Source organism: Pseudomonas sp. GW822-FHT04H02, assembly GCF_058800645.1.
Genome location: NZ_JBXAMM010000010.1, coordinates 167245 through 213143 on the forward strand (window position 1 = coordinate 167245; position 45899 = coordinate 213143).

General features: G+C 64.3%; 44 protein-coding genes (1 of these 44 running past the window's edge). 24 read left to right on the forward strand and 20 right to left on the reverse strand.

What is annotated here, in order from left to right; all coding sequences use genetic code 11:
- The 8 genes from hflK (AC1RMG_RS31695) to cfaB form a co-directional block, all read left to right on the forward strand.
- Positions 1-63 carry the end of a protease modulator HflK gene (gene hflK, locus AC1RMG_RS31695; protein WP_493171014.1) on the forward strand. The gene continues 1887 nt to the left of window position 1, outside the view, so the window shows 63 of its 1950 coding nt (coding positions 1888-1950); its start codon lies beyond the left edge, outside the window; the stop codon is at positions 61-63.
- Positions 60-1100 carry a protease modulator HflC gene (hflC, locus tag AC1RMG_RS31700; RefSeq protein ID WP_401155215.1) on the forward strand — a complete coding sequence of 347 codons (1041 nt, stop codon included), beginning with the start codon at positions 60-62 and terminating at the stop codon, positions 1098-1100. The genes hflK (AC1RMG_RS31695) and hflC overlap by 4 nt, the downstream gene beginning before the upstream one ends.
- Positions 1097-2155 carry a protease modulator HflK gene (gene hflK, locus AC1RMG_RS31705; RefSeq protein ID WP_283990496.1) on the forward strand — a complete coding sequence of 353 codons (1059 nt, stop codon included), beginning with the start codon at positions 1097-1099 and terminating at the stop codon, positions 2153-2155. Before hflC ends, hflK (AC1RMG_RS31705) begins: the two co-directional genes overlap by 4 nt.
- Positions 2152-4056 (forward strand): cation-translocating P-type ATPase, encoded by a 1905-nt coding sequence (locus AC1RMG_RS31710; RefSeq protein ID WP_123431141.1) that lies wholly within the window; start codon positions 2152-2154, stop codon positions 4054-4056. The genes hflK (AC1RMG_RS31705) and AC1RMG_RS31710 overlap by 4 nt, the downstream gene beginning before the upstream one ends.
- A gap of 118 nt (positions 4057-4174) precedes the next feature.
- Positions 4175-4426 (forward strand): BufA2 family periplasmic bufferin-type metallophore, encoded by a 252-nt coding sequence (bufA2, locus tag AC1RMG_RS31715; RefSeq protein ID WP_011064355.1) that lies wholly within the window; start codon positions 4175-4177, stop codon positions 4424-4426.
- Positions 4427-4491: 65 nt separating this feature from the next.
- Complete coding sequence (gene bufB / locus AC1RMG_RS31720) at positions 4492-5337, forward strand: MNIO family bufferin maturase (RefSeq protein ID WP_125062489.1); 846 nt, start codon at positions 4492-4494, stop codon at positions 5335-5337.
- The gene (locus AC1RMG_RS31725; protein WP_493171017.1) at positions 5328-6116 is read left to right on the forward strand and encodes an HvfC/BufC family peptide modification chaperone; all 789 of its coding nucleotides are present in this window, start codon (positions 5328-5330) and stop codon (positions 6114-6116) included. Before bufB ends, AC1RMG_RS31725 begins: the two co-directional genes overlap by 10 nt.
- An 84-nt stretch (positions 6117-6200) precedes the next feature.
- Positions 6201-7388 carry a C17 cyclopropane fatty acid synthase CfaB gene (cfaB, locus tag AC1RMG_RS31730; RefSeq protein ID WP_011064352.1) on the forward strand — a complete coding sequence of 396 codons (1188 nt, stop codon included), beginning with the start codon at positions 6201-6203 and terminating at the stop codon, positions 7386-7388.
- A 9-nt stretch (positions 7389-7397) separates the two neighbouring features.
- Here the strand turns inward: cfaB and cls are convergent, their stop codons facing one another.
- Entirely contained in the window at positions 7398-8837 is a 1440-nt protein-coding gene (gene cls, locus AC1RMG_RS31735; protein ID WP_011064351.1) for a cardiolipin synthase, read from the reverse strand.
- Positions 8838-8968: 131 nt separating this feature from the next.
- Between cls and AC1RMG_RS31740 the strand changes: the two genes are divergently transcribed.
- Entirely contained in the window at positions 8969-9493 is a 525-nt protein-coding gene (locus AC1RMG_RS31740; RefSeq protein WP_210457835.1) for a DUF3617 domain-containing protein, read from the forward strand.
- A gap of 47 nt (positions 9494-9540) precedes the next feature.
- Here AC1RMG_RS31740 and thrS read toward each other — a convergent pair whose 3' ends face one another.
- The 8 genes from thrS to folE2 are packed head-to-tail and all read right to left on the reverse strand — an operon-like array spanning position 9541 to position 17104.
- On the reverse strand, positions 9541-11430 hold the full coding sequence (gene thrS / locus AC1RMG_RS31745) for a threonine--tRNA ligase (RefSeq protein ID WP_493171019.1): 1890 nt from the start codon (positions 11428-11430) through the stop codon (positions 9541-9543).
- A gap of 26 nt (positions 11431-11456) precedes the next feature.
- On the reverse strand, positions 11457-12791 hold the full coding sequence (locus AC1RMG_RS31750) for a dihydroorotase (protein ID WP_072451910.1): 1335 nt from the start codon (positions 12789-12791) through the stop codon (positions 11457-11459).
- Positions 12792-12793: 2 nt separating this feature from the next.
- Positions 12794-13354 carry a gamma carbonic anhydrase family protein gene (locus AC1RMG_RS31755; RefSeq protein ID WP_053154732.1) on the reverse strand — a complete coding sequence of 187 codons (561 nt, stop codon included), beginning with the start codon at positions 13352-13354 and terminating at the stop codon, positions 12794-12796.
- Positions 13344-13787, reverse strand: coding sequence for a phosphoribosyl-AMP cyclohydrolase (gene hisI / locus AC1RMG_RS31760; protein WP_019093405.1), 444 nt, complete (start codon positions 13785-13787; stop codon positions 13344-13346). Before hisI ends, AC1RMG_RS31755 begins: the two co-directional genes overlap by 11 nt.
- Positions 13784-14668 carry a metal ABC transporter substrate-binding protein gene (locus tag AC1RMG_RS31765; protein ID WP_041120483.1) on the reverse strand — a complete coding sequence of 295 codons (885 nt, stop codon included), beginning with the start codon at positions 14666-14668 and terminating at the stop codon, positions 13784-13786. The genes hisI and AC1RMG_RS31765 overlap by 4 nt, the downstream gene beginning before the upstream one ends.
- An 11-nt stretch (positions 14669-14679) precedes the next feature.
- Entirely contained in the window at positions 14680-15546 is an 867-nt protein-coding gene (locus AC1RMG_RS31770; protein WP_011064344.1) for a metal ABC transporter permease, read from the reverse strand.
- Entirely contained in the window at positions 15546-16211 is a 666-nt protein-coding gene (locus AC1RMG_RS31775; protein ID WP_011064343.1) for a metal ABC transporter ATP-binding protein, read from the reverse strand. The genes AC1RMG_RS31770 and AC1RMG_RS31775 overlap by 1 nt, the downstream gene beginning before the upstream one ends.
- Positions 16211-17104, reverse strand: a complete 894-nt coding sequence (gene folE2 / locus AC1RMG_RS31780; RefSeq protein WP_015637546.1) for a GTP cyclohydrolase FolE2 — start codon at positions 17102-17104, stop codon at positions 16211-16213. Before folE2 ends, AC1RMG_RS31775 begins: the two co-directional genes overlap by 1 nt.
- 129 nt (positions 17105-17233) lie before the next feature.
- Between folE2 and AC1RMG_RS31785 the strand changes: the two genes are divergently transcribed.
- Positions 17234-18457, forward strand: coding sequence for an N-acetylmuramoyl-L-alanine amidase (locus AC1RMG_RS31785; RefSeq protein ID WP_262214164.1), 1224 nt, complete (start codon positions 17234-17236; stop codon positions 18455-18457).
- Positions 18458-18566: 109 nt separating this feature from the next.
- On the opposite strand, the gene AC1RMG_RS31790 is transcribed toward AC1RMG_RS31785, so the two are convergent.
- The gene (locus AC1RMG_RS31790) at positions 18567-18944 is read right to left on the reverse strand and encodes a hypothetical protein (RefSeq protein ID WP_011064340.1); all 378 of its coding nucleotides are present in this window, start codon (positions 18942-18944) and stop codon (positions 18567-18569) included.
- Between the two features lie 121 nt (positions 18945-19065).
- Here AC1RMG_RS31790 and dksA point away from each other — a divergent pair, with 121 nt between their 5' ends.
- From dksA to AC1RMG_RS31810, 4 genes are all read left to right on the forward strand, one after another.
- Complete coding sequence (dksA, locus tag AC1RMG_RS31795; protein WP_019093410.1) at positions 19066-19470, forward strand: RNA polymerase-binding protein DksA; 405 nt, start codon at positions 19066-19068, stop codon at positions 19468-19470.
- A 30-nt stretch (positions 19471-19500) separates the two neighbouring features.
- Complete coding sequence (zigA, locus tag AC1RMG_RS31800; RefSeq protein ID WP_493171025.1) at positions 19501-20709, forward strand: zinc metallochaperone GTPase ZigA; 1209 nt, start codon at positions 19501-19503, stop codon at positions 20707-20709.
- Positions 20709-21410, forward strand: a complete 702-nt coding sequence (locus AC1RMG_RS31805) for a DUF1826 domain-containing protein (RefSeq protein ID WP_053154713.1) — start codon at positions 20709-20711, stop codon at positions 21408-21410. Before zigA ends, AC1RMG_RS31805 begins: the two co-directional genes overlap by 1 nt.
- 145 nt (positions 21411-21555) lie before the next feature.
- Positions 21556-22518, forward strand: coding sequence for a CobW family GTP-binding protein (locus AC1RMG_RS31810; RefSeq protein ID WP_236203195.1), 963 nt, complete (start codon positions 21556-21558; stop codon positions 22516-22518).
- A gap of 21 nt (positions 22519-22539) precedes the next feature.
- Here AC1RMG_RS31810 and AC1RMG_RS31815 read toward each other — a convergent pair whose 3' ends face one another.
- Entirely contained in the window at positions 22540-22932 is a 393-nt protein-coding gene (locus AC1RMG_RS31815; RefSeq protein WP_015637540.1) for a DUF3301 domain-containing protein, read from the reverse strand.
- A gap of 117 nt (positions 22933-23049) precedes the next feature.
- On the opposite strand from AC1RMG_RS31815, the gene pdxY reads away from it, so the two are divergent.
- On the forward strand, positions 23050-23922 hold the full coding sequence (gene pdxY, locus AC1RMG_RS31820; RefSeq protein ID WP_015637539.1) for a pyridoxal kinase PdxY: 873 nt from the start codon (positions 23050-23052) through the stop codon (positions 23920-23922).
- A gap of 7 nt (positions 23923-23929) precedes the next feature.
- Here the strand turns inward: pdxY and AC1RMG_RS31825 are convergent, their stop codons facing one another.
- Positions 23930-25342: an APC family permease gene (locus AC1RMG_RS31825; RefSeq protein WP_493171028.1), complete on the reverse strand. Its 1413-nt coding sequence runs from the start codon at positions 25340-25342 to the stop codon at positions 23930-23932.
- Between the two features lie 254 nt (positions 25343-25596).
- Positions 25597-26082 (reverse strand): acyl-CoA thioesterase, encoded by a 486-nt coding sequence (locus tag AC1RMG_RS31830; protein WP_011064332.1) that lies wholly within the window; start codon positions 26080-26082, stop codon positions 25597-25599.
- A gap of 289 nt (positions 26083-26371) precedes the next feature.
- On the opposite strand from AC1RMG_RS31830, the gene AC1RMG_RS31835 reads away from it, so the two are divergent.
- Complete coding sequence (locus AC1RMG_RS31835; protein ID WP_011064331.1) at positions 26372-28135, forward strand: cation:proton antiporter; 1764 nt, start codon at positions 26372-26374, stop codon at positions 28133-28135.
- A 71-nt stretch (positions 28136-28206) separates the two neighbouring features.
- Here AC1RMG_RS31835 and AC1RMG_RS31840 read toward each other — a convergent pair whose 3' ends face one another.
- From AC1RMG_RS31840 to uvrD, 4 genes are all read right to left on the reverse strand, one after another.
- Complete coding sequence (locus AC1RMG_RS31840) at positions 28207-28614, reverse strand: SMI1/KNR4 family protein (protein ID WP_011064330.1); 408 nt, start codon at positions 28612-28614, stop codon at positions 28207-28209.
- A 136-nt stretch (positions 28615-28750) separates the two neighbouring features.
- Positions 28751-29626, reverse strand: coding sequence for a Tim44 domain-containing protein (locus AC1RMG_RS31845; RefSeq protein WP_011064329.1), 876 nt, complete (start codon positions 29624-29626; stop codon positions 28751-28753).
- Positions 29627-29805: 179 nt separating this feature from the next.
- A complete protein-coding gene (locus tag AC1RMG_RS31850) occupies positions 29806-30246 on the reverse strand; it encodes an EamA family transporter (RefSeq protein ID WP_011064328.1) in 441 nt (146 codons plus the stop codon).
- A 106-nt stretch (positions 30247-30352) separates the two neighbouring features.
- On the reverse strand, positions 30353-32536 hold the full coding sequence (gene uvrD / locus AC1RMG_RS31855; protein ID WP_011064327.1) for a DNA helicase II: 2184 nt from the start codon (positions 32534-32536) through the stop codon (positions 30353-30355).
- Between the two features lie 247 nt (positions 32537-32783).
- Here uvrD and AC1RMG_RS31860 point away from each other — a divergent pair, with 247 nt between their 5' ends.
- From AC1RMG_RS31860 to AC1RMG_RS31870, 3 genes are all read left to right on the forward strand, one after another.
- A complete protein-coding gene (locus AC1RMG_RS31860; RefSeq protein WP_011064326.1) occupies positions 32784-35648 on the forward strand; it encodes a putative bifunctional diguanylate cyclase/phosphodiesterase in 2865 nt (954 codons plus the stop codon).
- 167 nt (positions 35649-35815) lie between these two features.
- The gene (gene hexR / locus AC1RMG_RS31865) at positions 35816-36682 is read left to right on the forward strand and encodes a transcriptional regulator HexR (protein ID WP_011064325.1); all 867 of its coding nucleotides are present in this window, start codon (positions 35816-35818) and stop codon (positions 36680-36682) included.
- 185 nt (positions 36683-36867) lie between these two features.
- Complete coding sequence (locus AC1RMG_RS31870; RefSeq protein WP_072451902.1) at positions 36868-37080, forward strand: PA3496 family putative envelope integrity protein; 213 nt, start codon at positions 36868-36870, stop codon at positions 37078-37080.
- On the opposite strand, the gene AC1RMG_RS31875 is transcribed toward AC1RMG_RS31870, so the two are convergent.
- A complete protein-coding gene (locus AC1RMG_RS31875; RefSeq protein ID WP_410037215.1) occupies positions 37022-37984 on the reverse strand; it encodes a LysR family transcriptional regulator in 963 nt (320 codons plus the stop codon). The genes AC1RMG_RS31870 and AC1RMG_RS31875 overlap by 59 nt on opposite strands.
- A 190-nt stretch (positions 37985-38174) precedes the next feature.
- Between AC1RMG_RS31875 and AC1RMG_RS31880 the strand changes: the two genes are divergently transcribed.
- The 4 genes from AC1RMG_RS31880 (at position 38175) to AC1RMG_RS31895 (ending at position 43183) form a co-directional block, all read left to right on the forward strand.
- Positions 38175-39590: an acetyl-CoA carboxylase biotin carboxylase subunit gene (locus AC1RMG_RS31880; protein ID WP_015637534.1), complete on the forward strand. Its 1416-nt coding sequence runs from the start codon at positions 38175-38177 to the stop codon at positions 39588-39590.
- Between the two features lie 11 nt (positions 39591-39601).
- On the forward strand, positions 39602-41410 hold the full coding sequence (oadA, locus tag AC1RMG_RS31885) for a sodium-extruding oxaloacetate decarboxylase subunit alpha (protein WP_011064322.1): 1809 nt from the start codon (positions 39602-39604) through the stop codon (positions 41408-41410).
- Between the two features lie 232 nt (positions 41411-41642).
- Positions 41643-42917, forward strand: coding sequence for a type II toxin-antitoxin system HipA family toxin (locus tag AC1RMG_RS31890; RefSeq protein WP_123577250.1), 1275 nt, complete (start codon positions 41643-41645; stop codon positions 42915-42917).
- Positions 42914-43183, forward strand: coding sequence for a helix-turn-helix domain-containing protein (locus tag AC1RMG_RS31895; protein ID WP_011064320.1), 270 nt, complete (start codon positions 42914-42916; stop codon positions 43181-43183). The genes AC1RMG_RS31890 and AC1RMG_RS31895 overlap by 4 nt, the downstream gene beginning before the upstream one ends.
- Before the next feature lie 3 nt (positions 43184-43186).
- Here AC1RMG_RS31895 and AC1RMG_RS31900 read toward each other — a convergent pair whose 3' ends face one another.
- Both AC1RMG_RS31900 and AC1RMG_RS31905 read right to left on the reverse strand, forming a co-directional pair.
- Positions 43187-44023 (reverse strand): amino acid ABC transporter permease, encoded by an 837-nt coding sequence (locus tag AC1RMG_RS31900; protein ID WP_493171031.1) that lies wholly within the window; start codon positions 44021-44023, stop codon positions 43187-43189.
- On the reverse strand, positions 44020-44841 hold the full coding sequence (locus AC1RMG_RS31905; RefSeq protein ID WP_011064318.1) for an ABC transporter substrate-binding protein: 822 nt from the start codon (positions 44839-44841) through the stop codon (positions 44020-44022). Before AC1RMG_RS31905 ends, AC1RMG_RS31900 begins: the two co-directional genes overlap by 4 nt.
- A 110-nt stretch (positions 44842-44951) precedes the next feature.
- On the opposite strand from AC1RMG_RS31905, the gene AC1RMG_RS31910 reads away from it, so the two are divergent.
- Complete coding sequence (locus AC1RMG_RS31910) at positions 44952-45851, forward strand: homocysteine S-methyltransferase family protein (RefSeq protein WP_103291485.1); 900 nt, start codon at positions 44952-44954, stop codon at positions 45849-45851.
- Positions 45852-45899 lie beyond the last annotated feature (48 nt).

Sequence of the window (45899 nt, forward strand, 5' to 3'; positions counted from 1 at the left end):
TTCACCTTGCCGGCCGACCCTTCGGCGCCGCGTAAAGCCGCTCAGCCAGGAGCCGTCCATTGAGCCAGTCCTCCCATTCCCACGATCACGCCGGCCACGACCACGGGCACGGCCATCACCACCATCACGGGCATCACCACCATCATCATGGGGCGCCGGCCGAGGCCGGGCCTTTCCCCTGGCGGCGCATGGGCTGGGCCGTGCTACTGGTGCTGTTTGCCGTGGCCGCGGCGAGCCTGGTGCAAGTGCGCTCCGGTGAGGCCACGGTGATCACCCGCTTCGGCAACCCGGCGCGGGTGCTGCTGGAGCCGGGCCTGAACTGGCGCTGGCCGGCACCCTTTGAAGCGGCGATCCCGGTGGACCTGCGCCTGCGCACCACGTCCAGTGGCTTGCAGGATGTGGGCACCCGCGACGGTTTGCGGATTATCGTCCAGGCCTACGTGGCCTGGCGGGTCCAGGGCGACGCGGACAATGTGCAGCGTTTCATGCGGGCGGTGCAGAACCAGCCGGACGAAGCGGCGCGGCAGATCCGCACCTTTGTCGGTTCGGCCCTGGAAACCACCGCCAGCAGCTTCGATCTGGCCAACCTGGTGAACACCGATGCCAGCCAGGTGCGCATCGCTGATTTCGAAGCGCAACTGCGCAAGCAGATCGAACAGCAATTGCTTTCCACTTACGGAGTGCGAGTGGTGCAGGTGGGAGTGGAGCGTCTGACCCTGCCCTCGGTGACCCTGACCGCCACCGTGGACCGCATGCGCGCCGAGCGTGAAACCATCGCCACGGAACGCACCGCCATCGGCAAGCGCGAAGCGGCGCAAATCCGCTCTGGCGCCGAACGCGATGCGCGGATCGTCCAGGCCGATGCCACGGTGAAGGCCGCGGATATCGAGGCGCAATCCCGGCTTGAAGCGGCGCAGATTTATGGCCGCGCCTACGCCAGTTCCCCGCAGCTGTACAACTTGCTGCGCTCACTGGACACCCTGGGTACTGTGGTGACTCCGGGCACCAAGTTGATCCTGCGCACCGACGCGGCGCCTTTCCGGGTGCTGGTGGATGGCCCGCCAAACCTGCCGGGCAAAGCCGCTGGTTCGCAACCATGAATAAGGTTCCACGTGGAACAAATGAGTTGAGCAGCCCGTGGATCCAGGCCGGGCGTCTGGCATTCATCGCCTTGTACGGGGTGACAGTACTGGCGGCGCTGGCCTGGGCCTTCTCCAATGTGCGGCAGATAGACCCGCAGAACCGGGCCATGGTCTTGCACTTTGGCAAATTGGAAAGGGTGCAGAGTGCCGGATTGCTCTTGGCCTGGCCCCAGCCTTTTGAGCAGGTGGTGCTGCTGCCCGCCGCCGACCGGGTACTGGAGCGGCGGGTGGAGGGTTTGCTGCGTTCCGAGGCGGCTCTGGAAGGGGACCGGGTTGCCACCCTGGCCACGCCTTTGAACGACACCCTGGCCGGGTCCGGTTACCTGCTGACTGGCGATGCCGGTGTGGTACAGCTGGACGTGCGGGTGTTCTACAAGGTCAGCGATCCCTACGCCTATGTGCTCCAGGCTGACCACGTGCTGCCGGCCCTGGATCGGCTGGTGACCCGCAGTGCCGTGGCCCTGACCGCCGCCCGTGACCTGGACACCATCCTGGTGGCGCGCCCGGAACTGATCGGCAGCGACAACCAGGCCGCCGAGCGTCGTGAGCGGCTGCGGGGCGATCTGCTGCAAAGCATCAACCAGCGCCTGGCGCAGTTGACCACCAGCGGCCAGGGCATTGGCGTCGAGGCAACGCGGGTGGATGTGCAATCGAGCCTGCCCGGCCCGGCGGTCAGCGCCTTCAACGCGGTGCTCACTGCCAGCCAGCAAGCCGACAAGGCGGTCGCCAACGCCCGCACCGAAGCGGAAAAACTGACCCAGGGCGCCAACCAGCAGGCGGACCGCAGCCTGCAAGTGGCCCATGCCCAGGCCAGCGAACGGCTGGCCCTGGCCCGGGCCCAGACTGCCACGGTGCAGAGCCTGGCCCAGGCGCAGCGCAACGGCACCGACCCGGAAATGCTGCTGCGTATCTACCGTGAACGCCTGCCGAAGATTCTCGGGCAGGCCGGTTCGGTGACCACGGTCAATCCCAAAGACGATTCACGCCTGATCATTCAGGGAGCCGAACAATGACTGCCACCACCCATGCCGCGCCCCCCGCCAGCATGCTGACCTCGGCCGAGCAACGCAGCGCCGCCCGCCAGTTGACCCTGGCCATGCTCGCCCTGGGGCTTCTGGCCCTTGGCCTGGTCTGGCGCTGGCTGGCCCCAGGGCAGGTGGGCGTCAGCCAGTTGCTGTTGGGTGTCGCCTCGCTGCTGGTGGCGGTGCCGGTAATGCGCTCGGCCTGGTTCAGCCTGCGTTACCCGAGCCTGCACGGCATTACCGACCAACTGATCGCCCTGGCGATGCTCGGCGCCTGGGCCACTGGCGACCTGCTGACCGCGGCCCTGTTGCCGATCATCATGATCTTCGGCCACGTACTGGAAGAGCGCAGCGTGATCGGCTCCCAGGAAGCCATCGACGCCCTGGGCCGCTTGACCCGCAGCCTGGCGCGACAGGTACGGGCCGATGGCAGCGTCGTGGAAGTGGACAACGCCAGCCTCAAGGCCGGCGACCTGGTGGAAGTACGCGCCGGCGATCGGGTGCCCGCCGATGGTCTGGTGGTGTCCGGCCAGGCGAGCCTGGATACCGCGCCGATCACTGGCGAATCGGTCCCCCTGGAAGCGGTTCAGGGCATGCAGATATTTGGCGGCGCAATCAATCTCGATGGGCTGTTGCGTGTGCAGGTCACCCGTACCGGCGAGGAGTCGACCTTGGGCAAGGTGATTGCCCTGATGCAAAGCGCCGAGCGCGCCAAGCCGCCCATCACCCGTTTGCTGGAGCGCTATGCCGGCAGTTACATGGTGCTGGTGTTGCTGTTGGCGGCGGTGACCTGGTTCATCACCAACGATGCCCAAGCCATGCTCGCGGTGCTGGTGGCGGCCTGTCCCTGCGCGTTGGTGCTGTCGGCGCCGGCCACCGCCATCGCCGGGATCGCTGTGGCCGCGCGCCACGGCATCCTGATTCGCAGTTCGGCCTTTCTCGAGGAGCTGGCGGACCTGACCTCCCTGGTCGTGGACAAGACCGGCACCCTGACGTACGGCAGCTTGCGTTTGCAGGCCATCGACAGCCCCCGGGAAGACCAGCGAAGCCTGCTCACTCTGGCCGCCAGCCTCGGCTCGGCCAGCAGCCACCCGGTCAGCCGGGCCCTGGCAGGGCTGGTGCCCCAGGAAGAGCAATGGCCACTGGGGGACATTCATGAACGCCAGGGCCTTGGGGTGGTGGCCCGTACCGAGGAGGGCGAAGCGGCCCTTGGCCGCCCGGAGCTGTTCCGCCAGTTGGGTATCGACACCAGCCCGGTGCCGGGGCACGACGGGCCGATTGCCGGCCTGGCGCTTGATGGCGAATTTCTCGGTTGGCTGTTGCTGGCCGACAGCGTCAAACCCGAGGCCCGGCATGCCCTGGGCGAGTTGCGCGAACTGGGGTTGGGCCGGCAGTTGCTGCTCACCGGTGACCGCCAGAGTGTGGCCGACAGCCTGGCACTGGAAGTGGGAATCGCCGACGTCGAGGCCCAGGCCCTGCCGCAAGACAAGCTTGAGCGGGTACTGGAGGAGATCGACAAGGGCTTCCGGCCGATGGTGGTCGGCGACGGCATCAACGACTCCCTGGCTCTCAAGGCCGGGGTGGTGGGGGTGGCCATGGGCGCCGGTGGTGCGGACATCGCCCTGGCTTCGGCGGATGTGGTGCTGATCGGCAGCGACCTGCGACGCCTGGGCACCTGCGTGCGCCTGAGCCGTGAATGCCGGCGGACCTTGCAGGTCAACGTGATCATCGGCCTGGGCTGGACCCTGGCCATCGTCGCCTTTGCCGCGTTCGGCTGGCTGGGGGCGGCGGGGGCGATGATCGCTGCGGTGCTGCACAACCTGAGCACCTTGCTGGTGCTGGGCAATGCCGGGCGCCTGCTGCGTTTCCAGGAGCCGCTGTTGAAGCTGTAGACGCCGCCGCGCAGTTTTTTTCATCCCGGCTGTAACGCCGGGATGCTTCCTCTCTCTAGTGCTATGACGGGATTGCACAAGCACCCGCCGATCCCCTGCGACTATTGAGGAAACAAAAATGAACATGAAGAAAACCGCCGCCGGCGCTGCCCTGGCTTTTGCTGCCGCCACTCTGTTTGCCGGTGTCGTGACTCAAGCGTCTGCTGCCGATGCCCAGGTGCACTGCTACGGCGTCAACGCCTGCAAAGGGCAGAACGACTGCAAGACCAAGGACCACGCCTGCAAGGGCATGGGCGCCTGCAAAGGCCAGGGCTTCAAGGCCATGACCCAGGCCGCGTGTGACAAAGCAGGCGGCAAAGTCGGCGAGTAAGCGGCGTTCGAGTGCTGCCGCAGTGGGGTTGGCAACCACTGCGGCCACTTGGCAAGGAGTTGGCGATGTCTGAATTTTCTTCCAGCCTGGGCTATGGCCTGGGTTTGCGCAGTGCCTACTACCAGCAGATTCTCGACGAGGCGCCCAACGTCGACTGGTTTGAAGTGGTGTCCGAGAACTTCATGGTGCAGGGCGGCAAGGCGCTGTATTACCTGGATGCGATTGCCGAGCGCTACCCCATCGTGATGCACGGGGTGTCGCTGTCCATCGGCGGCCCCCATGCCCTGGACCGGGATTACCTGCTGCGGCTCAGGCAACTGGCCAGCCGGGCAAACCCGGCGTGGATCTCCGATCACCTGTGCTGGAGCCGGGGCAACGCCCATCAACTGCACGACCTGCTGCCGCTGCCCTACACCGAGGAGAGCCTGCACTACGTGGCAGGGCGAGTGCGTCAGGTGCAGGACATTCTGGAGCGCCCCCTGGTGCTGGAGAACGTCTCCAGTTATGTGCGGGCGGCGGCCGACGAGTTCAGCGAGTGGGAGTTTCTCGCCGCCTTGAGCCAGCTCAGCGGCTGCGAACTGCTGCTGGATGTGAACAACGTCTACGTCAGTTCGCGCAACCATGGTTTCGATCCCTGGCACTTCATCCAGGCGCTGCCGGCGCAGCGCGTGCGGCAACTGCATCTGGCCGGGCATCAGGATTATGGCGACTACGTGATCGACACCCACGACCACCCGGTCTGCGATCCCGTCTGGGCGCTGTATCAACGCACCCTTGAACACCTGGGGCCGGTGGCCACCCTGCTGGAGCGCGACGATCATTTTCCGCCCCTGGAAGAGCTGCTCAGCGAACTGCACAAGGCCCGAGATCTCGGGCAACAGACCCTGGCCGGGAGGCAGCAATGCGCCTGAACGACTGGCAACTGGCTTTTGAAGCCTATCTGTTGGGTGAACAGGCCCAGGCCCGCGCCGTCCTGCAAGACAGCCTGATCGGTGGCCCGACCCTGGATGTCGAGACCGGCCTGGCGATCTATCACAACGCCTACATGGCCCGGTTGCAGGAGGTCATGGGCAGCGACTTCCCGGCCATCCGGCACTGGTTGGGGGATGCAGAATTCCAGGCCCTGACGCAGGCCTACATTCGCCAGTGCCCGTCCCGGCATTTCAGCCTGCGCTGGCTGGGGCAGGGCTTTGCCGAATTCATCCAGGGCCATCTGGTGCCGGAGCAGGGCGCCCCCCTGGCGGAACTGGCGCGCCTGGAGTGGGCCTTCACCCTGGCCTTCGACGCAGCCGAAGCCCAAGTGCTGACGGTGGCGGCCATGGCCGGGCTGGATGTCGAGCAATGGCCGCAGCTGCAACTGCGCCTGGCGCCCTGTGTGCAATGGCTCGACTACCGCTACAACAGCGTGGCCCAGTGGCGCGCGGTCAAGGAGCAGGCGGATTTCCCCCGCAGTGCTTTACTCGATCAGCAGCAGCTGTGCCTGGTCTGGCGAGCGGACCGGGTCTGCCGTTATCGCAGCCTGCCAGCCGAAGAGGCCACAGCACTGCGGGGCATGATCGAGCAACGGTGGAATTTTGCGGAACTCTGCGCCGGGCTGGCCGTCACTTATGCCGAGGGGGCCCCGCTGCAGGCGGTTACCTGGTTGAAACAGTGGGTCGAAGATGGCCTGGTGATGCGCAGCGAATCATAGAAAACCACTATCAAATCGATAGCCTGCTATTTTCTAGGATGGTCTACCCTCATTTCAGACGTCTGAAACAAGGGGGGATTTTCCATGCTCGCGCAACTTCCACCGGCCTTACAGAATCTGCATTTGCCTTTACGCCTGCGGCTCTGGGACGGCCATGAATTCAATCTGGGGCCGGAGCCCAACGTCACGATCGTGGTCAAGGACCCGCAATTGGTGGCGCAGCTGACTCACCCTAGCCTGGACGCCTTGGGGGGCGCCTTTGTCGAGGGCAAACTGGAACTGGAAGGTTCCATCAGCGAAGTCATCCGGGTCTGCGACGAACTGAGCCAGGCCTTGCTCGACGATGACGACGGCAACCAGCCGGTGCGCTCGCTGCACGACAAGGCGACCGACGCTGCCGCGATTTCCTATCACTACGACCTTTCCAACGCCTTCTACCAACTGTGGCTCGACAGCGACATGGCCTATTCCTGCGCCTATTTCGAGACCGGAAGCGAGTCTCTGGAACAGGCCCAGCAAGCCAAATTCCGCCACCTGTGCCGCAAGCTGCGCCTGCAACCGGGGGACTACCTGCTGGATGTCGGGTGCGGCTGGGGCGGGCTGGCCCGCTACGCCGCCCGTGAGTTCGGCGCCAAGGTGTTCGGCATCACCTTGAGCAAGGAACAGTTGGCCCTGGCCCGCGAGCGAGTGACCGCCGAAGGCCTGGACGACCTGGTGGACCTGCAACTGCTGGATTACCGCGACCTGCCCCAGGATGGCCGCTTCGACAAGGTGGTCAGTGTCGGCATGTTCGAGCACGTCGGCCACGCCAACTTGCCGGAGTACTGCCAGACCCTGTTCAGGGCCGTGCGCGAGGGCGGGTTGGTGATGAACCACGGCATCACCGCCAAGCACACCGACGGCCGCCCGGTGGGCCGCGGGGCCGGGGACTTCATCGAGCGCTATGTGTTTCCCAATGGCGAGCTGCCGCACCTGGCAATGATCTCGGCGTTCATCAGCGAGGCGGGGCTGGAAATTGTCGATGTCGAGAGCCTGCGCATGCATTACGCGCGGACACTGGATCACTGGAGCGAACGCCTGGAAGACAATCTGGAAGCCGCCGCCAGGCAGGTTCCGGAGCAGGCGCTAAGGATCTGGCGGCTGTACCTGGCGGGCTGCGCCTATGCCTTTGCCAAGGGCTGGATCAACCTGCACCAGATCCTTGCGGTCAAGCCCCATGCCGATGGCAGCCATGAACTGCCCTGGACCCGGGATGACCTCTATCATCCATAAGCCTGGCCCTTAAAGGATCGGAGAAATCAGCCGCGCGACCCGCATGCCCAGTTGTTGCAGGCGGTGGGTCTGGCGGCTTTCTTCCTTGGCGATTTCCCGGGCCTTGGCGAAGTCGGCTTCCAGCATGTGTTCCACTTCGGTGGCGAAGTCGTCGTCCACCGTCAGCAGCATCACTTCGAAATTCAGGCGGAACGAACGGTTGTCCAGGTTGGCGCTGCCAATGGCGCTGATTTCGTTGTCGATCAGCACCACCTTCTGGTGCAGGAACCCCGGCTGATAGCGGAATACCCGCACCCCGGCGCGCACCGCTTCGAAAGCGTACAGGCTGGAGGCGGCATAGACGATGCGGTGGTCCGGGCGGGCGGGCAGCAGGATGCGCACATCCACGTCCCGCAGCACCGCCAGGCGCAGGGCAGCGAACACCGCCTCATCGGGAATGAAGTACGGGCTGGTGATCCACACCCGCTCGGTGGCCGCGTGGATGGCCTCGACAAAGAACAGCGAGCAGGTTTCGTAGGCATCGGCCGGGCCGCTGGCCAGCAGTTGGCAGAGCACGCCGTCGTCCGGGTAGGTGTCCGGGAGGATCAGCGGCGGCAGTTCCCGGGCGGCCCAGAACCAGTCTTCGGCAAAGGACTCCTGCAGGCAGGCCACCACCGGGCCGCTGACCTGCACGTGGGTATCACGCCAGGGCGCCAGGGGCGGCTTCTTGCCCAGGTATTCGTCGCCGACGTTATGCCCGCCGACGAACCCCAGCATGCCGTCCACCACCACGATCTTGCGGTGATTGCGGAAGTTCACCTGGAAGCGGTTGAGCCAGCCACTGCGGGTGGCGAAGGCGTGCACCTGGACCCCGGCGTCGCGCAGGGTCTGTACGTAGCTGGCGGGCAGGGAGTGGCTGCCGATGCGGTCGTAGAGCAGGTGGATCGACACACCCTCGGCGGCCTTTTCCAGCAGCAGGCGTTGCAGGCGCCGGCCCAGGTCATCGTCGTGGATGATGAAGAACTGGATCAGCACCGCCTTGTGGGAGCGGCGGATGGCGTTGAAGATCGCTTCGAAGGTGGCGTCGCCGTTGACCAGCAGGCGTACCTGATTGTTGGCCAGGCACGGCATGCGCCCCAGCTTGGGCATGGCCCGCAGCGAGGCGTAGGCCTTGGAGGCGCGGGCGGTGAGGGCTTCTTCCACCCAGGGACGCCAGTTCAGCTCATTGATGGCCTTGTGCATTTCCACGTTGGCCTGACGCCGGGCCTGGATGTAGGCGTCGAAGGTACTGCGACCAAACACCAGGTAGGGAATCAGGGTCAGGTAGGGCATGAACAGCAGCGACAGGGCCCAGGCGATGGCGCCCTGGGCGGTCCTGACGGTGAGTACCGCGTGGATCGCGGCGATCAACCCGAGAAAATGCAGCAGTGCGATGAGATAGCCGAAGATGTGCGGGCCAAAATAATCCATGGGGCAGCCTTGCTCCTGAAGATTCAATGCCTAACAGACCATGTTCCACGGTGAATGTCGCTATTTTATTCTGCATGCAACACCGTGCCCCGGCTGAAGTCTAACGGCCACTATTGTCTAGGAGTCATTCGATGAAACTTCGTTTACTGGGTTGGGCCTTGGCGGCGGGGTTGGTGCTTCCGGTGGTGGCGCAGGCGCAGATGCTGCAGCCGGGGTTGTGGGAGCTGACCAGCAGCAACATGAAGATCGACGACCAGAACATGCCGGACCTGTCGCTGATTCTCGGCCAGTTGCAGCAGCAGATGACCCCGCAACAGCGGGCGATGCTGGAGAAACAGGGTGTGACCATGGGCGGCAAGGGGATTCGGGTGTGCCTGACACCGGCCCAGGTGCAGTCGGACACCATCCCGCTGCAGGACCCGCAGTCGGGTTGCCAGCAGCAGGTGACCGAACGCAGTGGCAATCAATGGAAGTTCCGCTTCAGTTGCCCCAAGGCCCAGGGCAATGGAGTGGCCACGTTCATCAGCGATCGTGAGTTCACCACCAACGTGGCCGGCACCTTCAACGCCACCGGCCTGCAGCAGAAGGGCAGCATGGACACCCGCGCCGTGTGGCTGGGCCAGGACTGCGGCACGGTCAAACCTCGCGCCTCCTGACTTTTGGCTGACGCTGACGCTGACGCTGCCCGTGCCCCGGGCAGCGCCTAGCGCATCCGGGCCAGGGCCTGCTCCAGGCTCAGGCGGCCCAGGTCTTCGCCATTTCGGCTGCGCAGGCTGACGTAGCCTCCGTCCTTTTCCTTTTCCCCGACCACCAGCAGGTAGGGCACTTTCTGCAGGCTGTGTTCGCGAATCTTGTAGCCGATCTTTTCGTTGCGCAGGTCGGCGCTGGCCCGCAGCCCGTGACGGCGCAAGCTGTCGCTGATGGCCCGGGCGTAGTCGGCCTGGGCTTCGCTGATGTTCAGCACCACCGCTTGTTGCGGTGCCAGCCACAGGGGCAGGGCGCCGCCATGGTGTTCCAGGAGAATGCCGATGAAGCGTTCCAGGGAACCAAACAGCGCCCGGTGCAGCATCACCGGCTGGCAGCGTTCGCCGCGCTCGTCGATGTAGCTGATGGCGAAGCGCTCGGGCAGGTTGAGGTCCACCTGCAGGGTGCCGCACTGCCAGTCGCGACCGATGGCGTCGCGCAGCACGAACTCCAGCTTGGGGCCGTAGAAGGCGCCTTCCCCGGGGTTGATCCGGTAGTCGAAGTGCATGCTCTGCAAGGCACCGACCAGGGCCTCTTCCAGCTGGTCCCAGACCTCATCGCTGCCGATGCGGTGGTCTGGGCGGGTCGAGAGCTTCACCGCCACCTGGTCGAAACCGAACTCCTTGTAGATGTCGAATACCAGGGCAATGGTGGCGGCGCATTCGCTTTGCATCTGTTGCGGGGTGCAGAAGATGTGGGCGTCGTCCTGGGTGAAATGGCGCACTCGCAACAGGCCGTGCAGGGCTCCTGAAGGTTCGTAGCGGTGGACTTTGCCGAACTCGGCGATGCGCAGTGGCAGGTCGCGGTAACTCTTGCGGCCGTGACCGAAGATCGCCACCGCGCCGGGGCAGTTCATCGGCTTGAGGGCGAAGGTGCGCTGGTCTTGCGTGGTGGTGGTGAACATGTGGTCGCGGTAGTTCTGCCAGTGCCCGGAGGTTTCCCAGAGGCCGCGGTCCATCACGTCGGGGGTGTTCACTTCCTGGTAGCCGGCCTGTTCCTGGCGCCTGCGCATGTAGCCGATCAGTTCCTGGAACAGGGTCCAGCCCTTGGCGTGCCAGAACACCGAGCCCGGCGCGCAGTCGTCGAAATGGAACAGATCCAGCTGCTGGCCGAGCTTGCGGTGGTCGCGCTGTTGCGCCTGTTCCAGGCGCAACAGGTAGGCCTCCAGTTCCGGGCGGGTGCCCCAGCAGGTGCCATAGATCCGCTGCAGCGGTGCGTTGCGGGCGTCGCCACGCCAGTAGGCACCGGCCACCTTGGTCAGCTTGAAGGCGCGCAGTTGGCCAGTGGAACGCAGGTGTGGCCCACGGCACAAATCTTCGAAATCCCCCTGACGGTACAGCGAAAGCACGGCATCTGGCGGCAAGTCGCGGATCAGCTCGACCTTGTAGTGCTCGCCCTGGTCGGCGAAATGCTGCAGGGCCTGCTCCCGGGACAATTCCCGGCGGCGCACCGAATGATTGGTGGCGGCCAGGCTATGCATGCGCGCCTCGATCAGTTCCAGGTCCTCTGGGGTGAAGGGGCGCTCGTGGGCGAAGTCGTAGAAGAAGCCATCCTCGATCACCGGGCCGATGGCCACCTGCGCCGAGGGGAACAGCTGTTTCACCGCCATCGCCAGCAGGTGCGCGCAGGAGTGGCGCAGTACTTCCAGGCCCTCGGGGTCGCGGGCGGTGACGATGCTCAAGCGGGCGTCGCTGTGCAACAGGTAGTCACAGTCCACCAGTTGGCCGTTCACTCGCCCGGCCACGGCGGCCTTGGCCAGGCCGCTGCCGATGCTGGCGGCCACCTCGAAAACGGACAACGGCTGGTCGTACTCACGGCACGCGCCATCAGGCAGGGTGATGCGGATCATCTTCGGTGGTCCTTGGTGTCGGGCTATTAACGGGTGAAGCGCAGGGGCAGGCCCTGACAGTCGTCGTACAGGCGGCCCTGGTGCCAGGCGAGCTGGCCCGACACCAGGGTGCTGCTGACGCTGTGGCGAAAGCGCTGGCCGGCAAAGGGCGTCCAGCCGCAGTGGGCGAGGATCGGCTGGCTGTCCACGGCCAGGCCTGTGGGCTCGGCGCGGACCAACACCAGGTCGGCCCAGTAGCCTTCGCGCAGGTAGCCGCGATCGGGAATGGCGAACAGGTCGGCGACTCGGTGGCTGGTTTTTTCCACCAGGGTGGCCAGGGGCAGCACCCGGTCGGCCACCAGTTCCAGCAGCGCTGGCAATGCATGCTGCACCAGCGGCAGGCCGGAGGGCGCGCGGCTGTAAGGCAGCTGTTTCTGCTCCCAGGTATGGGGCGCGTGGTCGGTGCCGATGACATCCAGGCGCTGGCTGTTCAGGGCCTGGCGCAGGGCATCGCGATCGGCCTGGGTCTTGATCGCCGGGTTGCATTTGATCAGGTGGCCGAGGCGCGGGTAGTCGCGGTCATCGAACAGCAGGTGATGCACGCAGACCTCGGCGGTGATGCGCTTTTGCGCCAGGGGCCGGTCCTCGAACAGCGCCAGCTCCCGGGCACTGGTCAGGTGCAGTACGTGCAGGCGAGTGCCGTGTTTCTTCGCCAGCTCCACCGCCAGGGATGAGGAGCGAAAGCAGGCCTCGGCATCGCGGATGTGCGGGTGGGCGGCGGCGGGAATCTGCTCGCCATAGAGTTGCAGCCAGCGCTGTTGCCGGGCCTGGATGCTGGGGGTGTGTTCGCAGTGGGCCAGGAGCAGGGTCGGCACCTGGCGGAACAGCCGGTCCAGCACCTCGGGATCGTCCACCAGCATGTTGCCGGTGGAGGCCCCCATGAACACCTTGACCCCGGCCACCTCCGTGGGGTCCAGGGCGGCGACGAGGTCGAGGTTGTCGTTGCTGACCCCGAAGTGAAAGCCATAGTTGGCCACCGAAACGCTCGCTGCGCGGCGCTTCTTGTCGTTCAGGGCGGCAAGATCCAGGGTCGCCGGCGAGGTGTTGGGCATGTCCATGAAGCTGGTGATGCCACCGGCCACCGCGGCCCGCGACTCGCTGTACAGGCTGCCCTTGTCCGGCGCGCCGGGGTCGCGAAAGTGCACCTGGTCGTCGATCATGCCCGGCAGCAGCCACTGGCCGCGGGCGTCGATTTCGATCTCGGCGCTGAGGTGGTCCAGGCTGCCGATGGTGTCGATGCGCCCGTGCGCCACCAGTACGTCGGCGTCGAATTCGCGCCCTTCGTTCACCAGGCGGGCGTTGCGGATGAGGATTCGGCTCATGCTCAAAACTCGTTCTGCAGGGCCTTGTAGCCACGCACCAGGTCGACGTTGGTGCGCGCCACGTCTTCGGAAAACTCCGAAGCGCTGACACTCACGGGAGGGAACTGCGCCAGGTCGGTCTTGGGCCCGATGCGGGTGGTGGAGGGCACGTAGAAACCCGGCGGCAGGTCGCGGCCATCCACCACGGAGTTGTGTCGAACCACGCTGCCGTCGCCCACTTCGCAGTTGAACAGCACGCTGTTGAAACCGATGAACACTCGGTCGCCGACCACGCAGGGGCCATGGACGATGGAGCGGTGGGCGATGGAAGTGTGCTGGCCGATGGTCACCGCCGCGCCGGATTTGGAGTGGATCACCACGCCATCCTGGATGTTCGAGTTGGCGCCGATGGTGATGGCTTGCATCTGGCCGTCGGCGTCCACTTCGTCGGCGCGGATCACCGCGTAGGGGCCGACGAAGACGTTGTCGCCGATCACCACCTTGCCGCAGATGATGGCCGTCTTGTCGACGTAAGCGGATTCGGCGATCACGGGCAGATCGCCGGAGGGGTTTTTACGAATCATGGCGCGAGTCCTTCAAGGGGGAACTGATGACTTCCACCGCGCCATCGCGAATGGCGTTGTAGAAACAGTTGGGGCGCCCGGTGTGGCAGGCCGGTCCTTGCTGATCCACTAGCAGCAGCACGGCATCGCCGTCGCAGTCCAGGCGCGCTTCGATCAGGCGCTGGCGATGCCCGGAGCTTTCGCCCTTGCGCCACAGGCACCGACGCGAGCGCGACCAGTAGCAGGCCTGGCCGCTGGCCAGGGTTTCGCCCAGGGCCTGGCGGTTCATCCAGGCCAGCATCAGCACCTCGCCGCTGTCGTGCTGCTGGGCAATGGCGGCGATCAGGCCGTCGCTGTTCCAGGGCAGGGCGTCGAGTACCGCGGTCAAGGCCCAGCGGCTGCCCTGGGGCGCGGCTTCCAGATCCAGCAGCGACAGCGGTGGGCGGCGGATCATGGTCGGCTCAGGGCCTCGTACAGGGTGTCGAGGTTGTATTCGAACAGGCCGGTGAAGGTACTGGCCGGACCGCTGGCCGAGAGCGCATCGGAGTACAGGGTGCCGCCGATATGGGCGCCGCTTTCGTCGGCGATCTGCTTGAGCAGGCGGGCGTCCTTGATGTTCTCCATGAACACTGCCTTGACCTTGGCGTTGCGGATCTGGGTAATCAGCGCAGCCACTTCGGCGGCGGAAGGTTCACGCTCGGTGGACAGGCCCTGGGGCGCCATGAAGTCGATACCGTAGGCCTGGCCCAGGTAGCCGAAGGCGTCGTGGGAGGTGACGATCTTGCGGTTGCCCGGGGGCAGGGAACCGAGCTTGGCCTTGGCCTCGGCCAGCAGGCGATAGATCTGTTTCAGGTAGGCCTGGCTGTTGCGCTGGTAGTCGGCCTGGTGGGCCGGGTCGGCAGCGATCAGCGCCTTGGTGATGTTGCTCACATAGAGCTCGCTGTTGGCCAGGTTGTGCCAGGCATGAGGGTCGGGAACGCTTTCGCCGTCTTCCTCCAGGGTGCGTGGAATAACCCCGCGGCTGGCAGTGACGACCTGGGCCTGGGTGGCGGTGCTGGCCACCAGGCGGTCCAGCCAGGGTTCGAAACCCAGGCCATTCTTGATGATCAGCCGGGCCTTGAGCAGGGCCTTGGCGTCATCCGGGCTCGGCTCGTAGGTGTGGGCATCCTCGTCGGCACCCACCAGGTTGGTGATGTGCACATGCTCACCGCCGACCTGGCGGGTCATGTCGGCGAGGATGCTGAAGCTGGTGACCACCGCCAGCTTGTCCGCCGCCTGGGCAGTAGGCAGCGACAAGGGCAACAGCAGGCTGAACAGCACGAGTAGAGCGCGCATCGGGAAACACCTCATGGGGATGTGAGCAAAGGTGGGCGGTGCAGCAAGCCGTGCACCGGGCCGAACACCACGGACAGCAGGTACAGGCCGCCGGCCACCAGCACGATGGCCGGGCCGCTGGGCAGCGAGTAGTGGAACGACAGCAGCAGGCCGAGCCACACCGAGAGGCAGCCAAACAGCGCGGCGATGCCGATCAGGGCGGGCAGGCGTCGGCTCCAGAAACGCGAGGCGGCGGCCGGCAGCATCATCAGGCCCACCACCATCAGCGCGCCGATGGCCTGGAAACCTATCACCAGGTTGAGCACCACCAGGGTCAGGAACAGGCCGTGGGCCAGGGGGCCGAGGCGGCTGACGCTGTGCAGGAACAGCGGGTCGAGGGTGTCCAGCAGCAGGGCTTTGTAGATCAGCGCCATGGCCAGCAGGCTGAAGAGCGAGACCAGCAGCATGCCGTTCAGGGTCGGGCCATCCACCGCCAGGGCCGAGCCGAACAGCAGGTGCAAGAGGTCCAGGCGCTTGCCCGCCAGCCCGAGGATCAGCACGCCGCTGGCCAGGGAAATGGGGTAGATGGCGGCGATGCTGGCGTCTTCCCGCAGGCCGGTGCGCCGGGTGATCCAGGCGGCCAGCCCGGCCATGCCCAACCCGGCACCGAGGCCGCCCAGGGTCAGCGCCGGCAGGCTGAGACCGGCGAACCAGAAGCCCAGGGCGGCGCCCGGGAGAATGCCGTGGGCCACGGCGTCACCGATCAGGCTCATGCGCCGCAGGATCAGGAACACCCCCAGGGGCGCGGTGCTGCAGGCCAGCAGCAGGCCGCCGAGCAGGGCCCGGCGCATGAACAGGAATTCGCTGAACGGCTGCCAGAAATGTGCGGCGAAGTGCATCAAGCCACCTGCGCGCAGGATTGTGGGGCGATCAGCTCCAGGCTGGGGCCGAATACGCAGCCACTGCTTTTTACCAGCAGGGTCTGGGGGATGTGCTGGCGAACGGCGGCCAGATCATGGCAGACCACCACCAGGGTCCGGCCCTGAGCGTGCCAGTTGTACAAGTGGCGCCAGAGCAGGGCCTGGCCGGTTTCGTCGAGGGCGGCGTGGGGCTCGTCCAACAGCAGCAAGGGGGCTTCGGTCAGGCTCAATCGGGCGAGCAGGGCGCGTTGCAATTCACCACCGGAAAGGGCCATCAACGGGCGCTTTTCCAGGCCGCTCAGGCACCAGTCTTCGAGGACCGTGCGCAGCTTTTCTGCCCTGACCCTGGCCGCTTCACGCTTGCCCCAGAAGCCGCCGGCCACCAGTTCTTCCAGGCTGATGGGGAACTGTCGATCCAGGTGTTGCTGCTGCGGTAAGAAGGACAAGCCGCCTCGGGCAGTGCCGAGGTGGATCTTGCCCGCGAGTGGTTTCTGCAGCCCGGCGATGACTTTCAACAAGCTGCTCTTGCCCGACCCGTTGGCGCCAATGATCGCGCTCAGGCTGGCCCTGGGCAGGTGCAGATCCAGGGCTGGAGTCAGGGGTTGCCCCGGAGCGCCCCAACGCAGGTGTTCGCAGCGGATCATCAGGCCTCCCAGTTCCAGCGGCTTTCGGCCACGGCGTCATGGGCATGCAGGCTTTCGGCGTGCACGACCCGCAATTGAAAGGCGTTGATTCCGGGGGAACGGCGCAGGGCCAGGTTCAAGCGGCGGGCGGCGTCTTCGCAAAACATCAGGTTCTGCCCGTTGGCCAGGGCGAAGGCCTGCTCGTCGGCACGCTTGACCGCGGTTTGCACGGCGGTGCCCAGGGCGTTTTCCGCATCGTTGATCAGGGCAATCAACGGCAGTTCGTCGATGAAATCATCCAGGCGCAGATGCAATGCCGCGTTGCTGCGCTGGCTATGGGGCGTCGCGACGATGCCCTGGGGCGAGCCCAGCCAGGCCAGGACGTCGGCGTGTTGCAACGGCCGGTTGGCAAAATCTTCGATGAACTGCTGCTGGATCAACTGCCGCGCCAGCGCCGCCGAACAGGGGCAAGTGGAGGAATAAGGCACGTCGATTTTTAGTTCCACGTGGAACATCGCGTTTTTCAGCCGCGCTTCGATACTCAGCGGGTAGCTTTTCCAGCCGGCCAAAGGGCTGACCAAGGCCGGGCGTTTCAACAGCAGATCCAACTGAATGCGCAGGTAGGCGCTGTGGGCCAGGCCTTCATGGCTATCGAGAAAACGCTGCAAGATCCGCCGGAGCAGAGCGGGGGTGAGGTTCTCCTGTTCCAGCATTTCCAGGGCCAGATACAGGCGTGACATGTGAATGCCCCGGGCCTCGCCATCGTCGAGGCTGACACCGGCATCGGCCTTGGCTGCGCTTGGCTGGTTGTTGATCACTACAGGTAAGGCAATGCCGCACATGCCCACCCATTCCAGGGGCAAGGCTTGGCGTGAGGCCTGCGCGGCGATATCCGGCAGAGTCAGCGCGTTCATGAACAGGTCCGTCGTGGGAAGTGATTTCACATGTTATATTATAACAATACGTTCGATGGGAAATTTTTCCTCGACGGTTGTTCATCTTGTCTTGTGAGTAGGGATGCTCCTTTTTTCGCGGTATTTGCCATGCACAGACGTCAATTGCTCAACCTGCTGTTGGCCGGTACGGCCCTGATGTTTCCCTGGAGTGTCTGCGCCGCGCAGATCCGCAACGCACGATTGTGGAAGGACGCAGAAAAGTTGCGGCTGGTGCTCGATCTGAGCGGCCCGGTGCAATACAAGACCTTCAGCTTGAGTGCCCCGGAGCGCTTGATCATCGACTTGAACGGCGCGCGCCTGAGCGGTGATTTCAGCCAGCTGGCCCTGGCCAACACGGTGATCCGCGCCATTCGCTCCGGGCACTTCGGCCAGGGCGATACGCGGATCGTCCTCGACCTGCGCGAGCCGGTGCAGCTCCACAGTTTTCTCCTGCCGCCCCAGGATGGCCAGGGCCATCGGCTGGTGCTGGATCTGTCCAAGGCAACCAGGCTGCCCCTGCCGATCGCTGCGGCCGCCGCGCCGCTGGCCAAGCCCGAGGCCACGACAGGCAAGCCCCATCCCAAGCGCGACATCATCGTGGTAGTAGACCCCGGCCATGGCGGCAAGGACCCGGGCGCCGTGGGGGCCAGGGGGGAACGGGAGAAGGATGTGGTGCTGGCCATCGCCCGCCTGCTGGCCAAGCGGCTCAAGCGCGAGAAGGGTTTCGACGTGAAGCTGGTGCGCAACGATGATTTTTTCGTGCCGCTGCGCAAACGCGTGGAGATTGCCCGCAAGCACCAGGCCGACATGTTCATCTCGGTGCATGCCGATGCCGCGCCGCGGCTGACCGCATCCGGCGCATCGGTGTACGCCCTGTCCGAAGGTGGCGCCACCTCGGCCACCGCGCGCTTGATGGCCCAGCGGGAAAACGGCGCCGACCTGCTGGGGGCGACGACGCTGCTCAACCTCAAGGACAAGGATCCGATGCTGGCGGGGGTGATTGTCGACATGTCGATGAACGCCACCATCGCCGCCAGCCTGCAATTGGGCGGGACTGTGCTGCAGAGCCTGTCGGGCATTACCACCCTGCATCAGAAGCGTGTGGAACAGGCCGGTTTTGCGGTGCTCAAGTCACCGGACGTGCCGTCGATCCTGGTGGAAACCGGCTTCATCTCCAACAGCCGCGACAGCCAGCGCCTGGTCACCGCGCGCCACCAGCAGGCGATTGCCGATGGCCTGTTCAACGGCCTGCAGCGCTACTTCGAGAAAAACCCACCGGTTAACAGCTACATGGCCTGGCTCCAGGAAACCAAGAACAACCGCCCCGCCTGAACGCCGACCTGCAGGAGCCGGCTTGCCGGCGAAGAGGCCGGTGAGTGTTGTGGCTGAGGATGTCTTCGCTGGCAAGCCGGCTTCTACGCAAGAGGTACGGGAAAGGGCGCTAGCAGCCGCTGATGCGGCTGCAGGTGAACTGCCCGCGGCTACCGCCGGAGCTGGAAAAGCGGTTGCGTGTGGTCCAGCCCACGCGCTGGCTGTAGCCCACCCAGGCCTCGCCGTCGGAGGCCAGGCCGGTGAAGAACGTCAGCTGCCCGTAGCGGCTGTTGGTCTGCGCCCAATAGCGCTTGCCGATCACCTCGAAGCCGCGCAGGTAGGTGGTGCTGCCGGCCGTGGCGACGCTGTAGGCGTTGCCCTGCGGGTCGACGCAGGCCAGCAGGGTGGCGCTGCGGGTGCAGGTGGCCAGGGTACTGGGCACCGCCGCGCTGGCGTGACCAGCCAGCAGCAACAGGCCTGAAAGTAGGGTGGGCAGGACAGGGCGCATGGCGAGTCTCGTGACGACAGGGGCGCAGCATCGCGCCCTTCGTCGTGGGCGGCAAGGGAAGGTTGGCTAATTTGTGTTGTTATAATATAACATTAAAACACAGCCTGACCCGTGACTCGCCATGACTGAACAAGACCTTCTCGCCCAACCCGAGACGCACTACATGAACGAAGCCCAGCAGGGCTTCTTTCGCCAGCTGCTGCTGGCCCAGCGCAGTGATCTGCAGGACCGCATTGCCGGCGAGTTCGACCAGCTGCGCGAGCAGGAACCCCACAGCGACCCCGCCGACATCGGCAGTGCCGAAGAGCAGCGCCAGTGGCAACTGCGCCTGCTGGAGCGGGAAAAGAAGCTCCTGGACAAGATCGACGAAGCCCTGGAGCGCCTGGCCCGTGGCGAATACGGCTGGTGCCGCGACACCGGCGAGCCCATCGGCCTCAAGCGCCTGCTGCTGCGGCCCACCGCCACCCTGTGTATCGAAGCCAAAGAACGCCAAGAGCTGCGCGAACGCCATCAACGGGCGCTTTGACCCAGCCGCGATCCTGATGAGGAACAACCCATGACCGACCGTCTCCCCGTTACCGTGCTGTCCGGCTTTCTCGGCGCCGGTAAAAGCACCTTGCTCAATCACATCCTGCGCAACCGCGACCACCTGCGGGTGGCGGTGATCGTCAACGACATGAGCGAAATCAACATCGATGGCAGCGAAGTGCAGCGCGATGTCAGCCTCAATCGCGCCGAAGAAAAACTGGTGGAAATGAGCAACGGCTGCATCTGCTGCACCCTGCGCGAAGACCTGCTGGAGGAAGTGGGCAAGCTGGCCCGCGATGGTCGCTTCGACTACCTGCTGATCGAGTCCACCGGCATCTCCGAGCCACTGCCGGTGGCGGAAACCTTCACCTTTCGCGATGAGGCCGGGCAGAGCCTGGCGGACATCGCCCGCCTCGACACCATGGTCACCGTGGTCGACGGCATGAACTTCCTGGTGGACTACCAGGCAGCGCAAAGCCTGGCCTCCCGGGGTGAAAACCTGGGCGAGGAGGACGAGCGTTCGATCACCGACTTGCTGATCGAGCAGGTGGAGTTTGCCGACGTGATCCTTATCAGCAAGATCGACCTGATCAGCAGCGCCGAGCGCCAGGAGCTGATGGCGATTCTGGCGCGGCTCAACGCCCAGGCAGAGATCATCCCCATGGTCATGGGCCAGGTGCCCTTGGCCAAGATCCTCAACACCGGGCGCTTCGACTTTGAACGCGCGGCCCAGGCGCCGGGCTGGCTGCAGGAGTTGCGCGGCGAGCATGTGCCGGAAACCCAGGAGTACGGAATCGCCTCGACCGCCTATCGAGCGCGCCGCCCCTTTCATCCCCAGCGCTTCTTCGACTTCATCAACCGGCCCTGGGTCAACGGCAAGCTGCTGCGCTCCAAGGGCTTCTTCTGGCTGGCCAGCAAGTACCAGGAAGCCGGCAGCTGGTCCCAGGCCGGTGGCCTGATGCGCCATGGCTTTGCCGGGCGCTGGTGGCGCTTCGTGCCCAAGCAGCACTGGCCCCAGGACGAAGAAGGCACCGCGGCGATCATGCACAACTGGACTGCGGCCACCGGCGATTGCCGCCAGGAACTGGTGTTCATCGGCCAGAACATCGACTTCACCCGGCTTTGCGCGGAGCTCGACCTGTGCCTGCTGGATGACGATGAAATGGCCCTCGGCGTCGAGGGCTGGAGCCTGCTGAACGATCCCTTTGGCCCCTGGCATGACGAGGAAGCGGCCTGATGCTGACCCTGAACTTGCCGGTGACTCCACTGGCCAATCCGCCCAGATGGCTGCTGCTGCCGAGCGTGACCGCGCCGGTCTCTCGCCGCCAGGCCATCGGCAGCACCCCGGCGGTGCTCGCCCAGGTGCTGGAGGATGAGGTCAATCTCGGCCTCTGGCAGCGCCAGTTGCCGGCCCACATCGCCGATTTCGCCGAGTTGCTGCTGTCCCTGGACCAGCCGCTGGCCGAATCCCTGTCCCTGGAGCTGCCCGACGAAGACGCGCAACCCAATCTGCGCGGCCTGGCTTCGGGGTTCAGTGATCTGCAGGGTTATGAAGGCTTTATCGCCGATGTTGCCTGGCTGGTCAGCGCTTTTGCCTGCCTGCTCGGGGCCAGGCGCGTCGGGCTGCGCCTGCGGGTCCTGGACAAGGCCATGTGCCCGCGGTTTCACGTGGACCATGTACCGGTGCGGCTGATTACCACCTACGCCGGAGTCGGCAGCCAATGGCTGCGCGAAGGCGCCATGGACCGCAGGAAACTGGGGCAGGCCGAGGGCGAACCACGGGACCCGGCACAGATCCAGCAGATCGCCAGCGGCGACGTGGCGCTGTTCAAGGGCGAGAAATGGCACGGCAACGAAGGCTTTGGCCTGATCCACCGCTCGCCGCAGCCAGCGCCAGGGGAACGCCGGCTGATCCTCACCCTCGATTGGCTGGGTTGACCTAGGCCCGTGTAGCCGCTTGCCGAGCCTGGGCAGAGGTCCGCAGGACCTTCAGCGCTCCCAAGAGCGGCGTCGAATCGAGCGGATTTTCGCCCAGGGCGGGAAGGGCGTAGCATCACCTCACAGGTTTCCCGGACCCATTTCCATGCTGCAGAACATCCCCACCCACGTGATCGCCGGCCCCCTGGGCGCCGGCAAGACCAGCCTGATTCGCCATCTGCTGAGCCAGCGCCCGACCGCTGAGCGCTGGGCAGTGCTGATCAACGAGTTTGGCCAGATCGGCCTGGACGCGGCCTTGCTGACCCGCGACGAAGATGGCATCGCCCTGGGCGAAGTGGCCGGCGGCTGCCTGTGCTGCGTCAACGGTGCACCGTTCCAGGTGGGCCTGGGCCGCCTGTTGCGCAAGGCCCGGCCGGACCGCCTGCTTATCGAGCCCTCGGGCCTCGGCCACCCGGCCCAATTGCTCAAGCAGTTGAATGAAGCGCCCTGGAAGGGCGTGCTGGCGGTGCAACCCTGCGTGCTGGTCCTGGATGCCCAGGCGCTGGCCGCTGGCAAGCCGTTGCCCCGGGCACAGCAGGATGCGCTGTCCAGCGCCGGCCTGCTGGTACTGAACAAGGACGAACTGCTCAGCGACAGCGACAGGTTGCGGGTGCTGGAGCAATTGCCGGACCTTCCCTTGTTCTGGACCCGCCATGCCGCCTTGCCCCTGGCCGAGCTGCCGGGCCTGGGAGCCAGCGCCGAAGCGGCCCTGGAGCAGTCGGACATTCCCCAGGGCCTGGCCCAGTTGCCGGCCGTGTGGAGCGATCCGGCGCTGCCGATCTGCCTCAGCCAGTCCCAGGAGGATGGCTGGAGTATCGGCTGGCGCTGGCACCCCAGCCAACAGTTCGATCTGGTCCGGGTCGAGCACTGGCTGCAGAACCTCGACTGGCGCCGGGCCAAGCTGGTGCTCCACAGTGATCAAGGCTGGCGGTCGGGCAACGGGCTGGATAATTCACCGCTGAACTGGCTGCCCAGCGAATGGCGCCGGGATTCGCGCCTGGAACTGATCTTCAGTAGCCCTCAGGACATTGCCGTCCTGCAGGCCAGTCTCGATGCCTGTCGCCTGTAGGAAACGGCGTGCACGCCACTCTTACGGCTTGAACTTGCGATGTTCCTCGCGCCACTGGCTCAGCTCGATCACCTCGGCACTGGGCAGGGGCTCCTTGGCTTCGAACGGGTAGGGCGCCAGCTCGATATGGGCGCTGTGGGCGCCGAACTGGGTGATGGTCCCGGCATGACGGGTTTCCCCGGTCACGGTGAACTCGAAGTTGTAGACCCGCGCCAGGCGCCGCCGGCCATTGCCATCCTTGACGAAACCGATGCGCTTGAGCGCCACGTTACCGTCCAGCAACTCGATGTCGAGCCGCGCGCAGTGCTGCTTGACCCGCTCCAGGGCCCGTTCGCGCAGGCCGTGGTTGTGCCACAGCCAGGCAGCAGCGGTTGCCAGCAGCATCAGCACAAAGATGTTTCCAAGGGTCAGCATGAAGGTTTGCTCCAACGAGGTGGCGTCAGCTTAACTGCGACTCCGGTCTGTCGTACAGGCTGCGTTTAGTCGCATACTGCGCGGCTTGAATTCCACCGGTTTTATGGAAAATCCTGCATGAAACGTACGCCCCACCTGCTTGCGATCCAGTCCCATGTGGTTTTCGGCCACGCCGGCAACAGTGCCGCGGTATTCCCCATGCAGCGGGTCGGGGTGAATGTCTGGCCGCTGAATACGGTGCAGTTCTCCAACCACACTCAGTATGGTCAGTGGGCCGGGGAAGTGCTGGCGCCACAGCAGATTCCCGAGCTGGTGGAAGGCATTGCCGCCATCGGCGAGCTGGGCAACTGCGACGCGGTGCTGTCCGGCTACCTGGGCAGCGCGGCCCAGGGCCGGGCGATCCTCAGCGGTGTGGCGCGGATCAAGGCAGTCAATCCCAAGGCCCTGTACTTGTGTGACCCGGTGATGGGCCACCCGGAGAAGGGCTGCAGCGTGCCGGCTGAAGTCAGCGACTTCCTGCTGGACGAGGCCGTGGCCATGGCGGATTTTCTCTGCCCCAACCAGCTGGAGCTGGACAGCTTTTGCGGGCGCAAGCCGCAATCGCTGTTCGACTGCCTGGGCATGGCCCGGTCGCTGCTGGACAAGGGCCCCAGGGCGGTGCTGGTCAAGCACCTGGACTACCCGGGCAAGCTGGCGGACGGTTTCGAGATGCTGCTGGTGACCGCTGACGGCAGCTGGCACCTGCGCCGTCCATTACTGGCGTTCCCGCGCCAGCCGGTGGGGGTGGGCGACCTGACCTCAGGCCTGTTCCTGGCCCGGGTATTGTTGGGGGACAGCCTGGTGGCGGCCTTCGAATTCACCGCCGCGGCGGTGCATGAAGTACTGCTGGAAACCCAGGCCTGCGCCAGTTACGAGCTGGAGCTGGTGCGCGCCCAGGACCGCATCGCCCACCCACGGGTGCGCTTCGAGGCCACGCCGATCGGCTTCTAAGGCGGGCTCAGGCCTGCTCGGAAAACTGCACGATCGGCGCGGGCTGGCGAAAGCCCCGGGTGTGTATGCCCAGGTACAGCAGGCCCAGGGCGAACCAGGCCAGGCCGATGCCCAGGGTCAGGGCCGAAAGGCTGGTCCACAGCCAGGCGATCAGGGCAAAGCCGATCAACGGCAGCAGGCCGTACTGCAACAGCCGTGCGGTGCTACGCGGCTGGCCCTGGCCCAGGTGACTCTTGATCACCGCCAGGTTGACCACCGAGAACGCCACCAGTGCACCGAAGCTGATCATCGACGCCAGGGTGGTGAGGTCGATGACCACCGCCAGCAATGACACCAGCGACACCAGGACAATGGCCACCACCGGGGTCTTGTAGCGCTCGGACAGGGTACCGAACACCCGACGTGGCAGGATGCCGTCACGGCCCATGCTGAACAGAATGCGCGATACCGAGGCCTGGGATGCCAGGGCCGAACCGGCGGCGCCGGCGACATAGGTGGCGGTGAAGAACATCTCCAGGAAGCGTCCGCCGGCGTGCAGCATGACCTCGCTGGCCGCCGAGTCGGCGTCCTTGAAACTGCTGCCGGGGAACGCCAGCTGGCTGGTCATGGCCAGCAGGATGAACAGCAGGCCGGCGCCCAGGGTGGTGATGACGATTGCCCGGGGGATGTCCCGGCGCGGGTCGCGGGTTTCCTCGGCCAGGGTCGACACCGCGTCAAAGCCCAGGAACGACAGGCACAGCACCGCGGCCCCGGCCATCAGCGGCAACAGCCCATCCTGGCTGCCATCGCCGACCCAGGGTGCGCTCAGGTCCAGACTCTCGGCCCCTGCCAACTGGCGGACCACCAGGGCCACGAACACCACCACGAAGACCATCTGCGCGCAGACGATCAGGTTGCTCATGCTCGATACCGAGCCGATGCCGCGGATGTTCAGCAGCGTCACCAGGCTGATGGTCGCCACCACGAAAACCCAGGCCGGCACGGCGGGGAAGGCCAGGTTGAGGAACAGGCCGATCACCAGGTAATTGATCATCGGCAGGAACAGGTAATCCAGCAGCAGCGACCAGCCGGCAAGGAAGCCGATGCCCGGGCCGAAACTGAGGCTGGCGTAGGAATAGGCTGAGCCGGCAATGGGGTATTTCTTGACCATTACGCTGTAGGAAAGGGCGGTGAAGATCATCGCCAGCAGGGTGATCACATAGGCTGCGGCGGTGCGCCCGCCGGTGAGTTGGGTGACCACGCCGTAGGTGGTGAAGACGGTCAGCGGGACCATGTACACCAGGCCGAAGAACACCAGGGCCGGCAGGCCGAGGATGCGCCGCAGCGAGGTGCCCTGGGCACTGTGGGTGAAGCCGCCATCGAGGCTGGTGTTATGGGCGGACGCAGGGGGGCTGCTGGAAAGAGCATTGGCGCTGGGCATTTTTATTGTTCTCACGCGTTCGTTGGCTCGAAGGCTCCCCGGGCGGGGAGTGCGTTTGTGCCTTGCCCTTCGATTCTGGCAGCGGTGCCCTGGGGGCATAACTCTCGATGTGGTCAAAAAGGGATGGATCTGGCCATTCGGGATGACCGCAGAAGCCTGCTGGCGGGTGTTGGAGTGTGGCGGCGGAGCGCTGGAGGCTCTGGAGGGGGGAGGACCGTCCGTGGCCCTGCTGAATCAGCGGTGCAGCTTGAGCATCAAGGGCCGTCGGCCTTGATTTCCCGGTAGCGCTGCTCCAGTTCCTGGCGGATCTGCCGGCGCTGCCGGGCCTGGATAAAGCGTCGCTTGCCGTCGGCGGTTTCCGGCTGCAGCGGCGGCACCTGGGCCGGCTTGCGCTGGTCGTCCACCGCCACCATGGTGAAGAAGCAGCTGTTGGTGTGGCGCACCGAACGCTCGCGGATATTCTCGGTGACCACCTTGATGCCCACCTCCATGGAGGTGTTGCCGGTGTAGTTGACCGAGGCCAGGAAGGTCACCAGCTCGCCGACATGGATCGGCTCGCGGAAGATCACCTGGTCCACCGACAGGGTCACCACGTAGCGGCCGGCGTAACGGCTGGCGCAGGCATAGGCGACTTCATCGAGGTACTTGAGCAAGGTGCCGCCGTGGACATTGCCAGAGAAATTGGCCATGTCAGGGGTCATCAATACCGTCATCGACAGTTGGGCGTTTCCGGGTTCCATAGCACGCTCACGGTTCTGGGCAGGGGTTGCTGGAGCACCTCTGCGGGTGCTGGCTCCAAAGGGTTTTCAAACCATCGATAACGGGACGCCGGGCCGGGCCACGTCGTCACGCCCTGGTGGATCTGTTTCCTAATATTGCACCGCCTTCCTGCCGGAAGTCGCGGTGTTAACCTGCAAAACACCCGTTCCAGGGCATTTTCCGCTTCTATTTTGGATATTTCCTTCTACTGATCAGAACATTCTTTTTAGGCGATCACCCCCGCCCAGCATTCCAAGGAGAGCCCCGGCCATGCATGCCATCAGCTTCATTCAGGACCTGGCCGTGATCATGCTGGTCGCAGGCGTGGTGACCATCCTCTTCCATCGCCTCAAGCAGCCTGTCGTGCTGGGCTACATAGTCGCCGGCTTCATCATCGGCCCTCACACTCCGCCTTTCGGGCTGATCCACGACGAACAGACCATCAAGACCCTGGCCGAGCTGGGGGTGATTTTCCTGATGTTCTGCCTGGGGCTGGAATTCAGCCTGCGCAAGCTGTTCAAGGTCGGGGCCACGGCCTTTATCGCGGCGTTCCTGGAAATCGTCCTGATGATCTGGATCGGCTACGAGATCGGCCGCTGGTTCGGCTGGAGCACCATGGATTCGCTGTTCCTCGGGGCGATCCTGGCCATTTCCTCCACCACCATCATCGTCAAGGCGCTCAATGACCTGAAGATGAAGAACGAGCGCTTCGCCCAGCTGATCTTCGGCGTACTGATCGTCGAGGACATCCTCGGCATCGGCATCATCGCCTTGCTGTCGAGCATCGCGGTCAGCGGTACGGTGAGTTCCGGCGAGGTGTTCTCCACCGTCGGCAAGCTTTCGCTGTTCATGATCGTGGCGCTGGTGATCGGCATCCTGCTGGTGCCGCGCCTGCTGGCCTACGTGGCCAGGTTCGACAGCAACGAGATGCTGCTGATCACCGTGCTGGGGCTGTGTTTCGGCTTCTGCCTGCTGGTGGTCAAACTGGAGTACAGCATGGTCCTGGGGGCCTTCCTGATCGGTGCGATCATGGCCGAGTCCCGCCAGTTGCTGAAGATCGAGCGGTTGATCGAGCCGGTTCGCGACCTGTTCAGCGCAATCTTCTTCGTCGCCATCGGCCTGATGATCGACCCGCAGATCCTCCTGCAATACGCCTGGCCGATTGCCGTGATCACGGTGGCGGTGGTGCTGGGCAAGATGCTGTCCTGCGGCATGGGGGCCTTTATCGCCGGCAATGATGGACGCACCTCACTGCGGGTAGGCATGGGCCTGTCACAGATTGGCGAATTTTCCTTCATCATCGCCGCACTGGGCATGACCCTGCAGGTCACCAGCGACTTCCTCTACCCGGTAGCGGTGGCGGTGTCCGCCATCACCACCTTGCTCACGCCCTACCTGATCCGTGCCGCGGACCCGCTATCGCTGAAGCTGGCAGGGGTCCTGCCCAAGCGCCTGAGCCGGGTACTGGGCATGTATGGCGAGTGGTTGCGCAGCATCCAGCCCCAGGGCGAGGGTGCGCTGCTGGCGACGATGATCCGCAAGATCCTGCTGCAAGTGGGGGTGAACCTGGCGCTGGTGGTGGCGATCTTCTTTTCCGGTGGCTATTTCGCCAAGCGCATTGGCACCTACCTGGAAGATTGGGTCAGTGAGCCGAGCTGGCAGAAAGCCTTGATCTGGGGCGGGGCGCTGCTGCTTTCGCTGCCGTTCCTGATTGCTGCCTATCGCAAGCTCAAGGCACTGTCGATGTTGCTGGCGGAGATGGGGGTCAAGCCGGAAATGGCCGGGCGCCATACCCAGCGAGTGCGTCGGGTGATCGCCGAGGTGATCCCGATCCTGTCGCTGCTGGTGATTTTCCTGCTGCTGGCGGCGCTTTCGTCGAGCATCCTGCCGACCCTGGAACTGCTGGTGTTGATCGCCGTAGTGGCGGCGGCGGTGGCCGCGGTCCTGTGGCGCTGGTTCATCCGTGTGCATACGCGGATGCAGGTGGCGCTGATCGAAACCTTCGACCACAGCAAGGACAACAGTGGGCATTGACCTTGCCGCTCGCCGGCAGGGTGCCGGCGAGCTGTTTCAGTCGCCGCGGTGCACGCGGCCGCGGCGGCGTCTCAGCTTTCCAGCCAGACGTCCCGCGCCCAGTGCCACACCGATTCCCAGGATTCTTCGGTGATCAGCTCTTCTTCGCCGGACCACAGCACCACGGTGCCGTCTTCCTCGACGCAGTAGTAATCGTCGCCGTCCTGGCAGATCGGGATCAGCTCGCGCGGCACGCCCATGTCCCAGGCGGTCGCCGCCACTTCCGGCAGGTAGGTATGGGATTGCGGATCGGTGACGGTCACAGGTTCCAGGCTGCCGTAAACCACGTCGCTGACCGTCAACAGGAACTCCTTGAAGACGAACGGGATATTGATGAACAGCTGTTCTTCAATTTCCACCAGTTGGTCTTCGTCCGGCAGTTCCAGGGGGACGGGTACCGGTTCGTTGGCTTCCCGGAGTTGTTCGATGACTTCTTCCACGGCCTGGGTCCTCTTAGCTCTATGGCGCGGTTGTTTGACGGCGGTTTATACAGTAGCTCGCTATAAGTGCAATCGTGAAATGCAAAACCCCGACCTGAGTCGGGGTTTTGCCTTACAGCTGTGACAGCAGAATGAATCAGCCGTTCTGGCGGATACCTGCTACCAGCCATGGCTGGTTGTCGCCCTGGGCGCGTTCCATGTTCCAGCTTTCGCTGAACACTTCGCCCTGGTCGAAGCGCGAGGTCTTCGACACACCGCTGAAGGTCAGGGTGGCGATGGTCTTGTCGGCACGGTCATCCACGCCTTCGAGCTGCACTTGCAGGTTGTCGATGTAGGTCGACTGGAAGCCGTCGCCCAGATCGGCACGTTCCTGTTTCAGGAACTGCAGCATCTGTGGGGTCACGAACTCGGCGATCTTGTCCATTTCGTTGGCGTCCCAGTGTTGCTGCAGGGACTGGAAGTGGCTGCGCGCCGCTTCAATGAAGCGCTCTTCATTGAACCAGGCCGGTGCGTTGATTACCGGACGCGCGGCAGGCGCTGGCGAGCCACCGAAGATCGAACCGCCGGCAGGCTGCTGGGGCTCGAAGGCTTCGCGCTGCATCGGCGCGTGGCCGGCTGGAGCGTATTGCTCCTGCTGCTTGCGGCGACGAGCGGCGATGAAGCGGAAGATCACGAAGGCGATGACCGCCATGATCAGGATGTCGAAGATCTGCATGCCCTGGAAGCCGCCGCCCATGAACATGGAGGCCAGCAGGCCACCGGCAGCGATGCCGGCCAGAGGGCCGAGCCAGCGCGAAGCACCGCCGGCCTTGGCAGCAGCGCCCGCGGCACCGGCTGCGCCCGCGGTGGCTGCAGCGGCGGGAGCGCCCGGAGCGGTTGGCGCCGCCTGGCGGGTTTGGTGGGTCGGGGCAGCGCCGACGCTTTTGCCGCCACCAAAGCGCTTGGCGTTGGCGTCGAGGCTCATCGTCAGGCCGATGCACAGCGCCATGGCGATGCTAAGAAAACGTTTCATAAAGGGGTTCCCATTTGTGGATGGCACGCGCGCCATATTGCACAGGTGAAGTGTCAGTGGCGAGCGGCATAATGTTTCGGGCTTTTGCCTGACAGGCTCGGTTCAGCTTCGCCAGGCGTCATGCTCGCCGATAGGTTTTTGGTCCCCGCAGACCTGGCTCTGGTTCAACCCGAAAGCCGTTAGCGGCGCAGTGCCAGTAGCACCACACCTGCGGTGATCAAGCCGATTCCGCTCCACTGCCGCAGGTCGAGCTTCTCTCCCAGCAGGCACACGCCGATGATCGCGACGAACACCACGCTGAGCTTGTCCACCGGTGCCACCAATGAAGCGGGGCCGAGTTTCAAGGCGCGGAAATAGCACAGCCAGGATGCGCCCGTGGCCAGCCCGGACAGCAGCAGGAACAGGTAGCTCTTGGGGGAAATTGATCCCAGGGACTGATATTGGCCCGTTGCGTACAAAATCAAGGCCAGGCTGACAAGAACCACCACGGTGCGCAGCAGGGTGGCGAAGTCTGAATTGACGTTTTCTATCCCCACTTTGGCGAAGATCGCCGTCAAGGCAGCGAAAATTGCCGACAACAAGGCCCAGAATGTCCACGAGGAAAAAAAGCCTGTGCCCATGTTCGCGCTGCCTTTTCTGCACCGACCTGTAGGAGCCGGCTTGCCGGCGAAGCGGTGCTTCGCCAGTGAGATTCGCCGGCACGCCGGCTCCTACGGTCGGGTGGGGTTAGATGGCTTCCAGCTTGGCATAGCCGAGCATCAGCCACTTGCTGCCTTCGCTGAAGTTGACCTGGACCCGGGCCTGGGCGCCGGCGCCCTCGAAATTGAGGATCACCCCGTCGCCGAACACCGAGTGCCGTACCGCCTGGCCGAGGCTCAGGCCGGTGTCCGGGATTTCGCTGCCGCCGAACAGGCTGCTGGTACTTTGTGACTGGCCGCCGCCGAAAGGCCGGCTGACGCTGTTGGACAGCCGCACTTCCTGAATCAGCCCCTTGGGCACCTCGCGCACGAAACGCGACACCTTGTTGTAGGTTTCGCTGCCGTACAGGCGTCGGGTTTCCGCGTAGGTCATCACCAGGTTCTGCATTGCCCGGGTAATGCCCACATACGCCAGCCGGCGTTCTTCCTCAAGGCGGCCGGGTTCTTCCAGGCTCATCTTGTGGGGGAACAGGCCTTCTTCCATGCCCACCAGGAACACGTAGGGGAACTCCAGACCCTTGGCGCTGTGCAGGGTCATCAGTTGCACGCTGTCTTCATGCTCGTCGGCCTGGGTATCGCCGGCTTCCAGGGAAGCGTGGCCGAGGAATGCCGCCAGGGGCGTCAGGTCTTCGTCCTCTTCGGTGTTCTCGAAGTTGCGCGCGGCGCTCACCAGTTCCTCGAGGTTTTCCACCCGGGCCTGGCCTTTTTCGCCTTTTTCCGCTTCGTGGTAGGCAATCAGCCCCGACTGCTCGATGACGGTCTGGGTCATCAGGTGCAGGGGCATTTCCAGGGTCTTGGCGGCGAGGTTTTCGATCAGTTCGATAAAGGCCCCCAGCGCACCTGCAGCGCGCCCGGTCAGGCCCTTATTGGCCACCAGCTGGCGCATGGCTTCCCACATCGATACATCGCTGTGGCGCGCATGCTCGCGGATGGCTTCGACGGTCTTCTCGCCGATGCCCCGGGCTGGCACGTTGATCACCCGTTCCAGGGCTGCGTCGTTGCCACGGCCTTCCAGGAGGCGCAGGTAAGCCATGGCGTTCTTGATTTCCGCCCGCTCGAAGAAGCGCTGGCCGCCATAGATGCGGTACGGAATGCGTTCGCGCAGCAAGGCTTCTTCCAGCACCCGGGACTGGGCGTTGGAGCGGTAGAGAATGGCGATGTCGCTGCGGGCCAGGCCGGTCTTCAGCGCGCTCTCGATGGTTTCCACTACATAGCGGGCTTCATCGTGCTCGTTGAAGGCGGCATACAGGTTGATGGCTTCACCGTCGCCGCCGTCGGTCCACAGCTCCTTGCCCAGGCGCCCGGTGTTGTTGGCGATCAGGGCGTTGGCAGCCTTGAGGATGCCCGCAGTAGAGCGGTAGTTCTGCTCCAGGCGGATCACTTCGGTGTCCGGGAAGTCGGCGGAGTACTGGTGGATGTTCTCGATTTTCGCCCCGCGCCAGCCATAGATCGACTGGTCGTCGTCGCCCACCACCATCAGGCTGTCGCCACCCTGGGCCAGCAACCGCAGCCAGGCGTATTGCACGGCGTTGGTGTCCTGGAACTCGTCCACCAGCACGTGGCGGAAACGCTTCTGGTAGTGCGCCAGCAAACCCGGGTGGTCGCGCCACAGGTCCAGGGCGCGCAGCAGCAGTTCGGAGAAGTCGATGACCCCGGCACGCTGGCAAGCGGCCTCGTAGGCCTCATAGATGCCGCGCATGGTGGCCAGGAACAGGTCGCCGCTGGCCTGGATATGTTGCGGGCGCAGGCCTTCGTCCTTCTGCCCGTTAATGAACCACTGGGCCTGGCGGGCCGGCCAGCGCTGTTCGTCCAGTCCCAGCTCGCGGATCACCCGCTTGACCAGGCGTTGCTGGTCGTCGCTGTCGAGGATCTGGAAGGTCTGGCTCAGCCCCGCTTCCTGCCAGTGGGCCCGCAGCAGGCGGTGGGCCAGGCCGTGGAAGGTGCCGACCCACATGCCTGCCGGGTTGATGCCCAGCAGTTGTTCGATGCGGTGGCGCATCTCGGCTGCGGCCTTGTTGGTGAAGGTCACCGACAGGATCGAGTGGGGCGAGGCGTTCTCGACCTGGATCAACCAGGCGATACGGTGCACCAGCACACGGGTTTTGCCGGAGCCAGCACCGGCCAGGACCAACTGACGACCCACGGAGGCGGCTACGGCCTGGCGTTGGGCGTCGTTGAGGGAGTTCAACAGGAGGGAGAGATCATCGCGCATCGGGGCATTCTAGGGGGCGGCGCCACCCCGGGCAAACCCGGCTTTGCATTAGCCGATAAAACAGCCGCCGATGACGACCGGTTGGTCACAGGCCCCAGCCATTGGCGCTTCTCGCCCGGACGCTTTCAGGGTGCAAGCCGGGCCATCCGGTTTTATCGATTTTATGACCTGGAGCAGTTTGGCTCGGGGCTTTGCTTGTGTATGCTCCGGCGACGTTTCGGGCTCAACCATTATAAGAACACTGCCTATGACACTTAACCCCGACCTGTCCGGGCCCTTTGTGGAGCCCCGGGTCATCCGCCAGCACTACGCCGTGGAGATGGCAGTGGAGCGTACGCGCCTGCTGTACCAGGGCTCGTTGCTGCCGACCTTGTTCATGTTGCTCAACGGCCTGGTGTGCACCTGGCTGCTATGGAGCCCGGCGCGCTATCTGTTGCTCAGTGTGTGGATGGTCTGGCTGCTGGCCCTGGTGGCCTTGCGGGTGATCCAGGTGGCGGCCTTCGATTCGGCGATTCCCAGCCGCCAGGCACAGCCGGTGTGGCAACGCATGTTTCTCCTGGGCTCGGCGGTCAGTGGCCTGACCCTGGCCTGCGCCGGCATCGCCCTGGTGCCCACCGACAATTTCCTGCAGCAGGCCTGGGTCTTCGGCCTCATCGGTGCGGCCATCCTGTCGGCCAGCGTAGCCTACGCGGTGAGCCTGCAGGCCTTCCTTTCATTCACCTTGCCATGTCTGTTGCCGGCCATCGCCTACCTGTTCTGGGGCGGCGACGACCAGCAGCGTGGCTGGGGCTGGCTCGGGCTGATCCTGCTGGTGTCCCTGAGTGTGGTGGCCTGGCAGGTCAACCGCCTGATGCAGCGCGGCCTGCTGCGGCGCTTTCAGAACCAGGCCCTGATCGAGCACCTGCAGAATGCCCAGGGCCGCAGCGATCAGCTCAACCGCGAGCTGGCCCGGGAAGTGGAGCAGCGCCGCCGTGCCGAGGAGCAACTGCGCGAAGCCCAGACCGGGCTGGAACAGCGAGTGGCCCAGCGCAGCCTGGAGCTGGACGCCGCCAACCAGGCCCTGAGCAAGAGCGAGGCGCGCCTGGCCCTGGCCCTGAACGCCAGCGAGCTGGGGCTGTGGGACTGGAACCTGCAGACCGACGAGGTCCATCACACCCAGATCAAGGAGCTGTTCGGCCTGGAGCCGGAAGATGTCACGGCCATGCTCAGCCATCTCAAGCCACGCCTGCATCCGGAAGACCTGCCCCTGCTCAAGCGCGCCCTGGTGGAGCACCTCAAGGGCCGCAGCGACGATTACCAGGTGGAGTACCGGGTACGCCACGGCGCCGGCCACTGGGTGTGGATCGAGGACCGTGGCCGGGCCGTGGAGCGCAGCCCCAGTGGCCGGGTGCTGCGCATGGCCGGCACCCGTCGCGACATCAGTGCCGACAAGGAGCTGGAGGTCCAGCGCAACCTGGCGGCCACGGTGTTCGAGGCGGCCAGCGAAGGCATCGTCATCCTCGACCCCGATTATGCCTTGATCGCCGCCAATCAGGCCTTCAGCCAGGTCACCGGCTACCAGATCGAAGACATGCTCGGGCGCAATGTAGTGGAGCTGTCGTGCAGCCGCGATGCGCGCCGGCACTACCCGTTGATCCACCAGGCCCTGGAACAGTACGGCAGCTGGCAGGGCGAGTTGGTGGAGACACGCAAGAACGGCGAGCTCTACCCGCAATGGCTGCAATTGAATGTCGTGCGTGATAAACGAGGAAAAGTCCGGCATATCGTGGGCTTCTTCGCCGATCTTTCGGCACGGCGCGAATCCGAGGAGCGCATGCGCTACCTCACCCATTACGACGAACTCACGGGGCTGGCCAACCGTTCGCTGTTCCGCGAGCGCCTGCGCGAGGCCCATCAGAGGGTGCGCCAGGGCGGCCGCAGCCTGGCCTTGCTGCACATCAACCTGGACCGTTTCAAGCTGCTCAACGACAGCCTTGGCCATGAAGTGGCCGACCAGTTGCTGCAAAAGATGGCCCGGCGGCTGGTCAATGCCTTGCCGGAAGCCGACACCATCGCCCGGCTTTCCGGGGACGAATTCGCCGTGCTGTTCGACGCTTACGGCAGCCTGTCGAGCCTGACCCGGGTCGCTACCCGGCTGCTGAGCAAGCTGCGCCTGCCGATCACCGTCGAGGGCCATGAACTGGTGGTCAGCGCTTCCATGGGCATCAGCATGCTGCCCGACAGCGCCCGGGAGATCGCAGCCCTGATCAGCCAGGCGAACATGGCCATGGCCCATGCCAAGCACCTGGGCGGCAACAATTTCCAGTTCTATACCGAGAGCCTGCAAGCCAGCACCCTGGAGCGCCTGCAGCTGGAAAACCAGCTGCGCAAGGCCATTGAGGAGGGCCAGTTGACGGTCTTCTACCAACCCAAGCTGTGCCTGGCCAGCGGCCGTCTGAATGCCGCCGAGGCCCTGGTGCGCTGGGATCACCCCGTCATGGGCCGGGTGCCCCCGGGAGATTTCATCGGCCTGGCGGAAGAGACCGGATTGATCGGCCCCATTGGCGAGTTCGTGTTGCGCCAGGCGTGCCGCCAAGCCTGCGAATGGCAACGCCAGGGCCTGGAGCCGATTCGCGTGTCGGTCAACCTGTCGGTGTATCAGTTGCGCCAGGGCAAGCTGGTGAGCCTGGTGCGCCAGGTGCTGGAAGAAACAGGCCTGGAGCCGCATTTTCTCGAACTGGAACTGACCGAAAGCCAACTGCTGGACAGCGTCGAGCACATCATCGCGACCTTCCAGCAACTGCGGGGCCTGGGGGTCAAGCTGGCCATCGACGACTTCGGCACTGGCTATTCGTCCCTGAGTTACCTGAAACGGATCCCGGTGGATTACGTGAAGATCGATCAGGCCTTCATTCGCGGCCTGGCCGAGGGCGGTGAGGACGCGGCGATCACCCGGGCGATCATCGCCATGGCTCATGGGCTGTCGTTGAAAGTGGTGGCCGAAGGGGTGGAAGACCCGGCGCAACTGGCCTTCCTCAAGGCGGAACACTGCGACGAGGTGCAGGGCTACCTGATCAGCCGCCCGGTGGCCGCCGAAGGCCTCGCGCTGCTGTTGCAGGCCCAGAGCCGGTAGCCGCCAGGGCTGCCTGCCACAACGGCTACATAAGTCGTACCCGGCTGAAAATGGGGGGCAGGCAGGCAACTTCGTGATGCATTGGGCGGGCAAAAAGCCGATTCCTGTAGTATAACTACAAGCTTGCTACATCCCCGGCGTCAGCCAATAACAATGAGTCCAGCCCTTTGAACCTGTTGCAGCACATCGCCCAGTCACGTCATTTGTTACGCAAATCGGAACTCAAGGTCGCCGATCACGTGCTCCTTGATCCTGCGGCCGTGATGCACAGTTCCATGGCGGACCTGGCCCACAGCGTGGGCATCAGTGAACCGACCATCGTGCGCTTCTGCCGGGCCATCGGCTGCTCCGGCTTCCAGGACCTCAAGCTCAAGCTGGCGCAGAGCCTTGCCGCCGGGGCCAGCTTCGGCCAATTCGCGATCCATGAAGACGATTCGGTCGCCGACTACAGCCTGAAGATCTTCGACACCACCCTGCATACCCTGATGGAGGTCCGCGAGAAGCTCGATCCGGTGGCCCTGCAGCAGGCGGTGACCGCCATGTCCCAGGCCCAGCGCGTGGAGTTCTACGGCTTTGGTGCCTCGGGCGCGGTAGCGGCGGATGCACAGCACAAGTTCTTCCGTTTGCTGCTGACCGCAGCGGCCTATTCCGACCCGCACATGCAAGCGATGTCGGCGGTGACCTTGAAGCCTACCGATGTCGCCATCTGCATTTCCCAGTCCGGTCGTTCCAAGGACCTGCTGATCACCGCCAACCTGGTACGTGAAAGCGGCGCCTCGCTGATCACCCTGTGCCCGAGCCAGACGCCGTTGGCCGAACTGTCCACGGTCAACCTGGCGATCGACGTGCATGAAGACACCGAGATCTACACCCCGCTGACCTCGCGTATCGCCCACCTGGTGGTGATCGACGTGCTGGCGATGGGCGTGGCCATGGCTCGCGGGCCGAGCCTGGTGAACCACCTCAAGAGCGTCAAGCGCAGCTTGCGCAGCCTGCGCCTGTCGCCCAAGTCGGTGAAAGCCCTGGACGACTGAGTCTCTCTGGCCGGTGATGAGGCCTCGGGGTTGTGCATCGCGCTGACCGATGCCTTCGCTGGCAAGCCAGCTCCTACAGAAAGGTAGGCGCTGTGAATGTTCATCGTCCTGTAACCGACCCGCCGCCAAACCGTAACCGCCGACGTCCATCGTGAAGCTTCCGTACTCGCATTGGGAGACTCGAAATGGCCCGGCCTTACGAAGAGAGCAACAGCGCAGTCAAGACCCGTCGTCAGCAGGAAGACCAGCGCCGCATGGAATTTCGTCGTGCGATCGAACACCGCTTCGAGCTGCGTCAGTTACAGCAGCAAATCAACGATTACCCCGAGCTGGACGCCGTCAATTACTGGCAGGCGGCGCCCGCAGCTTCCCGTCGAAGCGTTCAACCAAGCCGCTGATCTGCACCCGTTCGCTGCGGATGAATCCCAGGAACGCATGCGCTACCGGTGACAGGCGCTTGGCTTTGGCCTGCACCAGGCACCAGCTGCGCAGCAATGGCAGCTCTTCGACCGGCAACTCGACCAACCCGCCGGTCGCCAACTCAAGGTTCAGGGCGTGGCGCGTCAACAAGGCCACGCCCAGACCTGCCCGCACGCACTCGCGCTGAGCCTCGGCCGACGACACTTCAAGGATCTGGGTGAAGTGCACGCGCTTCTCCTTGAAATACTCCTCGCACGCCAGGCGTGTGCCTGAACCCTGTTCGCGCAGTACCAGCGTGTAGGGCTCCAGGTCCTGCAGGCGCAGCGGGCCCATGTGGCTCAGGGCGTGCTCCGGCGGGGCCACCGCGACGATCGGGTTGTTGAGGAAGGGCAGGAACTCCAGCTCCATGTCCTGGGGCACCATGGACATGATCACCAGGTCGTCGCGATTGTCCGAGAGCCGGCGGATCACCTGGGAGCGGTTGACCACCGTCAGTTGCAGGTGCACTTCCGGGTGCTGGCGCTTGAAGGCGGCGAACAGGTGCGGCACGAAGTACTTGGCGCTGGATTCGATGGCCAGCTTGAGCTGGCCCTGCAGCGAACCCTGCATGTCGGAGAGCTGCATGTCGAGGTTCTCCAGGCGCCCGAAGATGTCCCGGCTGGCCCGTTGCAGCGCTTCGGCGGCTTCGGTCATGTAGAGCTTCTTGCCCACATAGTCGAACAGCGGCTGGCCGATCAGCTCCTCCAACTGGCGAATCTGCAGGCTGACCGCGGGCTGGGTGAGGGACATTTCATCGGCGGCGCGGCTGTAGGAGCGTAGATCGCAGACTTCATTGAAAATCTGCAACTGACGCAATGTCAGTCTCATCAAGGACTTGCGCATTTCTTGAGGGCTCGCGCCAAGGGCTGGTGGCATGACTATAAGTCTTTACTTATGGCCAACCCAATAATTATTGATTTTTGTTAATCCCTCTGCAGAGCTAGTGTGTCGCTGCGACTGACTTGAAACATTTGGTCACGCGCCGACTCGGTCTAGCGGGTCGTCTGTTTCAACGGCTCAAGGGAACCTCCAAGTGATAAAAAAGATCCTGATCGCCAACCGTGGTGAGATTGCCGTACGAATCGTGCGTGCCTGCGCGGAAATGGGCATCCGTTCGGTAGCGATCTTCTCCGACGCCGATCGCCATGCCTTGCATGTAAAGCGCGCGGATGAGGCCCACAGCATTGGCGCCGAGCCGCTGGCCGGCTACCTGAACCCACGCAAACTGGTGAACCTGGCGGTGGAAACCGGCTGTGATGCGCTGCATCCCGGCTATGGGTTTCTCTCGGAAAACGCCGAACTGGCGGACATCTGCGCCGAACGTGGAATCAAGTTCATTGGCCCGTCGGCGGAAGTGATCCGCCGCATGGGCGACAAGACCGAAGCCCGCCGCAGCATGATCAAGGCGGGCGTGCCGGTGACTCCGGGCACCGAAGGCAACGTGGCCGATATCCACGAAGCCCTGTCCGAAGGCGACCGCATCGGCTACCCGGTGATGCTCAAGGCCACCTCCGGTGGTGGCGGGCGCGGCATCCGTCGTTGCAACAGCCGTGAAGAGCTGGAGCAGGCTTTCCCCCGGGTCATTTCCGAAGCCACCAAGGCCTTCGGTTCGGCGGAAGTGTTCCTGGAAAAGTGCATCGTCAATCCCAAGCACATCGAAGCGCAGATCCTCGGTGACAGCTTTGGCAACGTGGTGCACCTGTTCGAGCGCGACTGCTCGATCCAGCGCCGCAACCAGAAGCTCATCGAGATTGCCCCGAGCCCGCAGCTGACCCCGGAACAGCGCGCCTACATCGGCGACCTGTCGGTGCGCGCGGCCAAGGCCGTGGGCTACGAGAACGCCGGCACCGTGGAGTTCCTGCTCGCCGAGGGCGAGGTGTACTTCATGGAGATGAACACCCGGGTGCAGGTGGAACACACCATCACCGAAGAAATCACCGGCATCGATATCGTCCGCGAGCAGATCCGCATTGCTTCCGGCCTGCCGCTCTCGGTGAAACAGGAAGACATCCAGCACCGCGGCTTTGCCCTGCAGTTCCGGATCAATGCCGAGGACCCGAAGAACAACTTCCTGCCCAGCTTCGGCAAGATCACCCGCTACTACGCCCCCGGCGGCCCGGGCGTGCGCACCGACACGGCGATCTACACCGGCTACACCATTCCGCCGTTCTACGACTCCATGTGCCTGAAACTCGTGGTCTGGGCCCTGACCTGGGAAGAAGCGATGGACCGTGGCCTGCGCGCCCTGGACGACATGCGCCTGCAAGGGGTCAAGACCACCGCCGCCTATTACCAGGAAATCCTGCGTAACCCGGAATTCCGCAGCGGTCAGTTCAACACCAGCTTCGTTGAGAGCCACCCGGAACTGACCAACTACTCGATCAAGCGCAAACCCGAAGAGCTGGCCCTGGCCATCGCCGCCGCCATTGCCGCCCACGCAGGCCTGTGAGGAATAAAACAATGTCCAAGAAGATTCATGTAACCGACACCATCCTGCGCGACGCCCACCAATCGCTGCTGGCGACCCGCATGCGCACCGACGACATGCTGCCGATCTGCGACAAGCTCGACAAAGTCGGCTACTGGTCCCTGGAAGTCTGGGGCGGCGCCACCTTCGATGCCTGCGTGCGCTTTCTCAAGGAAGACCCCTGGGAGCGCCTGCGCAAACTGCGCGCCGCGCTGCCCAACACCCGCCTGCAGATGCTCCTGCGCGGCCAGAACCTGCTGGGCTACCGCCATTACAGCGATGACGTGGTCAAGGCCTTCGTGGCCAAGGCGGCGGTCAATGGCATCGACGTGTTCCGCATCTTCGACGCCATGAACGACGTGCGTAACCTGCGGGTCGCCATCGAAGCGGTGAAAGCCGCCGGCAAGCACGCCCAGGGCACCATCGCCTACACCACCAGCCCGGTGCACACCATCGAGGCCTTCGTGGCCCAGGGCAAGCAGATGGAAGCCATGGGCTGCGACTCCATCGCGATCAAGGACATGGCCGGCCTGTTGACCCCTTACGCCACCGGCGAGCTGGTCAAGGCGCTGAAGGCCGAGCTGTCGCTGCCGGTGTTCATCCACTCCCATGACACCGCGGGCCTGGCCGCGATGTGCCAACTCAAGGCCATCGAGAACGGCGCCGATCATATCGACACCGCCATCTCCAGCTTCGCCTGGGGCACCAGTCACCCGGGTACCGAATCCATGGTCGCAGCCCTCAAAGGCAGCGAGTTCGACACCGGCCTGGACCTGGAGCTGCTGCAGGAAATCGGCCTGTACTTCTACGCCGTGCGCAAGAAGTACCACCAGTTCGAAAGCGAATTCACTGCGGTCGATACCCGGGTGCAGGTCAACCAGGTGCCGGGCGGGATGATTTCCAACCTGGCCAACCAGCTCAAAGAGCAGGGCGCCCTGAACCGCATGAACGAAGTGCTGGCCGAGATTCCACGGGTCCGTCACGACCTGGGCTACCCGCCGCTGGTGACCCCGACTTCGCAGATCGTCGGTACCCAGGCGTTCTTCAACGTCCTGGCTGGCGAGCGCTACAAGACCATCACCAACGAAGTGAAGCTCTACCTGCAAGGCGGCTACGGCAAGGCTCCGGGGGAAGTCGACGAGAAACTGCGGCGCCAGGCCATCGGCAGCGAGGAGGTGATCGATGTACGTCCCGCCGACCTGCTGAAGCCGGAAATGACCAAGCTGCGTGGCGAAATCGGCGCCCTGGCGCATTCCGAAGAAGACGTGCTGACCTACGCCATGTTCCCGGACATCGGGCGCAAGTTCCTCGAAGAGCGTGAGGCCGGCACCCTGGTTCCGGAAGTGCTGCTGCCGATTCCTGAAGCGGGCGGCGTGAGCAAGCCGGGCGGTGAAGGCGTGCCCACCGAGTTCGTCATCGACGTCCACGGCGAGACCTACCGCGTCGACATCACCGGCGTCGGGGTCAAGGCCGAAGGCAAGCGCCACTTCTACCTGTCCATCGACGGCATGCCGGAAGAGGTGGTGTTCGAACCTCTCAACGAATTCGTCGGCGGTGGTGGCAGCAAGCGCAAGCAGGCGAGCGCCCCGGGCCATGTCAGCACCACCATGCCGGGCAACATCGTCGATGTGCTGGTCAAGGAAGGCGACACGGTCAAGGCCGGCCAGGCGGTACTGATCACCGAAGCCATGAAGATGGAGACCGAAGTCCAGGCAGCGGTTGCCGGCAAGGTCGTGGCGATCCATGTGGCCAAGGGCGACCGGGTCAACCCGGGCGAGATCCTGATCGAGATCGAAGGCTGAGTTCAGGCCTTCATCTGCAACGCTTTACCTCGGGGAGGCTACGGCCTCCCTTTTTTTGTCTACGATTTGCCTGAGTGCATTTTAGTGCACTTATTGTCTGCAAAAATCGGCTGTATCTGCATTACAATGCATTTCGCAGAGGTAATGACGCACCAAAAGTGCATTAAATTGCAGGTAATGAATGCTACAGCTGACTTTACAGGTCCATCGCGCGGGGACGTGGAGCGATGCGATGACCCTGATTTTCGAGCATCCCGAGCAGGGTTTCACCAGCCCTTGCCGTCTGGGTTATGAGCAGTCGTACCTGGCAGGCAATCTGGAAGCCTTTGCCACGCCGCTGGCGGGATCGGTGAGTGTGCGTCTGCCGCTGACCTGGGAACTGCTGCGCAGTCCGGGCGCCCCGGCGTTCCTGTATGACATTGCGCCGACGCTCACCATGCAGCGTTTTTTGGCCGAGCGCTCGGTGGGCGCGCGCCCCGCCGGCATTGCCCCCGACTTGTTCCTGCTGGCCCGATCCAGCGCGGCCCCCATGGGCAATCTGCGGATCAAGGAGTCCCTTGCCGCCATGAATGAACGGCCGCTGCTGGGGTTCTCCCGGGCAGAGGTCAGCGCCCGCGACAACCGCTTTCTTGAATACGCCCATGAACAGGGAGCGGCAATGAGCGGGGCCACCGGTGCCGTTGGCGAGGCGACGAAGCTGCTGCTGACCCAGGGGCGTGACGGGTTGCTGTACCCCGATGCGCTGTTGGAAGACAGGTTGGCGGCGTGCCACTGGCTGGTGAAATGCCCGCCAGAGCAGGCGACGCCAAATGACTGCGACATGCTCAGAAGCGAGTTCCACTACTACCGGGCGCTGCAGCAGCTGGGCATCGATACGGTTCCCGCCCAAGGCCTGGCCCTGGAAGAGGAGCGGCAGCCGAGCCTGTGGATGCGACGCTTTGATCGTCGCCTGCACGGGCAGGGTGTGGAACGGCTGGCGCTGGAGTCCATCTATTCCCTGGCGGGGTTGCCCGGCCAGAGCCTGGGCATGCGGCACACCAAGGTCCTGGGGCTGCTGGCCGAACTCTGGCGAACCGCCGGGCAGGCCTCGGCGATCCCGGAGCTGGTGGCCGACTACCTGCGTCGGGACCTGCTCAACAAGATCCTTGGCAACTCGGCCAACCATGGGCGCAATACCTGGATCATCCGTCACGAGGGCCAGGTGCAGTTGGCGCCGATCCACGATCTGGCGCCTCGAGTGATGGATGACAAGGGCATTACCCGCAGCACCAAATGGCCCGGCCGGATGGAAGTGGCGGGTGATATCGACTGGCGCCAGGTGTGTGCCAGCCTCAAGCCGCTGATCGATCCCGATGCTGCGCTGACGCGCCTGCGCGAAGATGCCGAACGGCTACGGGCCCTGCCGGACCTGCTGAGTGCCGGGGGCTTGCCCGAGGCCACCCTGAATCACCCGCGCATTTACCTGCGTGACCTGGATCGACGCCTGCAGGAGTGGGGTTTGCGATGACTACGACCCTGGAACAGCGCGGCCTGCTGATCGATAACATCCGCCAGGAACTGGCCGCTGGGCGTTTGTCGGTTGGTGATGCGGTCAAGCGCCTGCGCACTGAAGTCACCGGGTTGCATCAGAGCCAGTTCGCCAGGATGTGCCGGATTTCCCTGCGTACCCTGATCCATATCGAACACGGCGACGGCAACCCGACCCTCAAGTCGCTGAACGCGGTGTTCAAGCCTTTCGGCCTGCAGATGGGCGTGGTTTCCCTGCGCCCTTGAGCTTCACCCGCGCTGAACGTAACCCTTGCCGTAATGCCTTTCCATCCGCGCCTGGATCAGTTCCAGGCCGATGGACAGCAGCCAGTAGATCAGCGCCGCGGTGCTGAGCATTTCGATGTAGCGGTAGCTGGAACGGCCGTAGGACTGGGCCAGGAACATCACTTCCCAGACTCCCATTACCGAGATCAGCGACGAGTCCTTGAGCATCGAGATGAACTGGTTGGTGGCCGGCGGAATGATGGTACGCATGGCCTGGGGCAGGGTCACCTGCCAGAAGATCACGCTGTCGCTCATGCCCAGGGCCAGGGCGGCCTGGCTCTGGCCATGGGGCACGCCGAGGATGCCGGCGCGGAAGATCTCGCTGAGGTAGGCGCCGTAGTTCAGCGACAGGGCGATGATCCCGGCGGTAATGGCGCCCGGCACCACCCCCAGTTGTGGCAGGCCGAGGTAGATCAGCAGGATCTGGATCAGCAGCGGTGTGCCGCGAAAGAACGAGGCGTAGAAGCTGGCGATGCCGAACGCCACGGCGCTCGAGGACAGCCGCGCCAGTGCGGTGACAAAGCCCAGCAGCGACGAGGCGACGATGGAGCAGGCGCAAAGGAACAGGGTCAGCGCCGCGCCCTGGAGGAAACCACTGGGGGACAGGTGCAGGCCCAGCAGGTTCGGCAGCTTGTCGAGGATGATCGAGAACTTCAGATCGAAGCTCAGGAAGAAGCTGGCGAACAGCACCAGCAACGCGGCCCAGGTCAGGTACAGGCGGGTGCGAAAGCCCAGCAGGCGCTTGAGCAGCGGTGCAGCCACCGCTTGTGGTGGCTGCGGCGGTGGCGTGTAGGCGGTCATTGGCTGATGTCGGCGCCGATCCATTTCTGCGACAGCTTGCTCAGGGTGCCGTCCTGCTTCAGCTGGGCGAAGACTTCACGCACCTTGGCATTCCACTGGGCATCGCCTTTCTCGATGGCCACCGAGTTGGGCTCGGCGTACAGCGGCTCGCCGGCCAGCTTGAAGCGCGAGTCCTGGGTCAGGCGCGGCTGGGCGGTGACCAGGTTGGTGAGGATCGCATCCAGGCGTACACCCGGGCCCAGGCCGAGGTCCTGGAAGGCCACGTTGTCGGTGTCGTAGGGGGCGATCTGCACATTCTCGAAGGGGTATTGCAGGTGGGTGTCCTCGGCGCCTTCGATCACCAGGTTCTTGTTCAGGTAGCCCTCGTAGCTGGAGGCGGCGGTGAGGCCGACCTTCTTGTCGCTCAGGTCCTGGGCGCCGTGGATCCGTTCATCCTTGGCGTTGACCACGATCACCGCCGGCGAGGCGTAGTACTGCACCGGGAAGTCGAAGACCTCGGCGCGGGCCTTGCTCGGGGTCATGGAGCAGATGCAGATGTCGTAGCGCCCGCTCCAGCGTCCGGCGGCGATCACATCCCAGGACGGGGTTTCCAGGCGCAGCCTGACCCCGAGCTTGTCGGCCACGGCCTTGGCCACGTCGACGTCGAAGCCGTCCAGCTGGTTCTGCTCGTTGAGGAAGGAGAAGGGCGGGTAGCTTTCCATCAGCACCCCGACCAGCTCCTTTTTCTGCTCGATACGTTCCAGGGTGGCGCCGGCGAAGGCTTGGGAGGAGGCGGCGAGAACGGTCAGGCCGAGGGCCAGCAGCGGTTTGAAATTCATCGAAAACCTGACTGAAAAAGAGTTGTTATTAACTGAATGGTGCGTATTAAATAGTTATAAGAACGACTCTGATAGTGAGTTATTTTCATAAGCATATGAGTGAAAAGCATATGGGCGCAGGTAGCACGGTAATTCTGGATGGCGGTATGGGTCGCGAGTTGCAGCGCCGTGGTGCGCCGTTCCGGCAACCCGAGTGGTCGGCACTGGCATTGAGCGAAGACCCCCGGGCGGTGGAGGCGGTGCACGCGGCCTATATCGACAGCGGTGCCAACGTGATCACCAGCAACAGCTACGCGGTGGTGCCGTTTCATATCGGCGAGGAACGTTTTGCCGCTGAAGGCCAAGCCCTGGCGGCTCTGGCCGGTGAGCTGGCGCGCCGCGCAGTAGAGGCCTCTGGCAAGCCAGTGCGGGTCGCGGGTTCGTTGCCGCCGCTGTTCGGTTCCTATCGCCCGGACCTGTTCGATGCGTCCCGGGTCGAGGAAGTGCTGAGCCCGCTGGTCAAGGGCCTGTCGCCTTTCGTGGACCTGTGGCTCGCAGAAACCCAAAGCTCCATCGCCGAGGCGCGGGCCATCCACGCCGGATTGCCCAAGGACGGCAAGCCGTTCTGGCTGTCCTTCACCCTGAAGGATGAAGACGTCGATGAAGTGCCACGCCTGCGTTCCGGCGAACCGGTGGCAGAAGCGGCGGCAGCGGCGGCGCAGTTGGGCGTGCAGACCCTGCTGTTCAACTGCAGCCAGCCGGAAGTGATTGGTGCGGCAGTGGATGCGGCTCGTGAAACCTTCGAGCGCTTGGGGGTGCAGATCCATATCGGCGTATACGCCAACGCCTTCCCGCCGCAGCCCGAGGATGCCACCGCCAACGATGGCCTGTGCCCGCTGCGTGAAGACCTGGACCCGCCGGGTTATCTGCACTGGGTAGCGGACTGGCACCAGCGCGGTGCCAGCCATGTGGGCGGTTGCTGCGGCATTGGGCCGGAGCATATTGCGGTGTTGGCGCAGAAGCTCGGTTGAGTCCTTCGCCGGCAAGCCGGCTCCTACACAGGCCTGTAGGAGCCGGCC

Excerpts from the sequence above, each read along its gene's own strand:
- AC1RMG_RS31710 (WP_123431141.1), top strand. The coding sequence starts at position 2,152 with ATGACTGCCACCACCCATGCCGCGCCCCCCGCCAGCATGCTGACCTCG.
- AC1RMG_RS31850 (WP_011064328.1), bottom strand. The coding sequence starts at position 30,246 with ATGGGCACAGGCTTTTTTTCCTCGTGGACATTCTGGGCCTTGTTGTCG.
- AC1RMG_RS31785 (WP_262214164.1), top strand. The coding sequence starts at position 17,234 with ATGCACAGACGTCAATTGCTCAACCTGCTGTTGGCCGGTACGGCCCTG.
- AC1RMG_RS31860 (WP_011064326.1), top strand. The coding sequence starts at position 32,784 with ATGACACTTAACCCCGACCTGTCCGGGCCCTTTGTGGAGCCCCGGGTC.
- AC1RMG_RS31830 (WP_011064332.1), bottom strand. The coding sequence starts at position 26,082 with ATGGAACCCGGAAACGCCCAACTGTCGATGACGGTATTGATGACCCCT.
- AC1RMG_RS31910 (WP_103291485.1), top strand. The coding sequence starts at position 44,952 with ATGGGCGCAGGTAGCACGGTAATTCTGGATGGCGGTATGGGTCGCGAG.
- AC1RMG_RS31775 (WP_011064343.1), bottom strand. The coding sequence starts at position 16,211 with ATGATCCGCTGCGAACACCTGCGTTGGGGCGCTCCGGGGCAACCCCTG.
- oadA (WP_011064322.1), top strand. The coding sequence starts at position 39,602 with ATGTCCAAGAAGATTCATGTAACCGACACCATCCTGCGCGACGCCCAC.
- AC1RMG_RS31835 (WP_011064331.1), top strand. The coding sequence starts at position 26,372 with ATGCATGCCATCAGCTTCATTCAGGACCTGGCCGTGATCATGCTGGTC.
- AC1RMG_RS31890 (WP_123577250.1), top strand. The coding sequence starts at position 41,643 with ATGACCCTGATTTTCGAGCATCCCGAGCAGGGTTTCACCAGCCCTTGC.
- AC1RMG_RS31750 (WP_072451910.1), bottom strand. The coding sequence starts at position 12,791 with ATGAGCCGAATCCTCATCCGCAACGCCCGCCTGGTGAACGAAGGGCGC.
- bufB (WP_125062489.1), top strand. The coding sequence starts at position 4,492 with ATGTCTGAATTTTCTTCCAGCCTGGGCTATGGCCTGGGTTTGCGCAGT.
- AC1RMG_RS31810 (WP_236203195.1), top strand. The coding sequence starts at position 21,556 with ATGCTGCAGAACATCCCCACCCACGTGATCGCCGGCCCCCTGGGCGCC.
- AC1RMG_RS31825 (WP_493171028.1), bottom strand. The coding sequence starts at position 25,342 with ATGCCCAGCGCCAATGCTCTTTCCAGCAGCCCCCCTGCGTCCGCCCAT.
- uvrD (WP_011064327.1), bottom strand. The coding sequence starts at position 32,536 with ATGCGCGATGATCTCTCCCTCCTGTTGAACTCCCTCAACGACGCCCAA.
- bufA2 (WP_011064355.1), top strand. The coding sequence starts at position 4,175 with ATGAACATGAAGAAAACCGCCGCCGGCGCTGCCCTGGCTTTTGCTGCC.
- AC1RMG_RS31805 (WP_053154713.1), top strand. The coding sequence starts at position 20,709 with ATGCTGACCCTGAACTTGCCGGTGACTCCACTGGCCAATCCGCCCAGA.
- cls (WP_011064351.1), bottom strand. The coding sequence starts at position 8,837 with ATGGATTATTTTGGCCCGCACATCTTCGGCTATCTCATCGCACTGCTG.
- AC1RMG_RS31740 (WP_210457835.1), top strand. The coding sequence starts at position 8,969 with ATGAAACTTCGTTTACTGGGTTGGGCCTTGGCGGCGGGGTTGGTGCTT.
- hflK (WP_283990496.1), top strand. The coding sequence starts at position 1,097 with ATGAATAAGGTTCCACGTGGAACAAATGAGTTGAGCAGCCCGTGGATC.
- cfaB (WP_011064352.1), top strand. The coding sequence starts at position 6,201 with ATGCTCGCGCAACTTCCACCGGCCTTACAGAATCTGCATTTGCCTTTA.
- dksA (WP_019093410.1), top strand. The coding sequence starts at position 19,066 with ATGACTGAACAAGACCTTCTCGCCCAACCCGAGACGCACTACATGAAC.
- zigA (WP_493171025.1), top strand. The coding sequence starts at position 19,501 with ATGACCGACCGTCTCCCCGTTACCGTGCTGTCCGGCTTTCTCGGCGCC.
- hisI (WP_019093405.1), bottom strand. The coding sequence starts at position 13,787 with ATGATCCGCCGCCCACCGCTGTCGCTGCTGGATCTGGAAGCCGCGCCC.
- thrS (WP_493171019.1), bottom strand. The coding sequence starts at position 11,430 with ATGATCCGCATCACCCTGCCTGATGGCGCGTGCCGTGAGTACGACCAG.
- AC1RMG_RS31755 (WP_053154732.1), bottom strand. The coding sequence starts at position 13,354 with ATGATTCGTAAAAACCCCTCCGGCGATCTGCCCGTGATCGCCGAATCC.
- folE2 (WP_015637546.1), bottom strand. The coding sequence starts at position 17,104 with ATGAACGCGCTGACTCTGCCGGATATCGCCGCGCAGGCCTCACGCCAA.
- AC1RMG_RS31725 (WP_493171017.1), top strand. The coding sequence starts at position 5,328 with ATGCGCCTGAACGACTGGCAACTGGCTTTTGAAGCCTATCTGTTGGGT.
- AC1RMG_RS31900 (WP_493171031.1), bottom strand. The coding sequence starts at position 44,023 with ATGACCGCCTACACGCCACCGCCGCAGCCACCACAAGCGGTGGCTGCA.
- AC1RMG_RS31815 (WP_015637540.1), bottom strand. The coding sequence starts at position 22,932 with ATGCTGACCCTTGGAAACATCTTTGTGCTGATGCTGCTGGCAACCGCT.
- AC1RMG_RS31845 (WP_011064329.1), bottom strand. The coding sequence starts at position 29,626 with ATGAAACGTTTTCTTAGCATCGCCATGGCGCTGTGCATCGGCCTGACG.
- AC1RMG_RS31905 (WP_011064318.1), bottom strand. The coding sequence starts at position 44,841 with ATGAATTTCAAACCGCTGCTGGCCCTCGGCCTGACCGTTCTCGCCGCC.
- pdxY (WP_015637539.1), top strand. The coding sequence starts at position 23,050 with ATGAAACGTACGCCCCACCTGCTTGCGATCCAGTCCCATGTGGTTTTC.
- AC1RMG_RS31870 (WP_072451902.1), top strand. The coding sequence starts at position 36,868 with ATGGCCCGGCCTTACGAAGAGAGCAACAGCGCAGTCAAGACCCGTCGT.
- AC1RMG_RS31790 (WP_011064340.1), bottom strand. The coding sequence starts at position 18,944 with ATGCGCCCTGTCCTGCCCACCCTACTTTCAGGCCTGTTGCTGCTGGCT.
- AC1RMG_RS31765 (WP_041120483.1), bottom strand. The coding sequence starts at position 14,668 with ATGCGCGCTCTACTCGTGCTGTTCAGCCTGCTGTTGCCCTTGTCGCTG.
- AC1RMG_RS31875 (WP_410037215.1), bottom strand. The coding sequence starts at position 37,984 with ATGCGCAAGTCCTTGATGAGACTGACATTGCGTCAGTTGCAGATTTTC.
- AC1RMG_RS31770 (WP_011064344.1), bottom strand. The coding sequence starts at position 15,546 with ATGCACTTCGCCGCACATTTCTGGCAGCCGTTCAGCGAATTCCTGTTC.
- AC1RMG_RS31895 (WP_011064320.1), top strand. The coding sequence starts at position 42,914 with ATGACTACGACCCTGGAACAGCGCGGCCTGCTGATCGATAACATCCGC.